Below are 57,671 nucleotides of genomic sequence, written 5' to 3'. Positions count from 1 at the left end.
GAGGATCTGAACGCACTGAGCTCTGACCAGTTCAAGGCCATCAGCTCGGGCCAGGTTGCGGCCATGACCACCGACCAGGTGGCTGCCCTGACGACGGATGACTTCGCCTCCATCGGCACCGGTGGCTTGCGTGGCCTGACATCGGCACAGCTTGCGGTATTGACCACGGACCAGATTGTGGCCCTGACGACGGCCCAAACCGCCTCACTGAACAGTGCCCAGGTCACCGGGCTGACCAGCGACCAGATTGCCGCTCTCGCCACCGATGATCTCAAGGTCATCAATTCCGGTGCCTTGCGCGCCCTGAACTCCGAACAGCTGGGTTCGCTGAGCTCTGACCAGCTCGCTGCCTTGACCACCGCGCAAGTCAACGCGCTGACCAGCACGCAAATTCAGAATCTGAGCACCGAAGACCTGGATGCGTTGACCACGACGCAATTCAAGGCCATCAGCTCGGCCCAGGTTGGTGCCATGACGAGCGACCAAATCGCCGCACTGAGCACCGAAGACCTGTCCTCCATCGGCACCGCCGGCCTGCGTGGCCTGACTTCGAGCCAAGTCGCCGTCCTGACCACCGACCAGATCGTCGCCCTGACCACTGCCCAAGCGGCATCGCTGAACAGTGCCCAGGTCGCCGGACTGACCAGCGACCAAATGGCCGTCATCGCCACCGATGACCTCAAGGCCATCAACACCGGCGCCCTGCGTGCGCTCAATTCCGAACAACTGGGTTCGCTGACCTCGGACCAAATTCCCAACCTGACAACGGCCCAGGTCAATGCACTGACCAGCACACAGATCCAGAACCTCAGCACCGAAGACATCGACGCGCTGAGCTCTGATCAGTTCAAGGCCATCGGCTCCAGCCAGATTGGAGCCTTGACAACCGACCAAGTTCAGGCACTCAGCACCGACGACTTTGCCGCCATCGGCACGAGCGGCTTGCGCGGCCTGACATCGACACAAGTTGCAGTGCTGGGCACCGACCAGATTGTGGCCTTGACCACGGCCCAGACGGCTGCACTGAACAGCGCCCAGGTCGCCGGCCTGACCAGCGACCAAATGGCTGCCATCGCCACCGATGACCTCAAGGCCATCAACACCGGCGCCTTGCGAGCCCTGAATTCCGAACAACTCGGATCCTTGACCTCGGACCAACTTGCTGCGCTGACGACGGCTCAAGTGAACGCCCTGACCAGCGTGCAGATTCAGAGCCTCAGCACCGAGGATTTGAATGCCCTGACCAGCAGTCAATTCAAGGCCATGACTTCGGCCCAGATAGCGGCGCTGACCACCGACCAGGTGGCGGCTCTGACGACAGAGGACTTCTCCGCCATTGGCACCGGTGGCTTGCGCGGACTGAGCTCAACCCAGATTGGCGTCCTGACGACGGACCAGATCGTCGCGTTGACCACTGCGCAAACCGCCTCCTTGAACAGCGCCCAAGTGGCTGGTCTCAGCAGTGATCAGATTGCGGTCCTGGCGACCGATGACCTGAAGGCCATCAACACCAGCGCTCTGCGCGCGTTGAACTCTGAACAACTGGGCTCGCTGACCTCGGACCAGATTGCGACTTTGACAACTGCGCAAGTCAATGCACTGACCAGCAGCCAGATCCAGACTCTCAGCACGGAAGACCTGAATTCCCTGACCTCGGATCAATTCAAGGCCATCAGTTCGGCTCAGGTGGCGGCCTTGACCACCGACCAAGTGGCGGCACTCACCACCGATGACTTTGCATCCATTGGCACCGGAGGTATCCGCGGCCTCAGCTCGGCACAGCTTGCTGTCCTGACCACCGACCAGATCGTGGCACTGACCACCGCGCAGACGGCCGCGCTGAACAGCGCACAAGTGGCGGGCCTGACCAGCGAACAGGCGCCGATCCTGGTGACCGACGACCTCAAGGCCCTGAGCACGGCAGCCTTGCGCGCGTTGAACTCCGAGCAACTGGGCTCCCTCACTTCGGACCAGTTTGCCGAGCTCACCACCGCCCAGGTCAATGCCCTGACCAGCAGCCAGATTCAGAGCCTCAGCACCGAGGACCTGAATTCCTTGACCAGCACGCAGTTCAAGGCCATCAGCTCGGGCCAGGTCGGCGCCTTCACGACCGACCAGGTCGCGGCCCTGACCACGGATGATTTCGCGGCCATCGGCACCGGTGGCCTGCGCGGACTGACATCGGCCCAGGTCGGCGTTTTGACGACAGACCAGGTGGTGGCCCTGACCACGGCCCAGACCGCCTCGCTGAACAGCGCTCAGGTGGCCGGCTTGACCAGCGAACAGATCGCCATCATCGCCACTGATGACCTTAAGGCCATCAACACCGGCGCGCTGCGTGCTCTGAACTCGGAGCAGCTCGGTTCCTTGACCTCGGACCAGATCGCATCCCTGACCACCACCCAGGTCAACGCCCTGACCAGCGCCCAGATCCAGAGCTGGAGCACCGAAGACCTCAATGCACTGACTTCGGACCAATTCAAGGCCATCAGCTCGGCCCAAGTGGCGGCCATGACCACCGACCAAGTCGCGGCCCTGACCACAGATGACTTCGCATCGATCGGCACTGGCGGCCTGCGCGGCCTGACATCGGCCCAGGTCGGCGTTTTGACGACAGACCAGGTGGTGGCGCTGACTACAGCGCAGATGGCATCGCTGAACAGCGCTCAGGTGGCTGGCTTGACCAGCGAACAGATGGCCATCATCGCCACTGATGACCTGAAGGCCATCAACACGGGTGCCCTGCGCGCCCTCAACTCTGAACAACTGGGCGCCTTGACCTCGGACCAGATCGCTGCATTGAGCACGGCTCAGGTCAATGCCCTGACCAGCACTCAGATTCAGAACCTGAGCACCGAAGACCTGAACGCGCTGACCAGCACCCAGTTCAAGGCCATCAGCTCCGGTCAGGTGGCCGCCATCACCACCGACCAGATCGCTGCCCTGACCACGGATGACTTCGCGGCGATCGGCACAGGCGGCCTGCGCGGCCTCAGCTCCGTCCAAGTGGGCGTGCTGACCACCGATCAGATCGTGGCCCTGACCACGGCCCAAACCGCCTCACTGAACAGCGCTCAGGTCCTCGGCTTGACCAGCGAACAGATGGCTGTCATCGCCACCGATGACTTGAAGGCCATCAACACAGGAGCCTTGCGCGCCCTGAATTCCGAGCAACTGGGCTCCCTGACCTCGGATCAACTCGCAGAGTTGAGCACCGCCCAGGTGAATGCGCTGACCAGCACCCAGATCCAAGGCCTGAGTACCGAGGACCTGAATGCGCTGACCAGCACCCAGTTCAAGGCCATAAGCTCGGCCCAGGTCGCAGCCTTCACCACTGACCAAGTGGCGGCCCTAACCACCGATGACTTCTCAGCTATCGGAACCGGCGGCCTGCGCGGCCTGAGTTCGGCTCAAGTCAGCGTGCTGACGACCGATCAGGTCGTGGCCCTGACGACCGCTCAAGCCGCTTCGTTGAACAGTGCACAAGTCGCAGGCCTGAGCAGCGATCAAATCGCCATCCTGGCCACCGATGATCTGAAAGCCATCAACACTGGCGCCTTGCGTGCCCTGAACTCCGAGCAGCTGGGGTCCTTGACTTCGGACCAGATCGCTACGCTGACGACCGCTCAGGTCAACGCCTTGACCAGCACTCAGATCCAGAGTCTCAGCACCGAAGACCTCAACGCCCTGACCTCGGACCAGTTCAAAGCCATCAGCTCCGGCCAGATTGCAGCGCTCACGACTGACCAAGTCGCTGCCCTGACCACCGATGACTTCGCAGCCATCGGCACCAGCGGCCTGCGCGGTCTGAGCTCGAGCCAGGTCGGCGTCCTGACCACCGACCAGATCGTGGCCCTGACCACCGCCCAGGCCGCATCGCTCAACAGTGCTCAGGTCACCGGCTTGACCAGCGAGCAAATGGCCATCATCGCCACGGATGACCTCAAGGCGATCAACACCGGAGCCTTGCGCGCCCTGAATTCCGAGCAACTGGGCTCCCTGACCTCGGATCAACTGGCCGAACTGACCACGGCCCAGGTCAACGCTTTGACCAGCAGCCAGATCCAGACCCTCAGTACCGAGGACCTGAATGCGCTGACCAGCACTCAGTTCAAGGCCATCAGCTCGGCACAGGTTGCGGCCATCACGACGGACCAAATCTCTGCTCTGACCACGGACGACTTTGCCGCCATCGGCACATCCGGCCTGCGTGGCTTGAGCTCGAGCCAGGTCGCGGTACTGACCACCGACCAGATCGTCGCCTTGACCACGGCGCAGACCACCTCGCTGAATAGCGCCCAGGTGACCGGCTTGACGAGCGAGCAGATGGCCATCATCGCCACCGATGACCTGAAGGCCATCAACACCGGTGCACTGCGGGCTCTGAATTCTGAGCAACTCGGCGCTCTGACCTCCGACCAACTCGCGACGCTGACAACCGCCCAGGTCAACGCTCTGACCAGCGTGCAGATCCAGACCCTCAGCACCGAGGACCTGAACGCCCTGAGTTCCGATCAGTTCAAGGCCATCAGCTCCGGCCAAGTGGCAGCCTTCACCACCGACCAAGTGGCGGCCCTGACCACGGATGACTTCGCGGCCATCGGCACTGGCGGTCTGCGCGGACTGAACTCGGCCCAGATTGCTGTACTCACCACCGATCAAGTGGTGGCCTTGACGACGGCGCAATCGGCTTCGCTGAACAGCGCCCAAGTCGCCGGCTTGACCAGCGAACAAATGGCCGTGATCGCCACCGACGACCTCAAGGCCATCAACACGGGTGCCCTGAGGGCGCTGAATTCCGAGCAACTCGGTGCGTTGACTTCGGACCAGTTGGCCGAACTGACCACGGCTCAGGTCAACGCCCTGACCAGCAGCCAGATTCAGACCCTCAGCACCGAGGACTTGAACGCGCTGACCAGCACCCAGTTCAAGGCCATCAGCTCGGGTCAGGTGGCAGCTTTCACGACCGACCAGGTCGCGGCTTTGACCACCGATGATTTCGCAGCCATCGGCACGGCCGGTCTGCGCGGTCTGGGTTCGAGCCAAGTTGCGGTATTGACCACGGATCAGATCGTGGCCCTGACCACGGCACAAGCAGCTTCGCTCAACAGCGCCCAAGTCACCGGCCTGACCAGCGAGCAGATCGCAATTCTGGCCACCGACGACCTCAAGGCCATCAACACGGGCGCCTTGCGAGCACTGAACTCCGAGCAACTCGGCTCGCTGACCTCGGACCAGATCGCTACCCTCAGCACCGCCCAGGTCAATGCCTTGACCAGCGCGCAGATTCAGACCCTCAGCACCGAGGACCTCAACGCGCTGACCTCGGATCAGTTCAAGGCCATCAGCTCCGGCCAGGTGGCAGCGTTCACGACGGATCAGGTCGCGGCTCTGACCACGGACGACTTCGCTTCCATTGGCACCGGAGGTCTGCGCGGACTGAGCTCGGCCCAGATTGCTGTGCTGACGACCGATCAGGTGGTGGCCTTGACGACGGCGCAATCGGCTTCGCTGAACAGCGCCCAAGTCGCCGGCTTGACCAGCGAGCAGATGGCTGTGATCGCCACCGATGACCTGAAAGCGATCAACACCGGTGCCCTGCGAGCCCTGAACTCCGAACAACTGGGTGCATTGACCTCGGACCAGCTGGCTGAGCTGACGACCGCCCAAGTCGCTGCGCTGACCAGTGTCCAGATCCAGACGCTCAGCACGGAAGACTTGAACGCCTTGACCAGCGCTCAGTTCAAGGCCATGAGCTCCGGTCAAGTGGCAGCCATGACCACCGACCAGGTCGCGGCCCTGACCACTGACGACTTTGCGGCCATCAGCACCGCCGGCCTGCGAGGCCTGACCTCGGCCCAGGTCAGCGTCCTGACGACCGACCAGATCGTGGCCCTGACCACCGCTCAGACGGCATCGCTGAACAGTGCCCAGGTCGCTGGACTGACCACCGAGCAGATCGCCCTGATCGCCACCGATGACCTGAAGGCCATCAACACGGGCGCACTGCGAGCCCTGAACTCCGACCAGTTGGGCTCTCTGACCTCGGATCAGTTCGCCGAACTGACCACGGCACAGGTCAACGCCCTGACCAGCACGCAGATCCAGGCGCTCAGCACTGAGGACCTGAATGCCCTGACCAGCACGCAGTTCAAGGCCATCAGCTCCGGCCAAGTGGCGGCCTTCACCACCGACCAGGTGGCGGCTCTGACCACCGATGACTTCGCAGCCATCGGCACCAGTGGCCTGCGTGGTCTGAGCTCGGCTCAGGTGGCTGTGTTGACGACCGATCAGATCGTCGCCCTGACCACATCTCAAGCGGCTTCGCTGAGCAGCGCGCAAGTGGCCGGCCTGAGCACCGAACAGATCGCCGTACTCGCAACCGATGATTTGAAGGCACTCAACACCGGCGCGCTGCGCGCACTGAGTTCAGATCAGTTGGGTGCACTGACCTCAGATCAGATCCCGAGCCTGAGCACCGCACAGGTCAATGCCCTGACCAGCACGCAGATCCAGAACTGGAGCACCGAGGACCTCAATGCTTTGAGTTCCGACCAGTTCAAAGCCATCAGCTCCGGCCAAGTGGCAGCTCTCACGACCGATCAAGTGGCGGCGCTCACCACGGATGACTTTGCCGCCATCGGCACCAGTGGCATGCGCGGCCTGAGCTCATCCCAGGTTGCGGTGCTGACCACCGACCAGGTGATTGCCCTGACCACGGCACAAGCGGCATCCTTGAACAGCGCCCAGGTTGCAGGTTTGACGACCGAGCAGATCTCCATCCTGGCCACCGATGATCTCAAGACCTTGAACACTGGCGCCCTGCGCGCTTTGAACTCCGATCAACTGGGGGCCTTGACTTCGGACCAAATCGCCACCCTGACCACCGCCCAGGTCAACGCACTGACCAGCACGCAGATCCAGACCTGGAGCACTGAAGACTTGAACTCGCTGACCAGCAGCCAGTTCAAGGCCATCAGCTCCAGCCAGGTTGCGGCACTGACCACCGACCAGTTCGCAGCGCTGACCACCGATGACTTCGCAGCCATCGGGACCGCCGGCTTCCGCGGCTTGAGTTCGGTGCAGTTGGCAGTCCTGACCACCGACCAGATCGTGGCGCTGACCACCGCTCAGGCCAACTCCCTGACCAGTGCTCAGGTGGCAGGCTTCACCACCGAGCAAGTGCACATCCTGGCCACGGATGATCTGAAGGCGATGACGACGACGGCCTTGCGCAGCCTGTCCACTGATCAGTTCGATGCCCTGACGTCCGACCACATCATTGCGATGTCGACGACCCAGTTGCAGGCGATCACGACCGGCCACCTGGCCACCCTGGGCACCGAGGAAATCAACGCCCTGGGCACCGCCCAGATCGCCGCCTTCACCTCAACCCAGCTGGGCAGCTTGAGCACGGATCAGTTCCGAGCCTTCCAGACCGATGACATCAAGGCCTTCACCACGGGCCAGATGGCCGGCCTGACCACGGATCAGATTGCCAGCATCACCTCGGACCAGATCAAGGGCTTCGATGCCGAAGACTTGGCCAAGCTGAACATGACTCAGGTCTATGCCTTCCAGACCGAGGCCCTGGCTTCGCTGACGGCAGCCCAGCTCGACGGTCTCTACCTGGCCACGCCGATCGTGCTGGATCTGGACGGCAACGGCATCAACACCTTGTCTGCCGCCAACGGTGTCAACTTCGACACCTACGGCACCGGCACGGTCCAGAAGTGGGGTTGGGTCGGCGGCAACGACGGTCTGCTGGTCCGCGATGTCAACGGTGACGGTGTGATCAACAACGGCAAGGAGCTGTTCGGCTCGGGCACCGTGCTGGCTGACGGTCACCGCGCGGCCGACGGCTACGCCGCGATGTCCGCCCTGGATGCCAACCACGACGGCAAGCTCAGCATCCTTGACAAAGAATGGGGCGAGCTCAAGGTCTGGGTCGATGCCAACCATGACGGCAAGACCGATGGCGGCGAGTTGAAGTCCTTGCAGGAGCTGGGCATCACCGAGCTGAATTTGGCCTCGCAAGCCAATAGCACGATCGACAACGGCAATCTGGTGGGTCTGGTGTCCGACTACAAGACCAGCGACGGTCAGACCCACAGCATGGCTGACGTCTGGTTCGCCAAGGACCTGCCGAAAGACGGTGCGGCCGATGCGGCGCCGCCAAGCCTGGGCGACTTGCTGGCCGGACCGGCGGGCACCTTGCTCGGCGATGGCAGCGCGGTCCAGGGCAGCAAGCTGGAGCATGCGGCGCCGGAAACCCACTTTGTCCACAAGACCAAGCTGGACGACGACGACCTTGATCGCATCACGCCTCTGATCTGAGCCTGAGCTCGGCAAGAACGGCCGGGCCCATGTGGCCCAGCCGAACGCGGCCCCGACGGTGACTCTCCAGTCGCCGCCGGGGCCGCGTTTCCTTTATGCTGCGCCACCTGGAAGTTCAGCCACGCCACAGCCATGACCGAGACATCGCCGCCCCCCCGCATCCATCCCCTGGCCGATGTACAGACGACCCAGATCGGGGCCGGCACTCAGATCTGGCAGTTCTGTGTGGTACTAGCGGGCGCGCGCATCGGCCGTGATTGCAATATCAATGCACAGGTCTTCATCGAGAACGATGTGCAGCTGGGCGACCGGGTGACGGTCAAGTGCGGGGTGCAGCTCTGGGACGGCCTGAGCGCGGCCGACGGTGTCTTCATCGGCCCCAATGTCACCTTCACCAATGACCGGCTGCCTCGCTCCAAGCAGTACCCGGCAGCTTTTCAGCGCACGGTGATCGAAGCGGGAGCCTCGATCGGCGCCAACGCGACCATCCTGGGCGGCCTGCGCATCGGCGCGGGCGCCATGGTGGGCGCCGGCAGCGTGGTGACGCGTGATGTGCCTGCAGGCGAACTCTGGGTCGGCAACCCGGCACGCTCCCGCGGGCCGGTTCCGACGCCTGGCAACCCGGAATGAACTGAGGCGCTAGAGCGCAGCCAAGGGCGGCGCCATGGCCGCAGGATCATCACCAGTCAGCGGCTGCGGAAACAGCGCCGCCTGAGCGTGGTAGCTGGCGTGGTAGGCGCTGCCCGGCTGCAGCAGGCCGGGGTTGCGGATCCACTGCACATGCTCGCGCACAACCCGGGCCGGGTTGCCGGCCAGGGCCACATGGGTTTGGCTGAAACGCTTGGTCACCACGCTGCAAGCGCCGACCACGGTCTCGTCGGCGATGCTCACTGATTTCGTGATGTAGACGCCCTCACCCACCCAGACATGGTCGCCGACCTCGACGCCTTCGCTGATGTCCAGATAGGCACCGCTCTCACTGTCGAAGATCAGATGCGGTGATTCGCCGCAGCGCAAGGTGATGGAGCTGGAAAACATGCACTCGCGGCCTATCGTCAGGCGATTGCCGGAGTTGTAGAGAAAGAAGCGGCCGCCCGCCTCGATGGTGAACTCCGGGCCGATCTGGATCACGGTGTTGTGAGCCCGGATGTGGTTGCCGCAGCAAATGCCCAGTCCCTTGATCTCGGAGTCGCGGTCGATGAAGACGCGGTTGTTGTCGCCATTGATGAAGAGATGCAGCTTGGAGGCACCGGCGGTTTCGCGAATCTCGATCTGGTTGTTGTCACCGTTGACATAACCGAGCAGCTCGACATTGGCGCCCACGCTGACCCGGTTGCCGCTGCCGCGTTGCTGGAAGCCGGCGCTGTTTCCCGTCCCGGAGCCGCCACTCATGCCGAGGCCCTCACGGCCGCAATCACTCGCTGCACCTGCGCCTCGCTCATGCCCGGCCAGAGCGGCAGGCTGAGCACCTGGCTGTGGATGGCTTCGGCAATGGGGAAGTCACCGGGGCCGTAGCCCAGCTCGGCATAGGCCGGCTGCAAATGCGGCGGCACCGGGTAATGGATCAGGGTGCCGATGCCTTGGGCCTGCAAGTCGGCCTGAAGCCGGTCGCGCGCATCGTGACGGACCACGAACAAATGCCAGGCCGATTCGAAGCCCTCAGGTTCAATCGGCAGTTGCAGTGGCAAGCCGGCCAGGCCATCGAGCAGCTGGGCGGCGATGCGGCGGCGCGCCTCGGTGGCCGCGCGCAGATGGGGCAGCTTGGCGGCCAGCACGGCGGCCTGGATCTCGTCCAAGCGTGAGTTGATGCCTTTGACCTCGTTGTGGTACTTCACGCGGGAGCCGTAATTGCGCAACACCCGAACCTGAGCGTCAAGCTCAGGGCTGCTGCAGGTGACGCCGCCGCCATCGCCCATGGCACCGAGGTTCTTGCCCGGGTAGAAGCTCCAGGCCGAGATGTCAGCCAGGCTGCCCACGGGCCGGCCGCGGTAGCGGGCCGCATGGGCTTGCGCGCAGTCATCCAGCACCTTGAGCCCATGGCGCTGCGCCAGGGCTTGGATGGCGTCCATCTCGGCCGGCAGGCCGTAGAGATGGACGGGCAGGATGACCTTGCTGCGCGGCGTGATGACCGCCGCGATGCCGGCCGGGTCGATGTTGTAGCTGCGCGGATCGGGTTCCACCGGCACCGGGCGGGCGCCGCACTGGCTGACGGCCAGCCAGGTCGCCACATAGGTGTTGGAGGGCACGATCACCTCGTCGCCCTCGCCCACGCCAAGTGCGCGCAGGCTCAGGGTCAGCGCATCGAGGCCGTTGGCCACGCCGGCGCAATGGGCGCTGCCGCAGAACTCCGCATAGAAACGCTCGAAGGTCTGCAACTCCTGGCCGAGCAAGAACCAGCCGCTGCCGGCCACGCGCAAGAGGGCCGCGTCGATATCGGCCTGGGCCTCACGGTAGGCCGGCTGCAGATTCAAAAAGGGAACCGTGATTTCAGCGGCACTCATGCCTGGCCTCCCGCGCCGGCCGCCACGGCAGCCAGGAATTCGTCGTAGTTGCGGATGTAGTCGTCGGCGGCATAGGTGTCCGAAGCCAGCACCAGCAGCACGGCATCGGCCGAAAACTGGTATTGGATGCCCCAAACCATGGGCGGGATGTGCAGGCCCAGGCGGGCACTGTCGAGCAGGATCTCGTCGCGCTGCCCGGTGCCGTCGTCCACCACCAAGCCGACCGAACCTTTGACGCAGACCAGGAACTGGTGGCAGGCCCGGTGCGCATGCTCGCCCCGCACCTCGCGGCTGGGCACGTCGTAGACCATGAAGAAGCGCTGCGGCGTGAAGGGCAGATGGGCACCGATCTCGCCAAAGGACAAGGCGCCGCGCATGTCCACGATCTTGGGCAGGCGGTGCAAGGTGGCGCGGGCCACATTCAGACGCGGCAACTCTGCAGCCGCCGCTGCCGGCCCGGCCGCCACGGTCTGGCCCGGCAGGTCGAGATGCGGTGTGTTGGCGTAACCGGTGATGTGGGCGGGGTTGCCGGCGACGATGGCGTTCGGCGGCACATCGCGGGTGACCACCGCGCCGTCGCTGACCAGGGCGTTGGCACCGATGGTCAGACCGGGGCGGATGGTGGCGTTGGAGCCGATGCTGGCGCCCTTGCGCACCAGGGTCTGAACGAAGCGCTCGGGCCGCTGCTTGCTGCGCGGGAAGGCATCGTTGGAAAAGGTGACATTGGGGCCGATGAAGACATCGTCCTCGATGCGTACGCCGTCCCAGAGCTGCACCCCGCACTTGACGGTGACCCGGTCGCCGACCACGACATCGTTCTCGATGAAGACATGGTCGCAGATATTGGCATCGCAACCGATGCGCGCACCGGGCAGGACATGGCTGAAGGCCCAGACCCGGCTGCCGGCGCCGATCTGTTGCGATTCGACCAGGGCCTGCGGGTGCACATAGACATCGAGCAGTTTGCGGAGGTCCGCGGGCGGCGGGGCGCTGTGGCTGGGCATAGAGGGGGCTCGCTGCTGTTCCTGGAAAACCGGGTGCCGCACAAGCCGCACCCTCGACCGGAGCAAAGATAGCCGATCACGGCCGGGCCAATGCACCGTTGAAGGCGAGAATTACGGCACAACTCGGGCGGCCGGAGGTATCGGCCGGCCGCTCGGGGAATTGAGGCCGCTGCCGGTGACTGTTCGCAGGATCTGGGCGACCGGACAGGCCCTATTCTTCACGGCATGTACAGCAAGGGACATTCATGAGCAAAACCGCACTGATCACCGGCGTGACAGGCCAGGACGGCGCCTACCTGGCCGAGCTGCTGCTGGACAAGGGCTACAAGGTCCACGGCATCAAGCGCCGCTCCAGCATGTTCAACACCGACCGTGTCGACCATCTGTACCAGGACCCGCATGAACCCGACCCGCGCCTGCAACTGCATTACGGCGACCTGTCCGACAGCACCAATCTGATCCGCATCGTCCAGCAGGTGCAGCCTGACGAGATCTACAACCTGGGCGCCATGAGCCATGTGGGCGTCAGCTTCGAGCAACCCGAGTACACGGCCGATGTCGATGGCATCGGCACCCTGCGCCTGCTGGAGGCCATCCGCATCCTAGGGCTGGAGAAAAAGACCCGTTTCTACCAGGCCAGCACCTCCGAGCTCTACGGCCTGGTGCAAGAAACCCCGCAGCGCGAAAGCACGCCCTTCTACCCGCGCAGCCCCTATGCCGTGGCCAAGCTCTACGCCTACTGGATCACGGTCAATTACCGCGAGGCTTACGGCATGTATGCCTGCAACGGCATCCTGTTCAACCACGAAAGCCCGGTGCGCGGTGAAACCTTCGTCACCCGCAAGATCAGCCGCGCCATCGCCCGCATCGCCATCGGCACGCAGAACTGCCTCTACCTGGGCAATTTGAGCGCCCTGCGCGACTGGGGCCATGCCAAAGACTATGTCCATATGCAATGGCTGATGTTGCAGCAAGAGGTAGCCGAGGACTTCGTCGTCGCCACTGGCGTACAGCACAGCGTGCGCGATTTCGTCCAGCGTGCCGGCGCCGAACTGGGCCTGACGATTGAGTTCCAGGGCCAGGGCGTGGACGAGGTTGGCGTGGTGACGGCCGTGGCCAAGACCGAGCTGACCCGCAATCTGCCGCCGCGCTGCAAGCCCGGCGATGTGATCGTGCGCGTGGACCCCGGCTACTTCCGCCCCACCGAGGTGGAGACTCTGCTGGGCGATGCCGGCAAGGCGCGAGACAAGCTCGGCTGGCAGCCACAGATCACGTTTGCAGAGATGGTCAAGGAAATGGTCCAGAGCGACTACACGGCCGCCAAGCGCGACAGCCTGGTCAAACTGGCCGGCTTCAACGCCTACGACCACCACGAGTAATCGGCCGCAGCGCCATCAAAGAAGCCGCCCTCGGGCGGCTTTCTTCATGGGGCGAGCCATGAACTTCAGGCCAGGCTCAGAACCCGCACGGCGGCCCAGTGGCGGGCGTCCGGCTGGCCTTGCTCCAGCCAGGCCAGGTGCTTCGCATCGCGCCAGCGCGCGCCTTCGATCAGTTCCAACTCGGGCGCAAACAAGTAGCGCATGGGGTGGGTTTCATGGAACTGCTGCATGGGACTGCCGTCCGCGGGCTCGACCAGCATGGTGTAGTTGACGTCGCAGACATTGCGCGACCAGTGCATGACCGGCTCGGCCAGGCGGGTGACACGCATCTGCGCATCGCCGAGCCGGCGCACACGCGTCTGCGGCTGCTGACTGAGCACGGCCGGGCCATACCAATGGTCGTGCACGAACACACCGCCGGGCGCCAGATGCCAGGCGGCGGTCTCATGCGCGGCCTGCAGATCGGCATTGCTGGTCTGGTAGCTCATGACATGGAACAGGGTGATGACCGCGTCGAAATCGGCTCCGCCGCCCTGCCCCACGCGCACCTCGCGGGCATCGCCGGGTCCGAAGCTCAGGCGTTCAGACAGCTCCTCGGGCAAGGCGGCCCGGCGCGCCTCGGCGCGGGCCAGCATGCTGTCGCTGAGGTCGGTGCCATGCACCGTGAAACCCAGGCGAGCCAGATGCTCGGCATGGGCACCGGTGCCACAGCCCAACTCCAGGATCCGGCGGGCCTGCGGCAGGCGCTGACGAATCAGAGCGGCCACATAGGCGGCCTCGGCTGCATAGTCCTTGTCGGCGTAGAGCAGGTCGTAGTAGCGGGTGTAGAGCGCAAAACGGGCGTCGGCGGACACGGCCGCCATTTCAGGCGTGCTGGACATGGGCATGCTCCTGGGTCGCACTCATGGCCTGTTCCATCACCTCTCGCACCGCCTGCGCCGAGGTCACCATCTGCTCTTCGCTCAAGGCCAGGCCGCTGGGAATGTAGAAGCCGCGCCGGGCGATGCGCTCGGACACCGGATGCGACTCGCCCGCCATGAGTCCCATCTTGCGAAAGACCGGCTGTTCATGCATGGGCCAGAAGAAGGGACGTGTGCCAATGCCCCGCTCACCCAAGGCCTTCATCATGGCCTTGGCATCGAGCGGCACCGCATCGTCGAGCACCAGGGGGTAGACCCAGTAGATGTTGTCGGCCTCGGCAGTCTGAGCCACGGGCAGCTGAAGGCCCGGCGTGCCGGCCAGCAGCTCGGTGTAGCGCTGACCCATGCGGCGCTTGCGCGCCACGAACTCGTCCAGGCGCTCGAGCTGGGCCAGGCCCAGGGCGGCTTGCAGATTGGTCATGCGCATATTCCAGCCCAGCTCCTCATGGACGAAGCGCTGCTCGGGCTTGAAGCAGAGGTTGCGCAGGCTGCGGCAATGGGCGGCCAATTCGGGGCTGTTGCAGACAATCATGCCGCCCTCGCCCGTGGTGATGTGCTTGTTCGGGTAGAAGCTGAAGGTGGAAATGTCGCCAAAGCTGCCACAGGGCCGACCCTTGTAAGTCTGGCCATGCATCTCGGCGGCATCCTCGATCAGCTTGAGGCCGTGGCGCTGGACCAATTCCAGCAAGGGGTCCATATCGACCGGCAGGCCGTAGAGGTGGACCACCATCACTGCCTTGGTGCGCGGCGTGATGCGGGCGGCCACCGCCGCTGCGCTCATATTGAAGGTCAGCGGATCGCAGTCGACCACCACCGGCGTGGCACCGGCACGCACGATGGCCGCAGCGCAGGAAATGATGGTGAAGCTGGGCAGAATCACCTCGTCGCCGGGGCCGATACCGAGCGCCACCACGGCCGCATCGAGTGCCACCGAACCATTGCTGACGGCGATCGCATGCTGGCGCTGCACACGCGCGGCAAAAGCAGCTTCAAACTCGGTGATGAAGGGACCTTCGGACGAGATCCAGCCGCTGTCGATGGCTTGCAGCAGGTATTTACGCTCGTTGCCGTCGAGCAGGGGTTCATTGACAGCGATCACAGATCGGCTCCTTGGGTCGTGGCCGCCGCAGCGGCAGAGGAAATTTCGGCGCTTCTCAGCTCCGCGGCGGAAACCGGGGAAAAGCGCAGCTTGTCGCGGTCGCCGGCATATGGGCCTTGCTTGACCTCGATGATCTCGGCCGCCTCCAGCATCTCGAAGCCATGGCCGCCCTGGGCGAGCAAGACCACATCGCCGGCCTCCAGCACCGCCGAGCGCAGGTACTGCTGCTCCGGGCTGTAAAAGTCCACACGCACCCGGCCGCTCTTGATGAACAGCACTTCTTGGGTGAACTGCACCTGACGCGGCACCGGCAGGTGCACATGGGGCGCAATCACATAACCCTGAGGTCGATGCATATAGCCCAGCTGCTGGGTGCTGTCGTCGCCGGTGAAGAAAGTGATGCCGTCCTGGCGGTGGTGGTGTCGCAGGATCAAGGCCAGGTTCAGGCCCTGGTGCACGATCGATTCCAGACTAGGGGGCATGGCGGGGTTCGGCGTCATGGGGGCCTGGGCTCAAGCGACTGCAGGCACGGCCTGAACCGCAGCGGCCGGATCGACAGGGGCTGCCGGCGCAGCGAGCAAGCCTTGCCACAGCTGCACATGGCGACGCGCGAAGCCGTCCCAGTCGCTGAGGCGCTGACGGCGCGCGTGGATCTCGTCCAGCTCACGCTGCAGGCCTTGGGCGACCGCCAGGAGCTGCTCATGGGTGGCGTAGGTGATGATGTCGCCCTCTTGCTCCAGGTGGTAGCCCTGTGCCGTGACGATGGGCGTGACGCCGTAGAGCAAGGCATCCAGGGTGGAGAGCGCGCCCTCGTCGTTGCCGGTGTAGAGCAGGTAGTCGCTGCTACGCAGCCAGTCGATATAGCGGCCGCGCTCGAACTGCGGCTGGTGCTCGACCTGATAGCCCTCAGCGATCAGCTCGGCCAGGCGAGCCTCCCAGCCGGCGCCCATCACACGCAGCAGCAGATCGCCAGGTCGGAAGGCCCGGGCGAAATCAGACACCCAGGCTTCGTTCTTGCGGCCGTCTTCATACAGGCGGCCCGAGACCATCACGGTACGCCGGGTCCGCTCACCCGGCAGCATGGCCGGTGGTGCGAAGTTCGCAAATCGGGGCACACCCGTCAAGGTGCTGAGCCGTCGGCTCGTTTCTTCGGACATGCACAAACCCCAGATGCCAGCGCGCGCCTGGGCCTGCACCAGTGCAAACTTCTCCGGCGTGTCGATATGGGTCACCATGGTGCAGTGCAGGCCTGGCACCTGGACCTGGCGCAGACAGGCGTAATTGACATGCAGGGTGACATCAAAACCCGGCATCTGCGAAAAACCGACCACCGCCTCCTGCACATGGGGCGCCAGCGCGGCGGCCAGGCGGGCGGCGTAGTCGTAAAGAATCCAGCCACCGGCCGGCTCATAACTGAGAACGTTGACGCGCATGCAGATCTAGCTGTGGTGGAAATCAGTGGAAGCGAGCAGCAAGGCGCTCACTGGACGCAGGGCTCGAGGCGCCCAGCTGAGTGCACTGTAAGCCTTGGCGCCAAGGCTGGCGCCCGAAACAACAAAGGGAAAGACGCTCAGCTCTTCGCCAGGGCCGGGCCAGCCGCCGAAGGCGCCCAGGAAAAGGCCAGCAAGCCATTGGCCAGGGCCTCGGTGGCGCCGTCATGCTGCGCGCCATGGAGCTGGGCCCGGCAGCGGCCGGTGCCGCCCAGGCGCGCCGTCAGCGCCGCCTCCACGGCCGCCACCTCGGACAGCTCGCAGTCTTCGCTGCCCAGCAGGCACAGCAGGCCGCTCGGCAAGAGCGCGCCGGCCACCAAGGTGTGGATCGCGCGCAAAGACGCACCCGGCGCGCCGATCACCAGCACCATGTCAAAGCCACCGTCCTCGGGCCGGAAGGCGAGCTGGCCGCCGGCCAACTGGGCCTCGGTCAAGTCGATACGCGTGCCGCGATGGGCCGGCAGAAAAGCGCACAGCGCGGCTTCGGCACGGGCTCGCTCCTCGGCATCAAAGGCCAGCGGCCCGGCTGCCGCCACCTGGACCAGCAAGAGCCGACCGCCGGCCTGGCGGCGCGGCTGCAGCAGCTGCTGCAAAGCGCTGGCCATCTGCCGGCGCGGCGCGATTCGCGAACCGAGGCTGGAGCCATGGCGGTGGCAGAGGAATTCCAGCAGCTCCAGGGGCGCGCTGAACGGCTTGCCCTCATGCCGACCATGATCCAGGTAATGCTGACGCGGATCCTTCTGCGCGGCCGCATCGCTGCGATGCTGCCAGGCGTAACGCACGGCGTCGAAGTTGGCGTGAACCCGGTTGGGGCTGATATTGGCCGAGTTCTGAATCAAGTCGTTGTCATGCTTAAGGCCGGCAAAGTAGCGGATCTGCGCCCCACTCCACTGGCGCGCGAAATCGAAGGACATCTGGTCGCGCTTGCAGAAGTTGAGGATCTGCTCCCACCAGGTTTGGCCGAAGCGGATCAGGGTCGGGTGCATGTGCTGGCGCAGGATCACCGTGCAAGTGCTCAGCGGTGTGATCTCGGCCAGCGCCTTCTTGCCGGCGTAGAAATCAAGCTGACCACAAATGCGTTCGGCGCTCTCGTAGCCGAGCTGGATGATGGCCTCGGCCTCCTGCTGCGGGTTGCTGCGGGTGGTGTGCGGGAAGGTGCGAAAGACGGGGCTGCCGGCGGCGAACTCCGGCGCATCGAGGGCCAGATCGCGCTGCTGCGGCAGACGTTTGAAGACGACGATGTTGTCGACGTAGAGGCTGTAGTCCCAGTCCTGCAGATACTCATGCGGCAAGGCCTTGGGTCGACGCGAGAGCTTCTCGGCCGGCAAAGGGATGTCGTCGATGTAGCGGAACTGCCAGACCTCGGATCGCAAGGCCCGGTTGTCGGTGAAGCAGACGAAGCCGATCTCCAGGTCGCTGTCCTGGCGCAGGCCAGACGGCATGCCGGCCAGCGGGTCACCCAGCGGCTCCTTGGAACCGGTCAGCACGGTGTAGATAACCAGGCGTGGGCGGGCAGCAGTCGTCGTCATGGTTCAGCAGTCAGCAAGGCCTAAGGGCAAGGTACGCAGGCAGCGCGGCTCAGCGAATCGGCGTCAGCACGCCGCGCCCCATGGACCACATCATGGCAACCGCCTGCTGGCCGTCGAACAAGGCGTTGACATGGGCGACCCGCAAGGAGAAATAGTCGGCTTCGCTGCCCATCACGTCGAACAGCGAGCGGCGCCCGAGTTGCTGCCACTGCTGCAAGGTGGAGGCGCGCAAGCGGTCGCTGTTGCGCAGGATGTCGACAATACGGCGCGCCCGGTCGAAGGACGAGACCGCGGATTCATGGATGTCGGCGATTCGGTAACGGCGCGCCTCGATGCCATCCTCGCGCTGCAAAACTGCCGCTTGGGCCCGCTTGCGGGCCGCACTGATGGCCGGCTCGGCCGTGGCGTTGTAGAGGGGCATCGACACGCTGAGCCCGGCCGACCAATCACCGCCCTTGCTCATCCCGGCCATGGCCGTGCTGGTGCCGATGACATTGATCTGCGGCTTGTAGCCTGCGGCGACTGATTCCGCGTAGCTGGCCTGCGCCTTGGCCTGCGCGTCGAGTTGGCCCACTTCGGGAGACAAGGCCACATCGCGCTGCATCTCGGACAAATCGGGTACCTGAATCAGCAAGGCCGAATAAACCGCACTGCGCGGCAGCTGATCGCCGACGAAGCGACGCAGCTGGGTTTCGACCTGGGCCAGTGCAGAATCGGTCTGCTGCACGGCCAGCTCGGCCTGCTGCTTGTTCTTGGTCGCCTGCACCAGTTCGCTGGCACGGCCTCGGTCCGCCTTGACGATGGTGTCCAGGGCCTCCACCAGGCAGGCCATCTTGCGCACGTACTGCGCATAGACCTGGGCTTGCAGCTGATAGCGGCTGCGGTCCATGGCCAAGGCAACCGTCTGCAAGGCCAGCTGCTGCTCGGCGCTGGCCAGCCCCAGCCGGGCCGATTCGGCCAGCTGGCTGCGCCAGTTGGCGAGCTGTGCCGTGCGGCCGAAGTCATAGAGTGGCGCACTGATGCTGAGGATGGCGCGGCCCTGCATGCCATGTTCCAGAGGCCGGTTGTCGGACTTCAGCCCGATGTGGTTGAGCGATCCGCCCAAATTGATCTGGGGCAAGCGCGCCGCACGCGCTTCCTGCCAGTCGGCATGCGCGGCCTGCGCCAGCAAGGTGGCCGCGCCCAATGACTGGCTGCGCTGCAAGGCCCGGTCCACCAGCTCCTGCAGCTGGCTGCGCGGATCGATGGCGCTGGAATCGAGCATCTGGGTGTCGCGGCCCGAGCTGGACGGCAAAGCGTCTTCCTCGCCACACTGGCTCTGTGTGGCGCTGCGCTCGGCGGCGGGCGCCGGAGCGGCTTTGCTCGCGGCCTTGCTGGCGGCTGCGGCAGCGGTCGCCTTGGCGCGCGTCTGCGCCACAGCAGCTGCGGGAGGCATCAGGCAGAACAAGCCCAGCAGCAGGGGCAGGTGCTGCAGCATGGCGTGCAAAGGGGCTGCCTTGCGCGCCGTTTTTTCGCCCCGGAAGTTATCGGTCCACATGAACCGTACTTGACCAGTTTGGGCGCCGAGCGAAGCCCGGAACAACAGGCCTTAGCCTGGGCAAATCAAGCGCCTAACTCAGCGTTCGCTCAGGGCTTCACGGGTCTTGAGCACCGGGCGCAGCAGGAAGCTGAGCACGGAGCGTTCGCCGGTCTTGATCTCGACCGTGGCGCTCATGCCGGGAATCACCGCCACGGTCTCGCCCTTGTAGCGCAGATTGTTGCGCTCGGAGCGGACCAAGGCCCGGTAGTAGCGGCCGGCACCGGTCTTGTCGGCCTCGCCCAGGGCGTCGGGGCTGATGTACTCAACCCGGCCTTCCAGGCCGCCATAGACGTTGTAGTCAAAGCCTTGCAGCTTGATCTTGGCCGGCATGCCAACGGCCAGATAGCCGACCTCGGCCGGCTTGATCTTCGTCTCGATCAGCACCGCATCGGTCAGGGGCACGATCTCCATGATGGGCGAACCGGTCGTGATGACGCCGCCCAAGGTATTGGCGCGGATGTTCTTGACCATGCCGCGTACAGGCGAGGTCAGCACGGTGCGCTTCAGGGCATCGTCGCGCACCACCATCTGCTCGTCCTGCATGGCCAGCTCGTTCTGCAATCGCACCAGCTCGGAGCTGGCCTCCTGGCGGAAGCGGCTGATGCGCTCGCTGCGCTGCTGCTGCAGCTCATTGACCTGACGCGACAGGTGCATGACCTCGACATTGGACATCAGCCCCTTGGCCGCCATGTCTTGCGACACCTTGAGCTCGCGGCCCAGCATGCCGATGCTGCGCTCGATGCTGGCCACGGCCTCATCGAGCAGACGCTGGCGAGCGGCATAGGCTGCGGCCTCAGCGGCGACGATGGCCGGCACGGCATTGAGCTCGGCCGGGAACTGCAGGGGCTTGCTGGTGGCCTCGGCCGTCAGGCGGGCCACGGTGGCGCGTGAGGCCAGACGCTTGACCTGCCCCTCGTTCTGCTGCGCCTCGACCCGGGTCGGGTCCAGTTTGGCCAGCACCTGGTCTTTCTCCACCCGGTCGCCCTCGCGAACCAACAGCTCGCGCAAGATACCGATCTCAGCGCTGGCGATCACCTGCTCGCGCCCATCAGGCACGATCACGCCCTCGCTGCGGCTGAGCTGATCGACCTCGGTGAAGGCCGCCCAGAGCACGGCCGTGACCAGGGCCGCCAGCAAGAGGTAGAGCGCCCAAGTGACACGCGGCAATGGTTCATCAACCTGCGCGGCCGCCAAGCTGCTCAGAAATGCCTTGTCGCTTTGACCGACGCTCATGAATTCCGTCCCATCCCCATCATTTGCTTCTTGTTCATCGTGGCGCTGACTGCTGCCTGCACAGGCATGGCCTCAAACTGAGGCGGAGCGCTGCACGGGCTGGGCTGCAGGGTGCAGATGCAGATTGGACGCATCGCCCGCCGCAGGCTGGCTCGGGCGCACGCCGGACAGGGCCGCCAAGACCTGGTCGCGCGGGCCGTCCATGACCAGGCGGCCCGAATCCATGACCATGATGCGGGTCACCAGCTCCAACACCGCTGGACGGTGCGTGACCACCACCAAGGTGCAGGCGCCGGCCGCATCGCGCAGCTGGCGCAAAAAAGCCACCTCGGACTGGGCATCCATGGAGCTGGTCGGCTCGTCCATCAAGAGAATCTGCGGCTTGGTCACCAGGCTGCGCGCCAAGGCCACCAGCTGACGCTGGCCGCCCGACAACAAATTGCCCATTTCGCCGACCGGCAAGTCCCAGCCCATGGGGTGGTTGGCGACGACACGGTCCAGGCCGGTCAGGCGTGCCACCTCGACCAGGCGGCTGGCGTCGATATGGGCGCGACCCATCAACACGTTGTCGCGCAAGCTGCCATGGAAGAGGCGCGGGTCCTGCGAAACAAAACCGACCCGGGCCCGGAACTCGGCCGGGTCGACCTGGCGCAAGTCGATGCCGTCCACCTCGACCATGCCCTCGGTCGGCAGGTAGAGGCCGGCCAGCATGCGCAAGACCGTGGACTTGCCGCTGCCGATGCGGCCCAGCACAGCGACACGCTCGCCCGCGGCCAAACGCAGGCTGACGGCACGCAAGACCTTGGGGGCACTGCCCTCGCCTTCCATGGGATAAGAGAAGCTGACGTCGTGCAAGCCCATGCTGCCCGAGACGCGGGACAGCGGCACATAGTTGCGGCTGGCATCGCGCTCGGTCGGGCGGGCCATCAGTTGATTGAGGGCGATGAAGGCCGCTTGCGCGCTTTGGTAGCGCGAGGCCAAGCTGACCACGCTGTTGAGCGGCGCCATGGCGCGGCTGGCAAACATGATGGCGCCCATCAAGGCACCGGCCGTGATGCTGCCGTCCTCGATCAGATAGACGCCCCAGACCAGCATCACCAGGGTGATGACCTGCTGCATGCTCATGGCGACATTGCTGCTCAGGCTGTTCAGGCCGCGGCTGCGCATGGCGGCATCAGCGGCAATCGCTGTGCTGGTCTCGTAGCGCTGCACAAAGCGGCCTTCGGCGCCCGAGGTCTTGAGATCCTCAAGTCCTTCAATGGCCTCGACCAGGGTGCCCTGCAGATCGGCCGTTTCGTTCATGTGGCTGCGCACGGCATTGCGCATCTGGCTCTTGATCGCAAAAGTCAGGGCCAAGGTCAAGGGAATCGCGCCGACCAGAACCCAGCCCAGCGGACCGCCGACCATGAAGGCCATCAGCACGAACAAGGCAATGAAGGGCAGATCGGTCACCACGGTGACGCTGGCCGAAGCGAAAAACTCACGCACCACCTCGATCTGCGAAATCGTGCTGGCATAGGAGCCGGCCGAGGCCGGCTTGTGCTCCATGCGCACGCCCAGGGTCTGGCGGAACAACTTGGAGCCGATGATGAGGTCGGCCTTGCGGCCGGCAATGTCGATCACATGGGTGCGCAGCTGGCGCGCGCAGAGGTCGAAGATCACGGCCAGACCAGCACCCAGGGCCAGGGTCCACAAGGTGACGAAGGACTGGTTGGGAATGACCTTGTCGTAGATGACGGTGGTGACCAGGCCGGTCACCATCATCAGGACATTGCTGAGCAAGGCCGCCACCATGGCGGCACGGTAATAAGGGATGAAGCGCTTGAGCGTGCCCCAGAGCCAGTGGCTGCCGTCGGTGCGCAGCAGCGGCTCGCCGCGGTTGCTCGCCTGCGAGGTTTCGGGCAGGGTCAGCAGCATCAGGAAGCCGCTGTACTCGGCCTCGAGTTCGCTGGCCGTGGCGGTGCAGACATTGGCGTCCGCCCCCGGGAACACCACCTCGTAGTGGACCTCGGCGCCTTCGCTGGCCGGCTCCAGGCGGCGCACCAGCACGCAGGCGTCGCCGCCATTGAGCAGCATCACCGCGGGCAGCAGCAAGGGACTGACTTCCTCGATCTTCTTGCGCGCCAGGCCCGCGCTGTAGCCGGCCTCGCGCATCAGGCGCAGTGCCTGGTCGGGACTCAGTGCCCCTTCGAAATGACTACCGGCGCAGAGCGACTCGGCCGAGCGCGCCCGACCGAAATGCTGGGTCATCCAGACCAGGGCATGGAGCAAGGGGTTGCCGACATCGGAGCCGGCCTCGGCCTGCCAGCTCTCGTCCGCCACTTGGGCTTGCGCGGGCGCGGCGCTGCGATCGGCAGCCAGGTAGATGCCGGGCTGCGCCGCTGGCTTGCCGCCGTCAAAAAATGGGTCGTGTCGCTGAGTCACGTGAGTCCTTCAGCGCGAAGGGGATCGCAGCGCTCAACGCACATCGCGTTCTCGCTGCGACAGGGCCATGGCTTCCAGCTTGTTTTCGAGGTCCCGCACCAGGCCGGGAATGTCGAAGAGCTTGGACTGCCGTCCCTGTTCGCGCAGAAAGCGCTTGTAAGACTGCGCTCTCGCCGGATTTTGGCCGATTTGGACCGCACGCTGCTCATACTCAGTCAGCGAATACGTGACAAGGTCCGGTAAACCGACATTGCTGAGCAAGCTGCCGGCCATGCGCGAAATGTAGGTGCGGCCGGACCGGGTCAGCATGGGCGTGCCCATCCACAGGCAATCGCTGGCCGTGGTGCCGGCGTTGTAGGGGAAGGTGTCCAGCACCAGATCCGCCAACACGAAGCGGGCCAGATACTCGGGCGGCGCCACCCGGGGCGCGAAGATCAGGCGCTCGGCCGCGACACCATGGGCGGCGGCGACCTTGAGCATATTGTCGTGGGCCCACTCGTTGTCGGCGAGCAGCCAGAACACGCTGTCCGGCACCTGCTGCAGGATGCGCATCCAGCAACTGAACATTTCTTCGCTGAACTTGTGGTTGTTGTTGAAGCTGCAGAAGACAAACTTGTCTTCCGGTAACTGATACTGGGCGCGGGTCGGCTCGGCGCCGACCTGACGCTGGCGGTCGCTGATCTGGTAACAGTGGTCGAGGTAGATAGGCCGCTCGGTGCAGTAGGGCAAATAGTCCTCGGGCATGACGAAACGGTCGGCGATCATCCAGTCCACGCCCGGCAGGGCCGAGGTGGCGGGCAAGCCCATCCAGCAGGCCTGGATCGGCGCCGGACGGTAGGCCAGGATATTGGGCCGGGCACCATTGGTGAGCCCTTGCAGGTCGATCAGCACATCGATGCCGGCTTCGGCAATCAGGCGGGCAGCCGTGTGGTCGTCGACGCCGGCCAGACGCACATGGTGGTCAAAGCCTTGCAGGATGCGAGCGCGCAGCGCCGTCCCGTCGTCGCGGCTCCAGCAGAAGGCATGGGTCTCGAAGCGCTCACGGTCATGCAGGCCATAGAGCTCGGCCGTCATCAGGCCCACCGCATGCATGCAGAGGTCGCCCGAGAGATAGCCAATCTTGATGCGGCCGCTGCGCGGCTTGCGCTCGCTGGCCAGCTCATGCAGCGGCCGGCCCTTGTAGTTCAGCACCTTCTCATGGACGAAGCGCTGCGCCACCATCAGCTGCAGCGCCGGGTCATCGCTGGCGCTGAGCATGGCCAGCAATGAGGTACCGACCAGCAACTGGTTCTGCGTCAGCTCGCCCACGGTTTGGTAGACCGGCCAATCGCATTGCTTCTGGCGGATGTGTACATAGTGCTGAACCACCGAGCCCTGGCTGGGCTTGAGCTCCAGACTGCGCCGCATCAGGGCCTGCGACTCCCCATAGCGCTTGTGCGTTTCCAGCATGCGCGCGCTGTTGTTCAGGGCATGGAGGAGCAAGTCCAGTGATTCCGGGCCCTTGCGGAGCAGGCTGTCATCGGCAGCGACGCGCTGCCATTCAGCCAGCGCTTCGTCGATGCGGCCCAGGTGTTCGAGCTGATGGCCCAGGTTCAAGCGGGCCTGGGTGAAGCCCTCGTTTTGACTCAGGGCCAGGCGGTACGCATTTTCGGCCGCCGCGTGCTGCTGCAGATTGCCCAGCAGAGTGCCCCAGTTGTAGCAGGCGACATGGCGCATGGGCGAAGGCGTGCTGGCGATCCAGTTCTGGTAGACCAAGGCAGCGGCCTCCAGCTGACCCGCCTGCTGCAGGGTTCCGGTGCGGTCCATCAGTTCCGCCAGTTCCATCTGCCCGGAGCGGGCCCGGCTCAGCAATTGCTCGACATCATTCATGGCGGCCTTGGGGCGGGTGGCGGGCGGTGTGGAAAGGTCCATGGCAAGGGTGGCCGCGGTGACGGCGCAAAGGTGGTGCAAGCGGCGCTCGGTACCAAAGCCCTGGCGCTGAACCCCGAACGCAGACGCGGGCAGAAGCTCAGCCGGCCCCAGGGCCATCAGACCGGTCGCTGAGACTCGATGGTAGGAGCGCAAGGCCCTGAAAGGCGGGTCGATTAGGGCGGGAAAGCCTCGCCTATTCGAACCATGGCGGGGCCGCTGCGCCGGGGCGCAGCCCTTCTGGGCGCAGTGCGCCCGCCAAGAGCTCCGCGCAGGATTTGCTCGGTCTTGGCCAGCCATTTCCAGGCTTCATGCCAATGGCCGACTGATCAGAATCACTTCACCCTGTAGGAGGGGGAGGCGGTCGAACCCGACCGTCGAATGAACAACAACACCACATCAAATGTTGAATGACATTCTGAGCCGTTGGGCCAGACGGCGCGCCGCGTCCCTGCATCGCCTGCCATCCAGCGGCGGTGACAGCAGCCACATGGCCTCCGGGCGCAGCGGGCAGGCCGCGGACACGATCTGGCAAAGCATCCTGCGCTGGATACCGGGCGAGGTCGACCCCTGGGGCGCGGCCAGCCCGCCACCCCACCAACGCAGCGACAACATGCCCGCCGCCCGGGCCGAATTCGAGGCCTGCTTGCACGGGCTGGACAGCGAGCGCATCTCCGAGTTGCAACGCTGCATCCGACGCAGCCGCAGCCTGCGCGACCTCTGGCACCTGCGCACGTGGTTGTACACCGAGGTGGCGCGCAGCTTCTCGCAAGCCGAGGCCGAGTTGCGCCTGCACGCACTGCAGCCCTTCTTTCAAGGCCAGGCCAAGCTGCGTGCCGATGCGGCCGCCACGGCACAGCCGCGCCACTAGAGCCCGCACGGTCATGAACGACACCCTCGCCTCGCCGGCCGTCAGCGGCCGCATCGCCCTGCGCCGCAGCTTTGTTGAACTCAAGCTGTGCTTTATGCAGGCCGCGGCCACCGTGGGCGGAGTCACGGGCCTGCATCTGCAAACCCTCGTGCGACAGTCCAGCGAACCGTCCGAACTCTGGCTGCTGCGCAGCAGCCTGCTCGCGGCCCTGGCCCGCCAGGGTGAAAGCGGCCTGGCCCATTGCACACGCATACAACTGGCCTCGCAGCGGGTCTACCCCGAGCGCCGGCGCCCCTGAACCGCCCGCCGGCACGGCCACACTTGCGTCAGGGTGCAAAATAGCCCTCACGCATGAAAATCATCATCCTTGACGACTATCAGGACGCGGTGCGCAAGCTGCACTGCGCGGCCAAGCTGGAGCACCTCAATGCCAAGGTCTTCACCAACACGGTGAAAGGCAACGGCCAGTTATCGATACGGCTGCGCGATGCCGAGGTGCTGGTGCTGATCCGCGAACGCACCCAGTTCCCCCGCCAGCTGCTGGAAAAGCTGCCCAAGCTCAAGCTGATCGCTCAGACCGGTCGCATCGGCAACCACATCGACATCGAAGCCTGCACCCGCCTGGGCATTGCCGTGGCCGAAGGCGTGGGCTCGCCGGTGGCACCGGCCGAACTGAGCTGGGCGCTCATCATGGCCGCCATGCGCCGCCTGCCGCAGTACATCGGCAACCTCAAACATGGGGCCTGGCAGCAGGCCGGGCTCAAGGCCGGTTCCATGCCGCCCAATTTCGGCGTCGGCATGGTCTTGCGCGGCAGGACTTTGGGCATCTGGGGCTACGGCAAGATCGGCCAGTTGCTGGCTGGCTACGGCCGCGCTTTCGGCATGCAGGTGCAGGTCTGGGGCAGCGAAGCCTCGCGCTTGCGCGCCCAAAGCGACGGCCTGATCGCCGCCGAAAGCCGGGAAGCTTTTTTTGCCAGCAGCGATGTGCTGAGCCTGCACCTGCGCCTCAGCGATGAAACACGCGGCCTGATCACCCCCGAAGACCTGGCGCGCATGAAGCCCACGGCCCTGCTGGTCAACACCTCGCGCGCGGAACTGCTGGCCGACGGCGCCCTGGTCTCGGCCCTGAATCGCGGCCGGCCCGGCATGGCCGCCATCGACGTGTTCGAGAGCGAACCGATTCTGCAAGGCCACCCCTTGCTGCGCCTGGAAAACGCGGTTTGCACCCCGCACATCGGCTATGTCGAACAGGACAGCTACGAGATGTATTTCAACGCGGCCTTCGACAACATCCTGAACTTCATCCGGGGTGAGCCGACCAATATTGTGAATCCGGAAGCGCTGAAGGTTCTGCGATGAGCACACCCGCGCCCGAGCTTGCGCTTGTGCCAGGTGCACCGCAAGGCCCGGCCTCGCTCTGGGTTCTGTACCTAGCCTTCAACCGCTTGGCGCTGCAGGGTTTTGGTGGCGTGCTGGCTGTGGCGCAGCGCGAACTGGTGGAGCGACTGGGCTGGCTGAGCCGCGAAGAGTTTGTCGAAACCCTGGCCATCGCCCAGGTGCTGCCCGGGCCCAATGTGGTCAATCTCTCGCTGATGATTGGCGACCGCTACTTCGGCCTGCGCGGTGCTTTTGCGGCACTGGCCGGCATGTTCGTCCTGCCCTCGCTACTGGTGCTGAGCATGGCAGCGCTCTACGGCAGCGTGGCCCAGCATCCCGTGGTGGGCAACGCACTGCGTGGCATGGGAGCGGTCTCGGCCGGCCTGATTCTGGCCACCGGCCTCAAGCTGCTGCCGGCTGTGCATCGCAATCCCATGGGCCGCGTGCTGGCGGCTGTGTTGGCCGTGGCCACCGTGGTGGCGGTGGTGTGGCTGCGCTTGCCCCTGCCCTGGCTGGTCCTGCTGCTCGGCGGCCTGGGCATGGCGGCCGCTTGGCGCGGCCTTGCTCAGGCGCCTGACAGCGCATGATGCTGAGCGCTGCGCATGCGGATCTGCTGGACCTGTTCCTGCATTTCCTGACCCTGTCCCTGCTCTCGATCGGCGGCGCCATCAGCACCGCCCCGGACATGCACCGCTACCTAGTCGGTGAACGGCACTGGCTCAGCGACACCGAGTTCACCTCCTCGATCGCCCTGGCCCAGGCGGCGCCTGGGCCCAACATCCTGTTTGTGGCCGTGCTGGGCTGGAATGTGGCGGGCCTGAGCGGCGCCTTTGCCGCCATGGCCGGCATCATGCTGCCCTCCACCACCCTGGTGCTGGCCGCCACGCGCTGGGCGCGTCGCAACAAAGACAGCCTGGGTGTGCGCGCCTTCTCGGCCGGCATGGCGCCGCTGACCCTGGGCCTGATGCTGGCCACCGGCTGGCTGCTGGCCGAGCCCTACCTGCGCCTGCCCGAGCACCGCCTGGCCACCCTGGTCCTGATGGCCGGCACGGTGCTGCTGACGCTCAAGACCCGGATCAGCCTGGTCTGGATGGTGATGGCGGGTGGGGTGCTGGGGGCGCTGGGCTGGGTGTGAAGGCGGGTCGCCTTCACAGATTGAAAGAAGGCTACGGCGCTTACAGGTCCGCACTTCAGGGCCAGCCGGTGTCGGCCAGCTGATTCCTCGATTTCTTCACCCATCAGGACAAGGCCTGGCGCATGAAGGTCGGTGAGACCCGCCTGCACACTGACGATAGAAATCCGCTCACAGACGACCTTGTGACTTCGTGCAAGCGCGAGGCCGGACACCGGTCCTTCGACATCAAGCCCGCCCCGTCGATGCGCCTCAAGCCAAGGAGTGTGTGAGGGTTCGGTAAGAACGTCGCAGCATGGGCCTGCAGGAACAGCTCTGTGATTGAGGGCTGGGCCTGTCATCTTCGTTCGAGACACACAGGGCCGGGGCCTGGGCTCCACAGAATCGGCCGCTCTTGCAACTCCCTGAGCCCAAGTCACCATGCACAACACCACCCAACACACCCGCCAGCGCCGCCGCGCACTGGGCACCGTTCTGACCCTGCATCTGCTGCTGGGCAGCCTGTTGCCTGCGGCGCCTGCTCATGCCGAACCCGAGCGCCATGCCCAGGAGAACCTGGCGACCAGCCAGCTGATCGGGCTGGACGTGAACCTGCAGATCGAAAAAGCCACGCCGGCCGCCTCGCTCCCCAACCAGGGTGCGATCGTCAAGCGCTACCTGGCGTTCGGGCGCTGGACTTCTCAGGGCGCCGGCGGCACTGGCCACCGCCCGGCCAGCGGCAGCTACCAGCTGCGCCATGCCGGCCCCAACACCTTGGAAGAACGCACGGTGGACGACAGCGGCTACGGCCAGTCCACCACCCGCTACAGCTTCGAGCACCCACGCGGCGGCACCTGGGTGCAGAGCTTCAACAATGGTCAACAGCAACTCAGCGGCCATTTCAGCACCGCGCCCAGCCAGCCCAGCCCCGCCGAGAAGCTGGCCCCGGCCAGCAATGCTGGCCTGCATGTGGCGCTGATCATCAAGAGCGCAGTGGCACCTTTGTTGCCGCCCGACGTTTACCCCTCGGCCGGCCTGGTGCTGCAGAGCTATGCCAGCGACGGCACGCTGAGCTTCCAGGGCTTTGGACCCGGCACCCTCAACTCCAAGGGCACGTACATCTACAAGCGACTCTCGGCCAACACGGCAGTGGAGGAAACCATCCAGACCAGTGACTTCTTCAAGGAGCCCTATACGATGGTCTACACCTTCAAGACCCCCAACTCCGGCACCTGGTATCAGAACTTTTCCGATGGCCTGATCCGCTTTTCCGGAACCTTCGACACCTTCCCGCGTTGACCCACAGATTCGGGCGGCGCGTAGCCGCCCATTCATCGACATGACCCTCAATGCCGAAGCGCTGAAAGCCTGGCTGCTGTTCTCCTTCAGCCTGGGCTGCTGGACCTTGCTGACCCTGCTGCTGAGCCGGCGCGGTGAACGCCGCAACCGACTCACGATGGCGCTCTTCGTGGGCTTGCTCTTGCTACCGCCCTTGCAGGCCTATCTGGAGCTGGCACTGGGTGGAACGGCCCTGCCCTGGCTGGACCTGCTGCGCTATCGGCTGACCTGGGCGTATGGGCCCTTGCTGTGGCTGTGCCTGCACCAGGCCCTGCTGCTTCCGGCGCTGCCTGGGCGCCAGCTGCTGCTGCACGCGCTGCCGATGCTGAGCGTCTGCGCCCTAGGGCTGGCGCAGGCCGAGTGGCTCGGTTCGCCGCTGCTCGTCGCTGCGCTGCTGCTGCAGGTCTTGATCTATGCCGCCAGCGGCGTGCGCTTGCTGATGCGGCACCGTGCGCGGCTGGCACAGCTGACGCAAGGGCATCGCAACAGCAGCTATTACTGGCTGCTCTATCTGGCCGGCGGGCTGCTGGTGGCCACCTGCTTTGATCTGGTGGTGCACGCCATGGCCTGGCAGGGGCAACTGCCGCCACGCGCCTTGCTGCTTGGCGCGGCCCTGCTGCTGGCCCTGTATGTGGACTTGATGGCGCTGTTCGCGATCTACCAGCCCGAGGTGTTCGTGGCCGAGTCGGGCGGCACCGAGGAGGCCGCTCCCCCGGCACCGCTGCCGGGGGTCCAGTTGGCCGCAAGCCCGGCCGAGCCGCCCAAGGGTGCGCCCTTGCGGGTGGTGGAGCTGTCTCCAGAGTTGGCTCGCGAGCTGGCCCAGCGTCTGCAAGCGCTCGCGCAGCAGCACAAGCCCCATCTGGACGAGCACATGTCGCTGGGCAAACTGGCGGCCCTGCTGGATCTGACCTCGCACCAGCTCTCCGAGCTGCTGAACCTGCACATGGGCAGTAGCTTCTACGACTATCTGAACGAGCTGCGCTACCAAGAAGCCCTGCAACTGCTGGAGCAGCCGGAGGGCCTGCAGGCCCTGACGGTGGCCGACATCGCCTACCGCGCCGGCTTCAACAACCGCAACAGCTTCTACAAGGTCTTCAAGGACAAGACCGGCCTCACCCCGGCCGAATACCGCAAGCGCTGGGCCAAGCAAGCCTGAGCCTGGGGCGAATTTCCCAGCTGTGCGCGTATGCCTTGGAGTTGGCCTCCGCAATGGACCTGCCGCCTCGCACCATCACGGCTCACGGCTCATGCGCCAAGCGGTAGTCACTTTCGGCAACAGCCGCCGCCGACACTGGCGGTGCCCGAGCAGCGGATTTACTCTGCGGCTTGCCGGCCTGGCGCTGGCCGGCCTGTGCATTTGACAGGCGGCCTTGGCCGCAGAGCCAGCCACGCTTGAGCTGGGCTCGGACGTTGATGACCCGGTGATCGATACCGGACTCTTCAAGCAGCCTGTCTATGGCCGAGGCATTCAAGCGCCTGAAAATGCAGCTGGAGCGTGGCGAAATCGATGGCGAAACGATGCGCCGCCCTGCCCTCAAGCCGATCGAGCAGTTCGAGATCGGCAAGCAGGTTCCGATCACGACCTGGCTTTTGGGCGGCCAACCCGCAATTGCGCACCTTCACATGGCCGAACTGGCGCTTGATGACCCGAAACCGGTGCTCCACCTTGGCGTACCAACTTGTCAATCAGGCGGCCCATCTCTTCAAGGAACACGCGGCGCCACATGCGCTGGCTCAATGGCCCCAGTCCAAAACATGCCTGCTTCAGGAGCTGAACGGTGTCTGCCACTCAAGCTCCGTGCTTGCAGCTTTGCCGGGGGCATATGCTGACCCTGCTTAGCCTCGCAAGATCGAGAGAAGGCTGCTAGCCCACCAAAGACTAAATGAAGGCTACTAGCCCTCAAAGATCAAAAGAAGGCTACTAGCCTTCTTTTGTCCCGAAGATTTTGTCGCCGGCGTCGCCGAGGCCGGGAATGATGTAGCCCTGCTCATCCAGATGGCTGTCGATAGCCGCAGTCCAGCAGCGCACATCGGGGTGGGCCGCGGCAAGCGCGGCGACACCTTCGGGTGCGGCGACCAGCACCAGGGCACGGATGTCCTTGCAGCCGCGCTTCTTGAGCAGGTCGATGGTGGCGATCATGGAACCACCGGTGGCCAGCATCGGGTCAACGATCAGGGCGGTTCGCTCGTCGAGCTGGCCCACAAAGCGCTCGAAGTAATGGACCGGCTGCAGGGTCTCGTGGTCGCGGGCCAGGCCCACGACCGAGATCTTGGCGTTCGGAATCATGTCCAACACGCCGTCCATCATGCCCAGACCCGCACGCAAGATGGGCACGACCGTGACCTTGCGGCCAGCAATCTGGTCCACGGCCGTCGGGCCGCTCCAGCATTCGATCGTGGTCTTTTCCAGCGGAAAGTCGGCCGTCGCCTCATACGCCAGCAGACGCCCGACTTCGCCCGTCAGCTCGCGAAACTTCTTGGTCGAGATGTCGGCCTCGCGCATCAGACCAATCTTGTGTTTGACGAGGGGGTGCTGGACTTCAATGACGGCCATGGCTGTGCTCTTCTTGGGTGCGAAAAAGTGGGAGCCGCCGATTATCCCTGGCTGGGGCGGCGTTGGCGCAGCGCCTCGTAGAGGCACACCCCTGCTGCGACCGAGACATTCAGGCTTTCCACAGCGCCCAGCATGGGAATGCTGACCAGCTCATCGCAAGTCTTGGCGGTGAGCTTGCGCAGGCCGTCGCCCTCAGCGCCCAGCACCAGGGCCACCGGGCGGTTCAGATCGATGTCGTAGATCGACTTGGTCGCCTGGTCCGAGGTGCCGATGATCCAGATGTCGCGCTCCTTCAGTTCATTGAGCGAGCGAGCCAGGTTCGTCACCATGAGGTAAGGCACGGTCTCGGCCGCGCCGCTGGCGACCTTGGCCACGGTGGCGTTCAGGCCCACGGCATGGTCTTTGGGTGCGATCACGGCGTTGGCGCCGGCGCCATCGGCCACGCGCAGACAGGCGCCGAGGTTGTGCGGGTCGGTCACGCCGTCCAGCACCAGCAGCAAAGGCATCACCTCGGCCGCCTCCAGATCTTCCATCACGGCGTCGAGCGAATGTTGCATGGCCAGAGGCTGCACGCGGGCAACCACGCCCTGGTGGCGGCTGCTGCCGGCCAGCTTGCCCAGGCGATCGTCATCGCTGTCCACCAGCTTGGCGCCGGCCTCGGTGGCGCGCTCGACAAACTGGCGCATGCGCTGATCGCGCCGGCTGGCGTCGACATGGATCTCGCTGATCGATTTAGGGTGCGTCTTCAGGCGCACGGTCACGGCATGGAAGCCGAAGAGAATTTTGTTGCTGCTGCTCATCCCCGCATCGTAGCGGCTGCGCTCAACAAACCGATCAAAACCGGCTGATGCAGCATGTAGAAACTCAAGGACCAGCGGCCCAGCACCGCCAAGGGCTGCAGCGGCGCCGCCAAACCGCCGGCCAGCCAGGCCGGGCGCGCGGCCAACAGCCAACGGCCGCCGGCATAGCCCCAGAGCATCATGCCCAGCCAAGGCAGGACCGGCACATAGTCCTCGGCAATCGGCAAGCGCGTGACCAAGCCAACCCAGTTGGTCCAGCGACTGTCAAAGAAGGGATGAGTCCAAAACTGCGGCGCACTCCAGGCCAGCAGGCCCAAGCCCAGGCAAGCCCAAAGCGGCAAACGCGGCCCGAGCGCGCGCAGGATCAAGAGCATCAAGGCCATGCCGTGCAAGACGCCAAAGCTGATGAAGCTGCGCGGGAACATCAGCGCCGAACCGGCACTGACCAGCAAGGCACAGCCCGCCACCTGGGCCCAGCGCCGCCAGAAGCGCGACCAGGGCTGGCCCTGGTGCAAGGCCAGGGCCTGACCCAGGCCGGCGCAAAGCAGAAAGAGGCTGACGATGGCCGTGCGCTGACCGGTCCAGAAGGGGTCGCGATAGAAGTTCTGCGTGATCCAGCCAAAGTGGTTGAGGTCAAAGCAGAAATGGAAAGCCGCCATCCAGACGATGGCGGCGCCGCGCAAGGCGTCGAGGCGAGGCACCCGCCTCAGCACTGAGGTCGGGGCGGGAATCAGATCGGGTGCCAAAAGCGTGCCGCGAGAAGAGTCAGAATGGCGGCAGTCTACGGGCAAGCCACCCGAATCACGACGCCGGACTTGAAACGCGGCTCAGCACAACGATCTCAAGCGCTGATCTCCTGGACCCTCTTCACCTCGCCCGATGAAACTGCCCACCACCCTTGCCTCCCAAGCCGCCCTGCTCGCTCTGGCCTTGCTGGCCGGTGTGGCCTTGAGTGCCTGCTGGCCCAATACCGCGCAGAGCAAACCGCAGGCCGAGCCCCGCGCCGTGCAGCCGCGCGGCCCGCTCGACGCCGCTGAACAGAACAACATCAACGTCTTCAAAAAGGTCTCGCCTTCGGTGGTCCACATCACCACCTTGGCCCTGAGCCGCGACCTGTTTTCCATGAACATCACCCAGCAGCCGCGTGGCACCGGCAGTGGCTTCATCTGGGACGATGCCGGTCATGTGGTGACCAATTTCCACGTCATCCAGGACGGTGACGCGGCCACCGTCACGCTGTCCGACCAAAGCAGCTACCCGGCCAAACTGGTCGGCAGCTTCCCCGACCGCGACCTGGCCGTGTTGCGCATCGAAGCACCCAAGGAAAAGCTGGCGGCCATCGCCATCGGCAGCAGCCGCGAGTTGCAGGTGGGCCAATCGGTCTATGCCATCGGCAACCCCTTCGGCCTGGACCAGTCGCTGACCCTGGGCATCGTCAGTGCGCTCAACCGCGAGATCGAGTCCGTGACCCGCCGCACCATCCGCGGCGCCATCCAGACCGATGCGGCCATCAACCCGGGCAACTCGGGCGGCCCCCTGCTCGACTCGGCCGGCCGCTTGATCGGCGTCAACACCTCGATCTACAGCCCGAGCGGCGCCAGTGCCGGCATCGGTTTTGCGATTCCCGTGGACGAGGTCAACCGCATCGTGCCGCGCCTGATACGCGACGGCCGCCTGATTCGCCCGGCTCTGGGCATCACGGCCGCGCCGGACAACGTCAACCGGGCGCTCAAGCTGCCCAAGGGCGTGGCTCTGCTGCGTGTGACCCCAGGCAGCCCGGCAGCACAAGCCGGCTTGCAGGTGTTCGCCCGTGGCCGCGACGGCAGCGTGATCCCGGGCGACGTCATCACCGCCGTCAACGAAGAGCCGGTGCGTGACCTTGATGAAATGCTGAGCCTGCTCGAGCGACGCCAGGTCGGCGAGCGGGTGACTCTGAGCTTGTGGAATGCCGGCAAGACGCGCAAGCAGGCCGTGCAACTGGGCAGCGCCGACTGAAGCAACAAGCGGCACTCTTCAGGCGCTTTCCCGGCTGGCAGGGCGCCGGCGCTGTGATACCGTCAACTCAACCCGTCCTTATCCGCGACCCAGCCGACCGGCGATGAGCCCGCAACCCCAGCCCCCGTCGCCCCCCATCGTCAGCCCCGCGCCTGAACGCCCGAGTCTCGTCCGCACACTTCTGGCTTACTGGCCGGCCCTGCTGACCGCCGTCATCAGCCTGGGCCTGTGCATCGCCCTGGCCTGGCTGCGCCACGGTCAGACCTTGGCCGAAGAGCAGGTGCGGGTGCAGCAGGAGCTGAACGCCCTGCGCAGCCGGCTCGAGGCCGTGGCCCAAACCACCTTCGCGCCCACCTTGGGCCTGGAGGCACTGATTCGCCTGGACGGCGGTATTTCCGAGGCGCGCTTTCAAGCCATGAGCGGCCAGGTGATCCGACTGCTGCCTCACGTCCGCAGCATCGTCGCCGCACCCAATGATGTGGCGGAGTTCGTCTACCCCCTTGCCGGCAATGAAGCCGTCCTGAACCTGGACTACCGCACGATTCCACGCCAGCACGAGCAAATTCAGCGGGCGCGTCAGATGGGCCAGCCCTTGCTCGTCGGGCCGGTCAAGCTGGTGCAAGGGGGCTACGGCCTGATCCAGCGCGTGCCGGTCTTTCTGCCAAATCGGCAAGGCGAGGCTCCGCAATACTGGGGCGTGATCTCGGTCGTGGCGGACCTGCAACGCTTCATGCAAAACACCGGGCTGGAGGGGCGCAGCGACCTCCGCTTGGGCCTCTACCTGCCTGGCCTCAAAGCCGGCAGCCTGGGCGATGCGATCTGGGGTGAACGCGGCCTGACGCAAGGCCAGCCCATGCTGCTCACCGTGAATCTGCCGGGTGCCGTCTGGATGCTGGCAGGCGTCCCGGCCCAGGGCTGGAGCCAGGGTCCGAGCTGGCGCTCGATGGAAACGGTTTTAGCCGCGGGAGTGAGCCTGGCGCTGACCTGGCTGGCCGGCCTGCTGGTCTACCGCCGCCGTCTTCTGCTCATCCACAACCAAACCCTGGGCGAAGAGATCAATCGCAGCCGCCAGGTGCAGGCAGCACTGGATGCCGAACAAGCCCGCTTTCGCAGCCTGACCGAGCTGTCCACCGACTGGGTCTGGGAGCAGGACCGCGAATTGCGCCTGAGCTTTGTCTCGCGCCCGGCGGAACGCGCCACCCAAGTCCCCTCGCAACTCTTGCTGGGCCTCAAGCGCTGGGAGTCACCGGCCCTGGTGCCGGGCACAGATTGGTCGTCCCACCAGGCCATGCTGGAACGACACGAGCCCTTTCGTAACTTCGAATATGCACAGTATGCGGGCGACGGCAGCATCCGCCATGTCAGCGTCTCTGGGGTGCCCTTCTTCGATGCCCAAGGTCAGTTCGCCGGCTACCGTGGCACCGGTCGAAACATCAGCGCAGCCAAAATCGCGCAGCAGGCCTTGATGGAGTCGCAGGCGGCGCTCACCGACACCTTGAATCGCCTGCAAGCCATCCTCGACTCAGCCAGTGACGTTGCCATCATTGCCACCGATCTCGCCGGTCGCATCACCGTTTTCAACCGCGGCGCGGAGCGCATGCTGGGATACAACGAGCGCGAAATGCTGGGGCGCTACCCGGATTTTCTGCACCGGCGCGAGGAGGTGCAGCAACGCGCCGTGGAACTCAGCGCGGCCCTGGGCGAGACCATCCAGGGCTTTGACACCTTTGTGGCCATGGCGCGGGTGCATGGCAGCGAAACGCGGGTCTGGACCTATCTGCGCAAGGACGGCAGCGCGCTCGATGTCTCCTTGACCGTCAGCATGGTGCGCGACCGCGGCGGCCCGGCCATGGGCTATCTGGGCATCGCACGCGACATCACGGAGCAGCGCCAGGCTGAGCGCGCCCTGGTCCAGCTCAATTCCGAGCTGGAAGACCGGGTCAGCAGCCGCACGGCCGAATTGACCGAGGCCATGCACAACCTGCGCCAGGCACAGGACGAGCTGCTGCGCTCGGAAAAAATGGCGGCCCTGGGCTCGCTGGTGGCCGGTGTAGCCCATGAGCTCAACACCCCGCTGGGCAATTGCCTGACCACGGCATCGACCCTGGAGGAGCGCACGCGCGAAATCCAGGCCGAGTTCAATGGTCCGGGCATGCGCCGCCAACACCTGGCCGACTATTTGCGCGACGCCGGCACCGCAGCCAGCATCCTGCTGCGCTCGCTGAGCACCTCGACCGAGCTGGTGGCGCATTTCAAGCAACTCTCGGTCGACCAGACCAGCTCGCAGCGCCGCGTTTTCGATCTGGCCAGTGCCCTGGACGATGTGCTCAGCCTGCTGCGCCCGCGCCTGCGCACGACGCCCTATCAGGTGGTGTGCGAGGTGCACACACCGCGCCCGCTGGACAGCTACCCCGGCCCGCTGGGCCAGGTGATCAACAACCTGGTGCTGAACGCCCTGCTCCATGCTTTTGGCGGCCGCGATCATGGGCGTCTGTCCATCCGCGCCGATGAGCTCTCGCCCGACTGGCTGCTGCTGGTCGTGGAGGACGACGGTGTGGGCATGAGCGAGGCGGTACGGCGCCGTGCCTTCGACCCCTTCTTCACCACCAAGATGGGCAGCGGCGGCACCGGGCTGGGCCTCAACATCGTTTACAACATCGTCACCGGCATCCTGGGCGGCCAGATCGAACTCAGCAGCGAGTTGGGCAAGGGCAGCCGCTTCACCTTCCGCCTGCCCTATGTGGCACCGCAGCTCTCCGCCAAAGCCCAGGACCGGGCCCATGACCCCAGGCCGGTGCCGAAGCCACCAGACGCCTAGACTGGTGGAATGACCTCGCTCTCGATTCTCGACCTCGCCCCCATTGTTGAAGGCAGCGATGCACGCAGCGCTTTGCTCAACAGCATCGCCCTGGCGCGCCACGCCGACAGCCTGGGCTACCAACGCTTCTGGGTGGCCGAACACCACAATATGGACGGTGTGGCCAGCGCTGCCACCGCGGTCTTGATCGGCCAGCTGGCCGCCGCGACCACGCGCATCCGGGTCGGCTCGGGCGGCATCATGCTGCCCAACCATGCGCCGCTGACCGTGGCCGAAGCCTTTGGTACCCTGGCCACGCTCTACCCCGGCCGGATCGATCTGGGCCTGGGCCGCGCGCCGGGCACCGACGGCCCCACCATGCGGGCCCTGCGCCGCCACCTGAGCAGCGCTTCTGAGGACCGCTTCCCTGAAAATGTGATGGAGCTGCAGGCCTATCTGGCGCCGGCCCGAGAGGGGCAGCTCGTGCGCGCCATCCCCGGCCAGGGCACCGAGGTGCCGATCTGGCTGCTGGGCTCCAGCCTCTACAGCGCCCAGTTGGCGGCCTATCTGGGCCTGCCCTTTGCGTTTGCCTCGCACTTCGCGCCCGAGCTGCTGCAACAGGCGCTCGATCTCTACCGCAGCCAGTACCGGCCCAGCGCGGCACACCCGAAATCCCACGCCATGGTGGCGCTCAATGTGATCGTGGCCGACAACGACGCCGAGGCGGGCCGCTTGTTCAGCTCCTTGCAGCAGCGCTTTCTCGGCATGCAGCGCGGCCAGCGCGGGCCGCTGCCGCGGCCGGTGGACAGCATGGCGCCGCTGTGGGCCGCGGCCTCGCCTGCCGAGCGCCTGGGGGCTGAGCGCATGCTGGCCGAATCCATTGTCGGCTCGCCGATGACGGTGCGCGCGGGCCTGCGCGCCACGCAGGAGCGCACCGGCGCCGACGAGTTCATCGTCGCCGCGGCGGTGCATGATTTCCAGGCCCGGCTGCGCTCCTACGAGCTGCTGGCGCAGCTCGCGGAGCTCAAGAGCTGAGCTATTGCCCCTGAGCGTGAGGATTTTCGTAGCGAGCGGCTGTCAGGCTAGGCGGACGGTGCACAGGAACCGGAACGTACTTTGGTACGTGAGGATTCCGAGCACCGGACCAATGACGCCTGGCGGCCGCGCAGTAAAAAATCAGCCCAGGGCTTTGCGGGCGTTGCGGAACATCCGCATCCACGGGCTGTAGTCGCTGACATCGCCCGAAGTCCAGCTCAGCTGCACATTGCGGAACACGCGCTCCGGGTGCGGCATCAGCACGGTGAAGCGGCCATCGGCGGTGGTCACCGAGGTCAGGCCGTCCGGGCTGCCGTTGGGGTTGAGCGGATAGGTCTCGGTGGCTTGGCCCGAATGGTCAACATAGCGCATGGCGCGTGCGACCTGGGCCGCATCGCCGCGCTGCGAGAAGTCGGCAAAACCTTCGCCGTGCGCCACGGCGATGGGCAGGCGGCTGCCGGCCATGCCCTGGAAGAACAGGCTGGGCGACTCCAGCACTTCCACCATGGCCAGGCGGGCTTCGAACTGCTCGCTCTTGTTGCGCGTGAACTTGGGCCAGTGCTGCGCGCCCGGGATGATGGGCGACAGCGCCGCCATCATCTGGCAGCCATTGCACACCCCGAGGGCGAAGCTGTCACCGCGGGCGAAGAAGGCCTTGAACTGCTCGGCCAGCACCGGGTTGAACATCACCGAGCGGGCCCAGCCTTCGCCGGCGCCCAGGGTGTCGCCGTAGCTGAAACCGCCGCAGGCCACAAAGCCCTTGAACTGCTCCAGCGTCACTGCGCCGGCCTGCAGATCGCTCATGTGCACGTCATAGGTGTCGAAGCCCGCCTGCGCCATGGCGTAGCTCATTTCGACATGCGAGTTGACGCCTTGCTCGCGCAGGATGGCCAGCTTGGGGCGGGCGCCGGTGGCGATGAAGGGCGCGGCCACATCCACGTTCGGGTCGAAGCTCAGATGCACATGGCGGCCGGGGTCGCTGGCCAGGCCCGCCTGGGCATGCTCGCTGTCGGCGCAGGCCGGGTTGTCGCGCAGCTGGTTGATGCGCCAGGACACCTCGTCCCAGCTCTTGTGCAGGTGTTCCAGCGATTCGCTGTAGACCTTCTTGGCATCGCGCCAGACCTCGACCTGACCATTGCCATTGGGCTTGCCCACCACATGGCTGAGCTTGGACAGGCCATGGCGGCGCAGCACCTGCAGCACGGCGTCGCGGTCGGCCGTGCGCACCTGCAGCAGCACGCCCAGCTCTTCGCTGAACAAGGCCTTGAGCGTCAGCTCTTCGCGGCGCGCACCCACTTGCGTGGCCCAGTTCTTGGCATCGCCGGTGTCGGCGCGGCTGTCGCTGACGCCGTCCCCTTCGATGACCAGCATGTCGACATTGAGGCTCACGCCCACATGGCCGGCAAAAGCCATTTCGCAGGCCGTGGCCCAGAGGCCGCCGTCGCCGCGGTCATGGTAAGCCAGCAGCTGGCCGGCGGCGCGCAGCTCATTGACCGCAGCGACCAGGCTCTTGAGCAAGCCGGCGTCGTCCAGATCGGGCACGGCGCCGCCAAACTGGTTCAGGGTCTGGGCCAGGATGGAGCCGCCCATGCGGTGCTGGCCGGCACCCAGGTCGACCAGGATCAGGCTGCTGTCGCCGACATCGGTCTTGAGCTGAGGGGTCAACGTGCCGCGCACGTCGGCCACCGAGGCAAACGCGGTGATGATCAAGGAGACGGGGGCCGTCACCTGCTGCTCGCTGCCTTGCGCATCGCTCCAGCGGGTGCGCATGGACAGGGAGTCCTTGCCCACGGGGATGGACACGCCCAGGGCCGGGCACAGCTCCATGCCGACCGCCTTGACGGTGTCGAACAGGGCGGCGTCTTCACCGGGTTCGCCGCAGGCGGCCATCCAGTTGGCGCTGAGCTTGACGCGTGGCAGCTCGATCGGCGCGGCCAGCAGGTTGGTGATGGACTCGGCCACCGCCATGCGGCCCGAGGCCGGGCCGTCCACGGCCGCCAGCGGCGTGCGCTCGCCCATGGCCATGGCTTCACCGGCGAAGCCCTTGTAGTCGGCCAGGGTCACGGCGCAATCCGCCACCGGCACCTGCCAGGGGCCAACCATCTGGTCGCGGCTGTTCAGGCCACCGACCGTGCGGTCACCGATGGTGATCAGGAAGCGCTTGGAGGCCACGGTCGGGTGGCGCAGCACGGTCTGGGCCACGCTGGCCAGGCTGACGCCGTTCAGGTCCAGGCTGCCGGCATCGCGGGCGACGCGGCTGACCTCGCGGTGCATCTTGGGCGGCTTGCCCAGCAGCACGTCCATGGGCATGTCCACGGCGCGCTGGCCGCCGGGGCCGTCTTCCAGGATCAGCTCGCGCTGCTCGGTGGTCACGCCGACCACGGCGAAGGGGCAGCGCTCGCGCTCGCACATGCGCTGGAACAGGTCCAGGCTGTCGGCGGCAATGGCCAGCACATAGCGCTCCTGGCTCTCGTTGCACCAGATTTCCTTGGGCGCCATGCCGGACTCTTCCAGCGGCACCTTGCGCAGATCGAAGACCGCGCCGCGATGGGCGTCGTTGACCAGCTCGGGGAAGGCATTGGAGATGCCACCGGCGCCCACATCGTGGATGGCCAGGATGGGGTTCTTCTCGCCCAGACCCCAGCAGTGGTTGATCACCTCCTGCACACGCCGCTCGATCTCGGGGTTACCACGCTGCACCGAGTCGAAGTCCAGGTCGGCGGTGTTGGTGCCGGCCGCCATCGAGCTGGCGGCGCTGCCGCCCATGCCGATGCGCATGCCGGGGCCGCCCAGCTGCACCAGCAGGGAGCCGGCGGGAAACTCGATCTTCTGCGTCTGGTCGTCGCGGATGGCGCCCAGGCCACCGGCGATCATGATGGGCTTGTGATAGCCGCGCTGAATGCCATCCACCTTCTGCTCGTAGACGCGGAAGTAGCCGTTCAGATTGGGGCGGCCGAATTCGTTGTTGAAGGCCGCGCCACCGAGCGGGCCTTCGATCATGATCTGCAAGGCGCTGGCGATGTGGCTGGGCTTGCCGACCGGGTTTTGCTCCCAGGGCTCGCTCAGGCCCGGCAGGTGCAGGTTGGAGACCGAAAAGCCGGTCAGGCCGGCCTTGGGGCGGGAGCCGCGGCCAGTGGCGCCTTCGTCGCGGATTTCACCGCCGGCGCCGGTCGAGGCACCGGGGTAGGGCGAGATGGCGGTCGGGTGGTTGTGGGTCTCGACCTTCATCAGCACATGGGCCAGCTCCTCGCGGGCCTGGTACTGAGGGGCGCGTTGGTCGCCGGCCGGCATCCAACGCTCGATGTGGTGGCCTTCCATGACCGAGGCATTGTCCGAATAGGCCTTGACCGTGTGCTGCGGGCTCAGCTTCTCGGTGTTGCGGATCATGCCGAACAGGCTCAGATCCTGGTCGACGCCGTCGACCGTGAACTTGGCATTGAAGATCTTGTGACGGCAATGCTCGGAATTAGCCTGCGCGAACATCATCAGCTCGACGTCGCTGGGGTTGCGCTTCAAGGTCTGGAAGGCGTTCTCGAGGTAATCGATTTCGTCTTCGGACAGGGCCAGGCCGAAGGTCTTGTTGGCGGCCACCAGGGCGGCGCGGCCCTGGCCCAGCACATCGACATGCTCCAGCGGCTGGGCCGTCTTTTCGTCGAACAGGTGGGCGGCGTCCTCGCGGGCCAGCAGCACGCTCTCGGTCATGCGGTCGTGCAGCAGATCGGCACAGGCGATCAGCTCGGCCTGGCTCAGGGTCTTGGTGCCGCCCAGCAGGCCGCTCTTGAGGGTGATGCGGTACTCGGTGACGCGCTCGACGCGGTGGATGTTCAGGCCGCAGTTGTGGGCGATGTCGGTGGCCTTGGAAGCCCAGGGGCTGACCGTGCCCAGGCGCGGCGCCACCACCACCAGATGGCCGTCTTCGCCGCCTGCGTAGACGTCGCCATAGTTCAGAAGCGCGGCCAGCTTGGCGCCAGCGTCCGCATCCAGGGCCGCATCGGCCCAGACCCAATGCACATGGCGCGCTTGCACACTGTTGATACGTTCGTTGATCGCCTGCAGCTGCGGCAGCAAGGCCTGAGCCCGGAAGGCGGATAGAGCGTTGCCGCCCTCGAAAGAAAGCAAGTGCTTGGGTGTTGCCATGGTGTCCCGCGTGGATGGCACGGCCAAGATGCCGTGTGAAGGTGCGGGATTCTACCGAGAGCGCGGGACCTGGCCGGACAAAGCAACGAAGGGGCCTGCCAAGAATTCCTGGCGGCCCCTCTTTGCTTCAGCGTTCCCGCGCTTCAGCGCTCGGTTTTCATGGCATGGACGATGGCGTCCACGCGGTCCAGCAGGGCGCCCTGATCCAGAGTGGTCAGCTCTCGGCCCTTGAGAACGCGGCGACCGCCGACCCAGACGTCGGAGACATGCTCGCGGCCGGCCACGTAGACCAGCTGCGCGTCGGCGTGGTAGACCGGGCGGCATTCCAGCGCGTCGAGCGAGACGGCCACCACATCGGCCAGCTTGCCCACTTCCAGCGAGCCCAGATCCGCCTCGCGGCCCATGGCCTTGGCGGCGCGGATGGTGGCCATTTCCAGCGCGGTACGGGCCGAGACGGTGGTGCTGTTTTGCGTCGTGCCCTTGGCCAGCAAGGCGGCAGCGCGGATCTCACCGAACATATCCTGGCGGTTGTTGGAGGCCGCGCCATCGGTGCCGAGGATGGTGTTGACGCCTGCCGCCTCCAGCGCCGTGATCGGCGCCACGCCCGAGGCCAGCTTGAGGTTGGAGTTGGGGTTGTGCACCAGATGCACGCCCTGGCGGGCCAGCATGGCGATTTCGTCCTCGTTCAGGTGCACCATGTGCACGGCCATCATCTTGCTGTTCAACAGGCCCAGCTTGTTCAGGCGCTCCAGCGGACGCATGCCGTACTGCTTCAGGCTGCCTTGCACCTCATCTTCGGTTTCGTGGATGTGGCAGTGCATCTGGAGGTCCAAGCGCTCGGACAGCTCGCGCAGCTTGACGAAGGTCTCGTCCGACACGGTGTAGGGCGCATGCGGCGCGCTGGTCCAATCCAGCAAGGCCTCCCCCTTGAACTGCTCGTAGGCGGCCACGCCCTTGGCGATGTAGTCGTCCGGGCCAGAGGCATAGCCGGTGGGGAAGTCGATCACATTGATGGACACGCCGGCGCGGATGCCCGAATCCACCGCGGCGCGGGCCATGGCCGTGGGGAAGAAATACATGTCATTGAGGTAGGTGACGCCACCGCGCAAGGCCTCGGCGGCCGAGAGCAGGCTGCCCTGGTAGGTCCAGTCCTCGCTGACCCACTTCTTCTCCAACGGCCAAATGTGGTTGTTGAGCCAGTCCATCAGCGGCACATCGTCGGCCACGCCGCGCAGCAGGGACATGGCCGAATGGGTGTGGCCATTGATCAGACCGGGGATCAGCACATGTTGACCCAGTTCCACGCGCTCCGCATCGGGGAACTGCGCTTCAGCCTCGGCCCAGGGCAGGATGGCGGCGATGCGCTCGCCCTTCATGACCAGGGCGTGCTCGTTCAGCACCTCGCTGCCGGGGGTCATGGTCAGCAGCCAGCGGGCTTTCAGGATCGTCGTCGTGCTCATGTTCGGGAACTCCGGGGATGAATGGGTGGATGGGGCCAGACTTTAGGCGGCGGGGCGGTCGAACGATGGGTCAAACACCTGCTCAAAAAGCGCCAGAAGTCGCGGGCCATCGACGGCCACGCAGACCTGCTGCACGGGGCTCTGGTCCCAGGGGGCCGTCAGACTGGCCGCGGGCCGGGTGTTCTGGATGGTCTGGCCCACGGCCAGGCCCTCGGTCACCACCCGCACCGGGCCGGCGCGCAGGGTGAACAGGCTCGGGTCGATGGCATAGGCAATCGCGCTGGCGTCATGGCCGTAGATGCCCTCGATGCCGGCCACGTTGTGATAGAAGTCCTGGTAGTGGCGGGTGGCCTGCCAGAGAAACTCGCCCACCGCAGCGCCCTGCCCGCCCCGGCCGCGCAGGCCGTCGAGGTAGGACTCCTGCATCACCACCGCATGGGTCACGTCCAGACCGACGACCACCACCGGCCAGGGCGCGGCCAACACCTGATCGGCCGCCTCGGGGTCGTTGATGATGTTGGCTTCGGCCACGGGCGTGACATTGCCGCTGTGGCCGTTCGTGCCAAAAGCGCCGCCCATGATGATGACCTGGGCCACCTTGGCGGCGATGCCGGGGTCATGCTGCAGGGCCAGGGCCAGATTGGTCATGGGACCGACGGCGATCAGCGTGATCTCGCCCGGTTCGGCATTGACCATGTCGCAGATCAGCTCATGCGCAGGGCGCGGGTCGAGCGGGGCCAGGTTTTGATCAGTCAGGGCCAATTCGGCGCGGCCGCCCAAGCCGTCTTCACCATGAACATGGGTGGAATGCGGCCGCGCGGCATGCGCGAACAAAGGGCCTGCAGCGCCGGCGGCGACGGGCACCGGTTGGCCGTAAAAGGCGCAGAGCGCGCGCGCATTGCGCGTGGTCACATCGATCGAGGCATTGCCGAACACCGAGGTCACGGCGCGCAGCTTCAGCGTCGGATGACGGGCCAGCAGGAACAGCGCCATGGCGTCGTCAATGCCGGGGTCGGTGTCGAAAATCACCGAGCGGGGGCGGTGCGAGAGATCAGTCATGACGGTACTGCTTCCAAAAACTCACTCGGAGAAGCCAATCGCTTCTCCTTCATCATTGATTCGTTCAGAGCGGCGCAAACGCGGCGCCCAATTCAGCGCGGCGCGGCATGGCATCTTGCACCCCGGGGCGGCTGACCGCCAGCGCAGCAGCGGCTTGCCCGAGGCGAACGGCCGCTTGCGCGCTCTGCCCTTCGGCCAAAGCTGCGGCCAAGCCGCCGACCAGGGTGTCGCCGGCGCCGACGGTCTCCACCGCCTTGACCGCTTGGGCCGGCAACAAGACCTGACCCTCGGCATTGCACAGCAATGCGCCCTTGGCGCCCAGCGACACCAGCACCTGGGCCGGCCCACGGGCACGCAAACACTCTGCCGCGGCGGCGACATCGAGCGATGCATCGCCGGCAGCCATCAACAAAGCCTCGGTCTCATTGACCACCAGCCAGTCGCTGAGCGCCAGCAGCTCGGCCGGCACAGCCAGGGCCGGCGCGGCATTGAGTACCGTGATGGCACCGGCCGCCCGCGCAATTTCGAAGGCCGCCAGAATGGCCGGCACCGGCACCTCCAGCTGAGCCACCACCACGGCGCTGGCTTGCAGTTGCTCACGGGCAGCTTGAACATCGGCCGTGCTCAGCTGGGCATTGCTGCCCGGCACGTAGACGATGGCGTTCTCGCCGTCGCGGCTGGCCACCATGATGACGGCGATTCCTGGCAAAGCTTCAGGGTCGCGGTGCACGGCGCGGCAATCGATGCCCTCACCCTCCAGCGCCTGCAGCAGCTCACTGCCGTACTGGCGCGTGCCTACGCGCGACAGAAAAGCCGCATGGGCACCGAGGCGGGCCGCAGCCACAGCCTGGTTGGCGCCCTTGCCTCCGGGTGTCATCACAAAGCACTCTCCCACCAGAGTCTCGCCCGGCTCGGGCAAGCGCTCGGAATGGGCCAGCATGTCGATATTGAGGCTGCCGACCACGGTCACGCTGCGTGCTGTCATCTTGAGTTCTACCGATTTCAAAATCAGGGGGCGACCAGTGCCGCCTCGGGTGCGGCCGTGCTCTCGCGCACAACCAGGCGCGGGGTCAACAAAACATCTTTCAGAGCGGCACCCGGGTTCTCGATGCGTTCGATCAGCACGCGGCCGGCCTCATGGCCCAGCTCCTTGATGGAGCAGCCCACCGTGGTCAGCGCCGGAAAGACGTAGCGGCTGAGCTCGATGTCGTCGAAACCGACCACCGAGAGCTGCTGCGGCACGCGCAGGCCCAACTCTGCAGCAGCGCGCAGCGCGCCGACCGCCATCATGTCGTTGCTGGCGAAGATGCCGGTGAAGGGCGCGTCGGCGCCAAGCGCTGGCTGGGCTTGAGCCATCAGCAGGCGCCGCGCGGCGTCGTAGCCGCCGGGGCTGCTGAAATCGCTCTCGATCACCCAGCGCTCGTCCGGCGTGATGCCTGCTTCCTGCAGGGCACGGCGCCAGCCCTCGATCCGCTCGCGCGCCACTTCAAACTCGGCCGGGCCGCTGATGCAAGCGATGCGGCGGTGGCCGAGCTCGATCAGATGGCGCACGGCCTTGTAAGCGCCTTGCTGGTTGTGCACCGACACCCGGTCGGCGCGCGCGCCCGGCACCAGACGGTCCACGGTCACCGAGGGCACGCTGGCCAGCTTGAAGATGCGGGCCAGGGCTTCGTCGTCGCCGGCCGAGGACAGCAGCAGGCCATCCACGCGTTTTTCCAGCAAGGTGCGCATGTACTGCTGCTGGCGCTTGGGGTCGTTGTCGGAATTGCAGAGGAACACCGAATAGCCCGCCAGACGGCAGCTCTCTTCGACGCCGCAGACCAGTTCGGCGAAGAAGGGGTTCTGCACATTGGGCACGAGCACGCCAACGATCTTGGTTTCGCTCTTGCGCAGCGAGCGCGCCACCGCGCTGGGCAGGTAGCCGATTTCCTCGACTGCGGCCAAGACACGGCGGCGCGCATCGGCACTGACCGGGCGGGTCTCGTTCAGCACATGGGACACGGTGGTGAAGGACACCCCGGCCAGGGCTGCGACATCTTTGATGGTGCTCACAGGATCAACACTCGCACGGTCTCGCTGACGGACAGCTCTGGCTTCTGCACCGAAATGCCGAAAACCGAGCTATCTCTCTTTTGATGTGACTTATTGGGGTTGGCAAACGTTTGCCAACGAGGCCGAAGCATAGCCGATGCAAGACGCATTCTGCGCACATGCAAACTGGGAATTTGCGCAAAGCAGGGTTTGAGCGCTTGAACCGGCGTCGATCGACACTCGATCAGAGCCAATTTCGACCCTCCGCCGGCACGACCAGCAAGACCGAGACGCAAAAAAACAGCCCCTGCGGCCGATGACCGGCAGGGGCTGCATTGTGACCTGCGGCAGCAGGCCAACGGACCGGGATCAACCCGGTCTGCGGGCGACGCTCAACGCTCGCCGATGGGCTTGACGTTGCGCGAGTTGGCGCCGACGAAGAGCTGACGCGGACGGCCGATCTTGTACTCCGGGTCGCCAATCATTTCGTTCAACTGGGCGATCCAGCCGACCGTGCGGGCCAAGGCGAAGATGGCGGTGAACAGCGGCACCGGGATGCCGATGGCGCGCTGCACGATGCCCGAGTAGAAGTCGACGTTCGGATAGAGCTTGCGGGCGACGAAGTATTCGTCTTCCAGCGCGATCTTTTCCAGCTTCATGGCCAGTTCGAACAGCGGGTCGTCCTGCAGGCCCAGCTCGCCCAAGACCTCGTAGCAGGTCTCGCGCATCAGCTTGGCGCGCGGGTCGTAGTTCTTGTAGACGCGGTGACCGAAGCCCATCAGCTTGACGCCGGAGTTCTTGTCCTTGACCTGCTTGATGAACTCGCCAATCTTGTCGACGCCGCCCTGCTTCTGGATGTCACCCAGCATGTTCAGGCAAGCCTCGTTGGCGCCACCGTGAGCGGGGCCCCACAAGCAGGCCACGCCGGCCGCGATGGCAGCAAACGGATTTGTACCCGACGAGCCGCACAGGCGCACGGTCGAGGTCGAAGCGTTCTGCTCGTGGTCGGCGTGCAGGGTGAAGATGCGGTCCATGGCGCGCACCAGCACGTCATTGGGCTTGTAATCCTCGCAGGGAGTGGCGAACATCATGCGCATGAAGTTGCCGGCGTAGCTGAGGTCGTTCTTCGGGTAGATGTAGGGCTGACCGATGGTGTACTTGTAGGCCATGGCCACCAGGGTCGGCATCTTGGCAATCAGGCGGATCGCCGCGATCTCACGATGCTCGGGGTTATTGATGTCGGTGCTGTCGTGATAGAAGGCCGACATGGCACCCACCAAGCCGGTCATCACGGCCATCGGGTGTGCGTCGCGGCGGAAGCCACGCAGGAAGAACTGCATCTGCTCATTCACCATGGTGTGGTGCATGACGCGGTTCTCGAAATCGCCCTTCTGCGTCTCGTTCGGCAGCTCTCCGTAGAGCAGCAGATAGCAGGTCTCGAGATAGTCGCAGTTGACGGCCAGCTGCTCAATCGGGTAGCCGCGGTACAGCAGCTCGCCCTTGTCACCGTCGATATAGGTGATGGTGGAGTTGCACGACGCCGTGGACAGGAAGCCCGGGTCGTAGGTGAACTTGCCCGTCTGCGCGTACAGCTTGCGGATGTCGATCACATCCGGGCCGACCGAACCCTTGTAAATGGGCAGGTCCATTTGCGGGCTGCCGTCGGAGAACGACAGGGTGGCTTTGACGTCAGACGGTGTCATGAGCAGGTCCTTTGACTTCTTGGGAAAACTTTTACGGGGCAGTCCTGATGAGGCTCAGGACTTCTTCAACATCGGGGCGCAGCAAGTCGCCTTCGGGCTCCTTGCGGCGCAGCAGCAGGTCCAGCAGATCGTTATCGGACAAATCCATCAAATCCCGCAGCCCTTGGGCTTGCGCTTCGGTCAGGCTGTCCGCGTAAGTGTTGAAGAAGCGCTCGATCAAGAGATCGTTCTCCAACAAACCGCGCCGGCAACGCCAGCGCAGCTTGGACAGGGCGCGCTCGTCGATCAGCGCGTCCGGTGCAGGGGTGATGGCAGCTGCTGTGCTCATGGCCAGGGCGGGTGCAGGCGCGTCAAACAGCGCGGCGCACCATCATTTCCTTGATCTTGCCGATGGCCTTGGTGGGGTTCAGACCCTTGGGGCAGACATCGACGCAGTTCATGATGGTGTGGCAACGGAAGAGGCGGTACGGATCTTCCAGATTGTCCAGGCGCTCGGCCGTGGCTTGGTCGCGGCTGTCGGCGATGAAACGATAGGCCTGCAGCAGACCGGCGGGACCGACGAACTTGTCCGGGTTCCACCAGAAGCTGGGGCAGCTGGTCGAGCAGCTGGCGCACAGGATGCACTCATACAGGCCGTTCAGCTCGTCGCGCTCTTCAGGGAACTGCAGACGCTCCTTGTCAGGCAGCGGCGTGTCGTTGATCAGGAAAGGCTTGATCGAGTTGTACTGCTTGAAGAACTGCGTCATGTCGACGATCAGGTCCCGCACCACCGGCAGGCCCGGCAGCGGCTTGAGCACCACAACACCTGGCAAGGTGCGCATATTGGTCAGGCAAGCCAGACCGTTCTTGCCGTTGATGTTCATGGCGTCGGAGCCGCACACGCCTTCGCGGCAGGAGCGGCGGAAGCTCAGGGTCGGGTCGACCTGTTTGAGCTTCATCAGCGCGTCCAGCAGCATGCGCTCGGAGCCGTCCAGCTCGACCTCGAGGGTCTGCATATAGGGCTTGGCATCCTTGTCCGGGTCGTAGCGGTAGATCTGGAAGGTACGCTTGGTCATGGGGTGTCCTTGATATTCGGGTCGCAGGTGGTCGGTGCGGAGTCGATCAGAAGGTGCGAACCTTCGGCGGGATCGACTCGACCGTCAGCGGCTTCAGATTGACCGGCTTGTAGTCCAGGCGGTTGCCGGCCGAATACCAGAGCGTGTGCTTCATCCACTGCGCATCATTGCGGCCGTTCGGGTGCTCGGGCGTGTCGCCGTAGTCATTGACCGTGTGCGCGCCGCGGCTTTCGGTGCGGGCCGCGGCCGACACGATGGTGGCTTGCGCCGCCTCGATCAGGTTTTCAACTTCCAGAGCCTCGATGCGCGCGGTGTTGAAGACCTTGGACTTGTCTTTCAGGGTGATGTTCTTCACCCTGGCGGCGATCTCGGCGATCTTGCCCACACCTGCGTTGAGCGACTCCTGGGTACGGAACACACCGGCGTGCAGCTGCATGGCGGCGCGCAAGTCGTTGGCCACATCCTGGGCGTACTCGCCCGAGCTGCTCTGGTCCAGACGCTCCAGGCGAGCGACCGACTGCGCGCCAGCGTCGGCCGGCAGCGCCTTGTGCAGCTTCTGTTTCAGGCCCGACTCGACGATGTGGTTGCCGGCCGCGCGGCCGAAGACGAGCAGGTCCAGCAGCGAGTTCGTGCCCAGGCGGTTGGCGCCGTGCACGCTGACGCAAGCACATTCGCCCACAGCGTACAGGCCATTGACCACCGCATTCGGGTTGCCGTCCTTGGGCGCCACAACCTGACCGTAAATATTGGTCGGGATGCCACCCATCTGATAGTGGATGGTCGGCACCACCGGGATGGACTCCTTGGTGATATCGACGTTGGCGAAGTTGTGGCCGATCTCGAACACCGAGGGCAGGCGCTTCATGATGGTCTCGGCGCCGAGGTGGGTCATGTCCAGCTCGATATAGTCCTTGTTGGGACCACAGCCACGGCCTTCCTTGATCTCCTGGTCCATGCAGCGGGACACGAAGTCACGCGGCGCCAGGTCCTTCAGCGTCGGTGCATAGCGCTCCATGAAGCGCTCGCCATTGCAGTTGCGCAGGATCGCGCCTTCGCCACGGCAGCCTTCGGTCAGCAGCACGCCTGCACCGGCCACGCCGGTCGGGTGGAACTGCCAGAACTCCATGTCTTCCAGCGGGATGCCGGCACGCGCCGCCATGCCCAAGCCGTCACCGGTGTTGATGAAGGCATTGGTAGACGCCGCGAAGATGCGACCGGCACCACCGGTGGCCAGCAAGACAGTCTTGGCCTCCATGATGTGCAGTTCGCCGGTTTCCATTTCCAACGCGGTCACACCGACCACATCGCCGGCCTCGTCCTTGATCAGGTCCAGGGCCATCCACTCGACGAAGAACTGCGTCTTGGCCTTGACGTTCTGCTGGTACAGGGTGTGCAGCATGGCGTGACCGGTACGGTCGGCCGCAGCGCAGGCACGCTGCACCGGCTTTTCGCCGTAATTGGCGGTGTGGCCGCCGAAGGGACGCTGGTAGATGGTGCCGTCGGCGTTTCGGTCGAAGGGCATGCCGAAGTGCTCAAGCTCGTACACCACCTTGGGCGCTTCGCGACACATGAACTCGATCGCGTCCTGGTCACCCAGCCAGTCCGAACCCTTGACGGTGTCGAAGAAGTGATAGTGCCAGTTGTCCTCGCTCATATTGCCCAGCGAAGCGCTGACGCCACCCTGAGCGGCCACGGTGTGCGAGCGGGTCGGGAAAACTTTGGACAGCACGGCCACATTCAGGCCGGCCAGAGAGAGCTGCAAGGATGCGCGCATGCCCGAGCCACCGGCTCCGACGATGACCACATCAAACTTGCGCTTAGGAATTGTCTTGTTGTTCGCCACCGTCATCACAGTCTCCACAGCACTTGGATCGCCCAGCCGGCGCAACCCACCAACCACACCAGCGTGACCACCTGCAGAGTCAGGCGCAGCGCGACCGACTTCACATAGTCCATCCAGATATCCCGAACACCGACCCACGCGTGGTAGGCCAGCGAAATGATGACCACAAAGGTCAGAACCTTCATCCACTGCTGCGAGAAGATGCCCGCCCAGCGGTCGTAGCCGAGTTCACCGGGCATCAGGAACTGCGCCAGCAAGACCACCGTGAACAAAGCCATCAGGACGGCCGTGACACGTTGTGCCAGCCAGTCACGCAGACCGTAATGCGCACCGACAACGATGCGTTTGGAGCCAAAAGTACTCATTGTTTGTCTCTTCTTTCCTAGATGGCCATCGATCAGTACAGGCCGAACAGCTTGGCGCCCAGCAGCAAGGTCAGCAACACACTCAAAGCCAGCGTGATGACGGCCGAGTTGTGGCCCTGCTCCTTGCTCACGCTGTGGGTGGCGTCCATCCACAGATGGCGCACGCCAGCGATGAAGTGGTGCAGATAGCCCCAGATCAGGCCCAGCACGGTCAGCTTGACGAACCAGGCAGGCACGAAGCCAATGCCGGCCACAAAAGCGTTGGTGAAGCTCTCGTAGGAGATTTCCGAAGTGACGCTGGCGTCAAACATCCAGATGATGAAGGGCAGCAGCAGGAACATCAGCAGGCCGCTGATGCGATGCAGGATGGACACGATGCCGGCCGGCGGCAGACGGTAGGAGATGATCTCGGTCACATGGATGTTGCGATAGACCGGTCGATTTTTTGCTTTTGAATTGCTGGCGTCTGTCATACCCAACCTTTGTAATCAACGTGAAACCACGGGAGTTTATTGCAATGCAGCACGAGGGCTGCCGAAACAAGTGCGCCGGACACAACGCAGAGAGTGGCAATTCACTGCTGCAAGACTCAGTTCAGCTCATTGCGGTAGAAGTGCGAGGCCGTGTTGTAGAGGCCGCGGCGCAACTCTACCGGTTTATCCCCATAGGTGAATGACAGGCGCTCCACGCTGAGCAAGGGCGTCCCAGGCGCGACCTGCAGCAAGGCCGCGCTTTCGGCGTCGGCGGGCACCGCCCGGATCTTCTCCTGAGCACGGATCATGTGGACCCCGAACTCGGTCTCGAACAAGCCATAGAACGGACCGCGGTGCTGGTTCAAGAGTTCGCTGCTGAGGCCTTTGAACAGCTGCCCTGGCAACCAGATGTCATCCAGGACCACGGGCTCGCCCTTGCTATGCAACAAGCGGCGCACTTCAAGCATGGGGTCGCCGGTGCGCAACTGCAGCTGGCGCGCGATGGCCGCCGGCGCACGCAGGCGCTTGCAATCGAGCAATTGGCGCCCCAGCGATTCGCTGCCCTCATCGGGCATCAAGCGCAAAAAACGGTACTGCTGCTTCTGTTCGGCATGGGTGCTGACAAACGTCCCCTTGCCCTGGCGCCGCACCAACAAATTCTCGGCTGCCATCTCGTCAATGGCCTTGCGCACGGTGCCTTGGCTGACGCCAAAACGCGCTGCCAACTCCAGCTCGCTCGGGATGGCCTCGCCGGCCTTCCACTCACCGGCCTGCAAACGGCCGATCAGCAAGCCCTTGATCTGCCGGTAGAGCGGACTGAACGCAGCCGAACCGAGGCCGAGCGAGGCGCCGGCCGCGACATCCGAGCCGAGCTCTGCCACGCCGCCTTTGTCGGCGGGCGAACGCATTTTCGTGATGACGCTGGAAGGCGGGCTGACGGGCATGGCCGGCATTGCAGCACAGGCAAGGCGACCGAGTCCAGACGGATCATCAAATCCGAGCACTCAAGTCTTGTATAAGACACAAGACTGTCAGATTTTCACCATAAAGCCCGGTTTTGCAGCCCCAATCTGCAAGCCAAACGAGCCCCAGCATAGGGGAATGCCCGGAGTCTGTCCTACACTTGCCGCGCACTCGCTGCGCCCGGCCTGGTTCACCGCCGGCTCAGGCAAGCGGCTCGTCCGCAGGGCAGCGTCCAGCGAATTTTTTGCAGTACCGATTCGTTTCTACATCCCAACCTTCGGAGTCACTCCATGAGCAAGAAACCCGTTCGCGTTGCCGTCACCGGCGCCGCCGGCCAAATTGGCTATGCCCTGCTGTTCCGCATCGCCTCCGGCGAAATGCTGGGCAAGGACCAGCCCGTGATCCTGCAATTGCTGGAAGTGCCCGTCGAAGGCCCGCAAAAAGCGCTCAAGGGCGTGATCATGGAGTTGGAAGACTGCGCGTTCCCTCTGCTGGTCGGCATTGAAGCCCACAGCGACCCGATGCAAGCCTTCAAGGACACCGACTACGCCCTGCTGGTCGGCTCGATGCCGCGCAAGGCCGGCATGGAGCGTGCCGAGCTGCTTTCCATCAACGGCCAGATCTTCACGGCCCAGGGCAAGGCCCTGAACGCCGTGGCTTCGCGCAACGTCAAGGTGCTGGTGGTCGGCAACCCCGCCAACACCAATGCTTACATCGCCATGAAGTCGGCCCCGGACCTGCCGGCCAAGAACTTCACCGCCATGCTGCGCCTGGACCACAACCGCGCCGCTTCGCAGATCGCCGCCAAGACCGGCAAGCCGGTGGCCGCCATCGAGAAACTGGCTGTGTGGGGCAACCACTCGCCGACCATGTATGCCGACTACCGCTACGCCACCATCGACGGCGCCTCGGTCAAGGACATGATCAACGACCAGGTCTGGAACAAGGACACCTTCTTGCCCACCGTGGGCAAGCGCGGTGCCGCCATCATCGAAGCACGCGGCCTGTCCTCGGCTGCCTCGGCCGCCAACGCCGCCATCGACCACATGCGCGACTGGGCCCTGGGCACCCAAGGCAAGTGGGTCACCATGGGCATCCCCTCGAACGGCGAATACGGCATCCCCAAGGAAGTCATGTTCGGCTATCCCGTCACCTGCGAAGGCGGCGAATACAAGATCGTCGAAGGTCTGGAGATCGATGCCTTCTCGCAAGAGTGCATCAAGAAGACTCTGGACGAACTGCTGGCCGAGCAAGACGGTGTTAAGCACCTGCTGTGATGCCGCTGAAGCCCGCAGCGCGGGCTGTTTGAACTGAGAATCGGGCCGGCATGGCATTCATGCCGGCCCGATTTGTTTCCACCACATCGCCTGAACCACGCAACGAGTCCGACCGTCATGAGCGCCCTGCCTGCCCTGCACCCCAAACTGGCCCTGTTCGAGGACGGAGACCGTGCCGTCAGCCTTCCCGTGGTCGACCACTACTGCGGCGTCGAGGCACGCATGCGCAAAAGCCTGGAGTTGCAAGCCGAGATGGGCCCGGTGTTCGACATCACCCTGGACTGCGAGGACGGCGCGCCGATTGGCGGCGAGGCCGAGCATGTGCAATGCGTGAACGAACTGCTGAACAGCAGCCTGAACCGCCATGGCCGGGTCGGGGCTCGCGTCCACCCTTTCGATCACCCGGCGTTTGAAGCCGATGTCGAAGGCCTGCTGGCCGGCTCGGGCGAGTGCCTGGCCTATTTGATGATCCCCAAGCCTCGTAGCGCGGCCGATCTCCAACACGCCTGTGACTTCATCGACGCGAGCTTGCTGCGCCACGGCATCGCCAAGCCCCTGCCCTTGCACACCCTGATCGAAACCCATGGAGCGCTGCGTGATGTCGCGCAGATCGCGGCCCACCCTCGGATCGAATCGCTGTCCTTCGGGCTCATGGACTTCGTCTCGGCCCATCGCGGCGCCATTCCTCGCCATGCACTGACGGCCGAAGGCCAATTCAGCCACCCGCTGGTGGCGCGCGCCAAGTTGGAGATTGCTGCGGCAGCCCATGCCCATGCCAAAACCCCATCGCATTGCGTCGTGACCGAATTCAAAGACAGCGCCGCCTTGCAGCAAGCCGCCAGCCGGGCCGCGCGTGAGTTCGGCTACACCCGCATGTGGAGCATCCACCCCGCCCAGATCCAGCCCATCCTCGACGCTTTTGCGCCCAGCGCTGCCGAGCTCGATGAGGCACTGGAGATCATCCAAGCGGCCCAAGCCGCACAGTGGGCGCCCATCCAGCACCGCGACAGCTTGCATGACCGGGCCAGCTATCGCTATTTCTGGCATGTGCTGGAGCGCGCTCACCGCACCGGCCAGCCCCTGCCGATCGAGGCACGCCAAGCCTACTTTGCAGGCGAGTACGACGCCGCTTAAGGCTGGTGGCAGGCAGGCACCCCTGCTTGCATTTGCTGGCAAACGATTACCCCAGCCGCCTCGGTGCGGAGCGACAATGGTGGCATTCCGAATGCATCTGCCTCAAGAGGCCTCAACTGTCATGAACACCCGATTGAAATCGACTGTGATCGCCTTCGCACTGGCGGCCGTGAGCGCAAGTTCCTGGTCGGCAGCCGTGGAGAGCGCCAAGCCGCGCAACCGCCTGGCGGCCAAGCTCAAGCCAGCCGCTGCTACGGCAGCGCCCGAGATCGCCACCGAGGATCACAGCCCCCTGAGCGAAGAGCAGTTGGCTGTGGCGCCCCATGTGCATGCCGGCGAAGCCAATTGCGAATTCAAAAGCAAGGTGTCCGTGACCCCCCACCCCGAGCAGCCGGGCCGCTTCCGCCTGCAATTCGGCCGCACCATCTACAACATGGCGCCGGAGCCGACCACGACCGGCGCGGTCCGACTTGAGGACAAGCAAGCCGGCGTGGTCTGGCTGCAGATTCCAGCCAAGTCCATGCTGATGAACACCCGCATCGGCCAGCGCTTGGTGGACGGTTGCCAGCACGCCGAGCAAGTGGCCATGGCCCAGGTGAACGAGCCCCTGACCGAGGGCGGAATCGGCATCACCCCGAGCGAGCCGCAAACGCCGCCACCAGCTCCTGCAGCGAAGGCCGCTGGCAAGAAACGCAAGTAAAGAAAGAGGGCCTAGGCCCTGCCAACAAAAAGAGACCCGAGGGTCTCTTTTGTTTTGTGCGGAACGCGGCGGCTGCTGCCGCCCCGCTTCACTCGCCCAGATAAGCCGCCCGCACCTTGGGGTCATTGAGCAAGGCCTGACCCTCGCCCGTCATGGTCACCAGCCCCGACTCCATCACATAGCCTCGGTT

General features: G+C 65.0%; 44 protein-coding genes and 1 pseudogene (1 of these 45 running past the window's edge). 16 read left to right on the top strand and 29 right to left on the bottom strand.

The annotated features are described in order from the left end of the window. Positions 1-8,337, top strand: the 3' portion of a protein-coding gene (locus LNV28_RS21055) for an SPM autocatalytic domain-containing protein (RefSeq protein WP_263520068.1). It extends 750 nt beyond the left edge of the window; only the last 8,337 of its 9,087 coding nucleotides appear in the window; its start codon lies beyond the left edge, outside the window; its stop codon occupies positions 8,335-8,337. A gap of 132 nt (positions 8,338-8,469) precedes the next feature. Then, complete coding sequence (locus LNV28_RS25115; protein WP_318013888.1) at positions 8,470-8,967, top strand: acyltransferase; 498 nt, start codon at positions 8,470-8,472, stop codon at positions 8,965-8,967. Between the two features lie 9 nt (positions 8,968-8,976). Here LNV28_RS25115 and LNV28_RS21040 read toward each other — a convergent pair whose 3' ends face one another. From LNV28_RS21040 to LNV28_RS21030, 3 genes are read right to left on the bottom strand one after another with little or no spacing between them, the layout of a single operon-like run. Continuing rightward, the gene (locus LNV28_RS21040; protein ID WP_263520067.1) at positions 8,977-9,729 is read right to left on the bottom strand and encodes an acyltransferase; all 753 of its coding nucleotides are present in this window, start codon (positions 9,727-9,729) and stop codon (positions 8,977-8,979) included. After that, positions 9,726-10,838, bottom strand: coding sequence for a DegT/DnrJ/EryC1/StrS family aminotransferase (locus tag LNV28_RS21035; protein WP_263520066.1), 1,113 nt, complete (start codon positions 10,836-10,838; stop codon positions 9,726-9,728). Before LNV28_RS21035 ends, LNV28_RS21040 begins: the two co-directional genes overlap by 4 nt. Next, positions 10,835-11,842: a WxcM-like domain-containing protein gene (locus tag LNV28_RS21030; RefSeq protein WP_263520065.1), complete on the bottom strand. Its 1,008-nt coding sequence runs from the start codon at positions 11,840-11,842 to the stop codon at positions 10,835-10,837. Before LNV28_RS21030 ends, LNV28_RS21035 begins: the two co-directional genes overlap by 4 nt. 245 nt (positions 11,843-12,087) lie before the next feature. Here LNV28_RS21030 and gmd point away from each other — a divergent pair, with 245 nt between their 5' ends. After that, positions 12,088-13,221, top strand: coding sequence for a GDP-mannose 4,6-dehydratase (gene gmd, locus LNV28_RS21025; protein WP_263520064.1), 1,134 nt, complete (start codon positions 12,088-12,090; stop codon positions 13,219-13,221). A gap of 65 nt (positions 13,222-13,286) precedes the next feature. On the opposite strand, the gene LNV28_RS21020 is transcribed toward gmd, so the two are convergent. From LNV28_RS21020 to LNV28_RS20980, 9 genes are all read right to left on the bottom strand, one after another. Beyond that, entirely contained in the window at positions 13,287-14,102 is an 816-nt protein-coding gene (locus LNV28_RS21020; protein ID WP_263520063.1) for a class I SAM-dependent methyltransferase, read from the bottom strand. Further along, a complete protein-coding gene (locus LNV28_RS21015; protein ID WP_263520061.1) occupies positions 14,086-15,240 on the bottom strand; it encodes a DegT/DnrJ/EryC1/StrS family aminotransferase in 1,155 nt (384 codons plus the stop codon). Before LNV28_RS21015 ends, LNV28_RS21020 begins: the two co-directional genes overlap by 17 nt. Beyond that, positions 15,237-15,740 (bottom strand): cupin domain-containing protein, encoded by a 504-nt coding sequence (locus tag LNV28_RS21010; RefSeq protein ID WP_263520059.1) that lies wholly within the window; start codon positions 15,738-15,740, stop codon positions 15,237-15,239. The genes LNV28_RS21015 and LNV28_RS21010 overlap by 4 nt, the downstream gene beginning before the upstream one ends. 12 nt (positions 15,741-15,752) lie before the next feature. Then, a complete protein-coding gene (locus LNV28_RS21005) occupies positions 15,753-16,673 on the bottom strand; it encodes a glycosyltransferase family protein (RefSeq protein WP_263520057.1) in 921 nt (306 codons plus the stop codon). A 137-nt stretch (positions 16,674-16,810) separates the two neighbouring features. Then, positions 16,811-18,259, bottom strand: a complete 1,449-nt coding sequence (locus tag LNV28_RS21000; protein WP_263520056.1) for a glycosyltransferase domain-containing protein — start codon at positions 18,257-18,259, stop codon at positions 16,811-16,813. 49 nt (positions 18,260-18,308) lie between these two features. Beyond that, the gene (locus tag LNV28_RS20995; protein WP_263520055.1) at positions 18,309-19,736 is read right to left on the bottom strand and encodes a TolC family protein; all 1,428 of its coding nucleotides are present in this window, start codon (positions 19,734-19,736) and stop codon (positions 18,309-18,311) included. A gap of 138 nt (positions 19,737-19,874) precedes the next feature. Next, positions 19,875-21,071 carry a beta-barrel domain-containing protein gene (locus LNV28_RS20990; protein ID WP_263520054.1) on the bottom strand — a complete coding sequence of 399 codons (1,197 nt, stop codon included), beginning with the start codon at positions 21,069-21,071 and terminating at the stop codon, positions 19,875-19,877. 72 nt (positions 21,072-21,143) lie between these two features. Next, entirely contained in the window at positions 21,144-23,495 is a 2,352-nt protein-coding gene (locus LNV28_RS20985; RefSeq protein ID WP_263520053.1) for a type I secretion system permease/ATPase, read from the bottom strand. 33 nt (positions 23,496-23,528) lie between these two features. Beyond that, positions 23,529-25,406 carry an O-linked N-acetylglucosamine transferase, SPINDLY family protein gene (locus LNV28_RS20980; RefSeq protein WP_263520052.1) on the bottom strand — a complete coding sequence of 626 codons (1,878 nt, stop codon included), beginning with the start codon at positions 25,404-25,406 and terminating at the stop codon, positions 23,529-23,531. A gap of 400 nt (positions 25,407-25,806) precedes the next feature. On the opposite strand from LNV28_RS20980, the gene LNV28_RS20975 reads away from it, so the two are divergent. The 7 genes from LNV28_RS20975 (at position 25,807) to LNV28_RS20945 (ending at position 31,256) form a co-directional block, all read left to right on the top strand. After that, positions 25,807-26,274: a hypothetical protein gene (locus tag LNV28_RS20975; RefSeq protein ID WP_263520051.1), complete on the top strand. Its 468-nt coding sequence runs from the start codon at positions 25,807-25,809 to the stop codon at positions 26,272-26,274. 13 nt (positions 26,275-26,287) lie between these two features. Next, the gene (locus tag LNV28_RS20970; RefSeq protein WP_263520050.1) at positions 26,288-26,572 is read left to right on the top strand and encodes a hypothetical protein; all 285 of its coding nucleotides are present in this window, start codon (positions 26,288-26,290) and stop codon (positions 26,570-26,572) included. A 53-nt stretch (positions 26,573-26,625) separates the two neighbouring features. Then, a complete protein-coding gene (locus LNV28_RS20965; RefSeq protein ID WP_263520049.1) occupies positions 26,626-27,633 on the top strand; it encodes a D-2-hydroxyacid dehydrogenase family protein in 1,008 nt (335 codons plus the stop codon). Beyond that, positions 27,630-28,238, top strand: a complete 609-nt coding sequence (locus LNV28_RS20960) for a chromate transporter (RefSeq protein ID WP_263520048.1) — start codon at positions 27,630-27,632, stop codon at positions 28,236-28,238. Before LNV28_RS20965 ends, LNV28_RS20960 begins: the two co-directional genes overlap by 4 nt. Beyond that, complete coding sequence (locus tag LNV28_RS20955) at positions 28,235-28,786, top strand: chromate transporter (protein WP_263520047.1); 552 nt, start codon at positions 28,235-28,237, stop codon at positions 28,784-28,786. Before LNV28_RS20960 ends, LNV28_RS20955 begins: the two co-directional genes overlap by 4 nt. Positions 28,787-29,203: 417 nt before the next feature. Next, a complete protein-coding gene (locus LNV28_RS20950; RefSeq protein ID WP_263520046.1) occupies positions 29,204-30,061 on the top strand; it encodes a hypothetical protein in 858 nt (285 codons plus the stop codon). A gap of 40 nt (positions 30,062-30,101) precedes the next feature. Next, entirely contained in the window at positions 30,102-31,256 is a 1,155-nt protein-coding gene (locus LNV28_RS20945) for a helix-turn-helix domain-containing protein (protein ID WP_263520045.1), read from the top strand. Between the two features lie 284 nt (positions 31,257-31,540). On the opposite strand, the gene LNV28_RS20940 is transcribed toward LNV28_RS20945, so the two are convergent. From LNV28_RS20940 to LNV28_RS20925, 4 genes are all read right to left on the bottom strand, one after another. Beyond that, the gene (locus LNV28_RS20940; protein WP_263520200.1) at positions 31,541-31,786 is read right to left on the bottom strand and encodes a hypothetical protein; all 246 of its coding nucleotides are present in this window, start codon (positions 31,784-31,786) and stop codon (positions 31,541-31,543) included. 235 nt (positions 31,787-32,021) lie between these two features. Then, entirely contained in the window at positions 32,022-32,654 is a 633-nt protein-coding gene (gene upp / locus LNV28_RS20935; protein ID WP_263520044.1) for a uracil phosphoribosyltransferase, read from the bottom strand. Positions 32,655-32,695: 41 nt separating this feature from the next. Then, a complete protein-coding gene (gene rlmB / locus LNV28_RS20930) occupies positions 32,696-33,454 on the bottom strand; it encodes a 23S rRNA (guanosine(2251)-2'-O)-methyltransferase RlmB (RefSeq protein ID WP_263520043.1) in 759 nt (252 codons plus the stop codon). After that, complete coding sequence (locus tag LNV28_RS20925) at positions 33,451-34,164, bottom strand: acetyltransferase domain-containing protein (RefSeq protein WP_263520191.1); 714 nt, start codon at positions 34,162-34,164, stop codon at positions 33,451-33,453. The genes rlmB and LNV28_RS20925 overlap by 4 nt, the downstream gene beginning before the upstream one ends. Positions 34,165-34,333: 169 nt before the next feature. On the opposite strand from LNV28_RS20925, the gene LNV28_RS20920 reads away from it, so the two are divergent. The 3 genes from LNV28_RS20920 to LNV28_RS20910 all read left to right on the top strand — a co-directional run bounded on the left by LNV28_RS20920 (position 34,334) and on the right by LNV28_RS20910 (position 39,281). Beyond that, the gene (locus LNV28_RS20920) at positions 34,334-35,449 is read left to right on the top strand and encodes a S1C family serine protease (protein ID WP_263520042.1); all 1,116 of its coding nucleotides are present in this window, start codon (positions 34,334-34,336) and stop codon (positions 35,447-35,449) included. Between the two features lie 103 nt (positions 35,450-35,552). Beyond that, on the top strand, positions 35,553-38,267 hold the full coding sequence (locus LNV28_RS20915; RefSeq protein ID WP_263520041.1) for a PAS domain S-box protein: 2,715 nt from the start codon (positions 35,553-35,555) through the stop codon (positions 38,265-38,267). 9 nt (positions 38,268-38,276) lie between these two features. Next, positions 38,277-39,281 carry an LLM class flavin-dependent oxidoreductase gene (locus LNV28_RS20910; protein ID WP_263520040.1) on the top strand — a complete coding sequence of 335 codons (1,005 nt, stop codon included), beginning with the start codon at positions 38,277-38,279 and terminating at the stop codon, positions 39,279-39,281. A gap of 141 nt (positions 39,282-39,422) precedes the next feature. On the opposite strand, the gene purL is transcribed toward LNV28_RS20910, so the two are convergent. The 12 genes from purL to LNV28_RS20850 all read right to left on the bottom strand — a co-directional run bounded on the left by purL (position 39,423) and on the right by LNV28_RS20850 (position 54,351). After that, positions 39,423-43,418, bottom strand: a complete 3,996-nt coding sequence (purL, locus tag LNV28_RS20905; RefSeq protein WP_263520039.1) for a phosphoribosylformylglycinamidine synthase — start codon at positions 43,416-43,418, stop codon at positions 39,423-39,425. Positions 43,419-43,561: 143 nt separating this feature from the next. Beyond that, positions 43,562-44,878: a TRZ/ATZ family hydrolase gene (locus LNV28_RS20900; protein ID WP_263520038.1), complete on the bottom strand. Its 1,317-nt coding sequence runs from the start codon at positions 44,876-44,878 to the stop codon at positions 43,562-43,564. 42 nt (positions 44,879-44,920) lie between these two features. Further along, a complete protein-coding gene (locus LNV28_RS20895; RefSeq protein WP_263520037.1) occupies positions 44,921-45,937 on the bottom strand; it encodes a nucleoside hydrolase in 1,017 nt (338 codons plus the stop codon). A 64-nt stretch (positions 45,938-46,001) separates the two neighbouring features. Beyond that, positions 46,002-46,922, bottom strand: coding sequence for a ribokinase (locus LNV28_RS20890; protein WP_263520036.1), 921 nt, complete (start codon positions 46,920-46,922; stop codon positions 46,002-46,004). A gap of 23 nt (positions 46,923-46,945) precedes the next feature. Then, complete coding sequence (locus LNV28_RS20885) at positions 46,946-47,989, bottom strand: LacI family DNA-binding transcriptional regulator (protein WP_263520035.1); 1,044 nt, start codon at positions 47,987-47,989, stop codon at positions 46,946-46,948. Between the two features lie 371 nt (positions 47,990-48,360). After that, entirely contained in the window at positions 48,361-49,671 is a 1,311-nt protein-coding gene (gene gltA, locus LNV28_RS20880; RefSeq protein WP_263520033.1) for a citrate synthase, read from the bottom strand. A 31-nt stretch (positions 49,672-49,702) separates the two neighbouring features. Further along, positions 49,703-49,999, bottom strand: a complete 297-nt coding sequence (locus LNV28_RS20875) for an FAD assembly factor SdhE (protein ID WP_263520032.1) — start codon at positions 49,997-49,999, stop codon at positions 49,703-49,705. A 22-nt stretch (positions 50,000-50,021) separates the two neighbouring features. Further along, entirely contained in the window at positions 50,022-50,726 is a 705-nt protein-coding gene (locus LNV28_RS20870) for a succinate dehydrogenase iron-sulfur subunit (protein ID WP_263520031.1), read from the bottom strand. A gap of 46 nt (positions 50,727-50,772) precedes the next feature. Then, entirely contained in the window at positions 50,773-52,575 is a 1,803-nt protein-coding gene (gene sdhA, locus LNV28_RS20865; RefSeq protein WP_263520030.1) for a succinate dehydrogenase flavoprotein subunit, read from the bottom strand. Continuing rightward, positions 52,575-52,934, bottom strand: coding sequence for a succinate dehydrogenase, hydrophobic membrane anchor protein (gene sdhD, locus LNV28_RS20860; RefSeq protein ID WP_263520028.1), 360 nt, complete (start codon positions 52,932-52,934; stop codon positions 52,575-52,577). Before sdhD ends, sdhA begins: the two co-directional genes overlap by 1 nt. A gap of 32 nt (positions 52,935-52,966) precedes the next feature. Next, on the bottom strand, positions 52,967-53,407 hold the full coding sequence (gene sdhC, locus LNV28_RS20855; protein WP_263520027.1) for a succinate dehydrogenase, cytochrome b556 subunit: 441 nt from the start codon (positions 53,405-53,407) through the stop codon (positions 52,967-52,969). 116 nt (positions 53,408-53,523) lie between these two features. Continuing rightward, complete coding sequence (locus LNV28_RS20850) at positions 53,524-54,351, bottom strand: GntR family transcriptional regulator (protein WP_411970006.1); 828 nt, start codon at positions 54,349-54,351, stop codon at positions 53,524-53,526. 309 nt (positions 54,352-54,660) lie between these two features. Between LNV28_RS20850 and LNV28_RS20845 the strand changes: the two genes are divergently transcribed. The 3 genes from LNV28_RS20845 (at position 54,661) to LNV28_RS20835 (ending at position 57,481) form a co-directional block, all read left to right on the top strand. Then, entirely contained in the window at positions 54,661-55,647 is a 987-nt protein-coding gene (locus LNV28_RS20845; protein WP_263520026.1) for a malate dehydrogenase, read from the top strand. Positions 55,648-55,764: 117 nt separating this feature from the next. Then, positions 55,765-56,781 carry an HpcH/HpaI aldolase/citrate lyase family protein gene (locus tag LNV28_RS20840; protein WP_263520025.1) on the top strand — a complete coding sequence of 339 codons (1,017 nt, stop codon included), beginning with the start codon at positions 55,765-55,767 and terminating at the stop codon, positions 56,779-56,781. A gap of 121 nt (positions 56,782-56,902) precedes the next feature. Beyond that, the gene (locus LNV28_RS20835; RefSeq protein WP_263520024.1) at positions 56,903-57,481 is read left to right on the top strand and encodes a ParB N-terminal domain-containing protein; all 579 of its coding nucleotides are present in this window, start codon (positions 56,903-56,905) and stop codon (positions 57,479-57,481) included. Between the two features lie 88 nt (positions 57,482-57,569). On the opposite strand, the pseudogene LNV28_RS20830 reads toward LNV28_RS20835, so the two are convergent. Continuing rightward, positions 57,570-57,671, bottom strand: a pseudogene (locus tag LNV28_RS20830) (ABC transporter ATP-binding protein); the annotation flags it as partial.

This window comes from Paucibacter sp. DJ2R-2 (assembly GCF_025717675.1).
In the GTDB taxonomy this organism is placed as follows: Bacteria; Pseudomonadota; Gammaproteobacteria; order Burkholderiales; family Burkholderiaceae_C; genus Paucibacter_A.
This window is presented reverse-complemented; position numbering and strand designations above follow the sequence as displayed.

Coding starts and splice junctions, on each gene's coding strand:
- LNV28_RS21000 (WP_263520056.1), bottom strand. CDS start 18,259: ATGACGACGACTGCTGCCCGCCCACGCCTGGTTATCTACACCGTGCTG.
- LNV28_RS20955 (WP_263520047.1), top strand. CDS start 28,235: ATGATGCTGAGCGCTGCGCATGCGGATCTGCTGGACCTGTTCCTGCAT.
- LNV28_RS20870 (WP_263520031.1), bottom strand. CDS start 50,726: ATGACCAAGCGTACCTTCCAGATCTACCGCTACGACCCGGACAAGGAT.
- LNV28_RS20965 (WP_263520049.1), top strand. CDS start 26,626: ATGAAAATCATCATCCTTGACGACTATCAGGACGCGGTGCGCAAGCTG.
- LNV28_RS20950 (WP_263520046.1), top strand. CDS start 29,204: ATGCACAACACCACCCAACACACCCGCCAGCGCCGCCGCGCACTGGGC.
- LNV28_RS20875 (WP_263520032.1), bottom strand. CDS start 49,999: ATGAGCACAGCAGCTGCCATCACCCCTGCACCGGACGCGCTGATCGAC.
- LNV28_RS20960 (WP_263520048.1), top strand. CDS start 27,630: ATGAGCACACCCGCGCCCGAGCTTGCGCTTGTGCCAGGTGCACCGCAA.
- LNV28_RS20835 (WP_263520024.1), top strand. CDS start 56,903: ATGAACACCCGATTGAAATCGACTGTGATCGCCTTCGCACTGGCGGCC.
- LNV28_RS20970 (WP_263520050.1), top strand. CDS start 26,288: ATGAACGACACCCTCGCCTCGCCGGCCGTCAGCGGCCGCATCGCCCTG.
- LNV28_RS20910 (WP_263520040.1), top strand. CDS start 38,277: ATGACCTCGCTCTCGATTCTCGACCTCGCCCCCATTGTTGAAGGCAGC.
- LNV28_RS20850 (WP_411970006.1), bottom strand. CDS start 54,351: ATGCCCGTCAGCCCGCCTTCCAGCGTCATCACGAAAATGCGTTCGCCC.
- LNV28_RS20920 (WP_263520042.1), top strand. CDS start 34,334: ATGAAACTGCCCACCACCCTTGCCTCCCAAGCCGCCCTGCTCGCTCTG.
- LNV28_RS20915 (WP_263520041.1), top strand. CDS start 35,553: ATGAGCCCGCAACCCCAGCCCCCGTCGCCCCCCATCGTCAGCCCCGCG.
- sdhD (WP_263520028.1), bottom strand. CDS start 52,934: ATGAGTACTTTTGGCTCCAAACGCATCGTTGTCGGTGCGCATTACGGT.
- sdhA (WP_263520030.1), bottom strand. CDS start 52,575: ATGACGGTGGCGAACAACAAGACAATTCCTAAGCGCAAGTTTGATGTG.
- LNV28_RS25115 (WP_318013888.1), top strand. CDS start 8,470: ATGACCGAGACATCGCCGCCCCCCCGCATCCATCCCCTGGCCGATGTA.
- purL (WP_263520039.1), bottom strand. CDS start 43,418: ATGGCAACACCCAAGCACTTGCTTTCTTTCGAGGGCGGCAACGCTCTA.
- LNV28_RS21005 (WP_263520057.1), bottom strand. CDS start 16,673: ATGCGCGTCAACGTTCTCAGTTATGAGCCGGCCGGTGGCTGGATTCTT.
- LNV28_RS20890 (WP_263520036.1), bottom strand. CDS start 46,922: ATGACAGCACGCAGCGTGACCGTGGTCGGCAGCCTCAATATCGACATG.
- gltA (WP_263520033.1), bottom strand. CDS start 49,671: ATGACACCGTCTGACGTCAAAGCCACCCTGTCGTTCTCCGACGGCAGC.
- LNV28_RS20995 (WP_263520055.1), bottom strand. CDS start 19,736: ATGCTGCAGCACCTGCCCCTGCTGCTGGGCTTGTTCTGCCTGATGCCT.
- LNV28_RS21035 (WP_263520066.1), bottom strand. CDS start 10,838: ATGAGTGCCGCTGAAATCACGGTTCCCTTTTTGAATCTGCAGCCGGCC.
- LNV28_RS20900 (WP_263520038.1), bottom strand. CDS start 44,878: ATGAGCACGACGACGATCCTGAAAGCCCGCTGGCTGCTGACCATGACC.
- LNV28_RS21010 (WP_263520059.1), bottom strand. CDS start 15,740: ATGACGCCGAACCCCGCCATGCCCCCTAGTCTGGAATCGATCGTGCAC.
- LNV28_RS20980 (WP_263520052.1), bottom strand. CDS start 25,406: ATGGACCTTTCCACACCGCCCGCCACCCGCCCCAAGGCCGCCATGAAT.
- LNV28_RS21020 (WP_263520063.1), bottom strand. CDS start 14,102: ATGTCCAGCACGCCTGAAATGGCGGCCGTGTCCGCCGACGCCCGTTTT.
- LNV28_RS20945 (WP_263520045.1), top strand. CDS start 30,102: ATGACCCTCAATGCCGAAGCGCTGAAAGCCTGGCTGCTGTTCTCCTTC.
- LNV28_RS20840 (WP_263520025.1), top strand. CDS start 55,765: ATGAGCGCCCTGCCTGCCCTGCACCCCAAACTGGCCCTGTTCGAGGAC.
- LNV28_RS20975 (WP_263520051.1), top strand. CDS start 25,807: ATGTTGAATGACATTCTGAGCCGTTGGGCCAGACGGCGCGCCGCGTCC.
- LNV28_RS20990 (WP_263520054.1), bottom strand. CDS start 21,071: ATGAGCGTCGGTCAAAGCGACAAGGCATTTCTGAGCAGCTTGGCGGCC.
- LNV28_RS21040 (WP_263520067.1), bottom strand. CDS start 9,729: ATGAGTGGCGGCTCCGGGACGGGAAACAGCGCCGGCTTCCAGCAACGC.
- LNV28_RS20895 (WP_263520037.1), bottom strand. CDS start 45,937: ATGACTGATCTCTCGCACCGCCCCCGCTCGGTGATTTTCGACACCGAC.
- LNV28_RS20845 (WP_263520026.1), top strand. CDS start 54,661: ATGAGCAAGAAACCCGTTCGCGTTGCCGTCACCGGCGCCGCCGGCCAA.
- gmd (WP_263520064.1), top strand. CDS start 12,088: ATGAGCAAAACCGCACTGATCACCGGCGTGACAGGCCAGGACGGCGCC.
- sdhC (WP_263520027.1), bottom strand. CDS start 53,407: ATGACAGACGCCAGCAATTCAAAAGCAAAAAATCGACCGGTCTATCGC.
- LNV28_RS21030 (WP_263520065.1), bottom strand. CDS start 11,842: ATGCCCAGCCACAGCGCCCCGCCGCCCGCGGACCTCCGCAAACTGCTC.
- upp (WP_263520044.1), bottom strand. CDS start 32,654: ATGGCCGTCATTGAAGTCCAGCACCCCCTCGTCAAACACAAGATTGGT.
- rlmB (WP_263520043.1), bottom strand. CDS start 33,454: ATGAGCAGCAGCAACAAAATTCTCTTCGGCTTCCATGCCGTGACCGTG.